Genomic DNA, 57,671 nt, shown 5'->3' with positions numbered 1-57,671 from the left:
TGGTCAGGGCTGGCCATTCAGCTCTACCTTATTTTCATCGCGCGCTGGGCCGATGATGCGAGCTTGATAGGTGGGCTGGTACGGTTTTTCAGCTTCTTTACGGTGTGGAGTAACACGCTGGTGGCGGTTGTGCTGACCAGCGCACTCACCGGCAGACGTTCCCCGGCGCATCGCTTTTTCCAGCATCCCGTGGTGTGCAGCGGTATTGCCGCAAGTATTGTGCTGGTCGGCCTGGCCTACAACGTGCTGCTGCGGCATCTCTGGCAACCGGAAGGCTGGCAATGGGTCGCCGACGAACTGCTTCACGATGTCATGCCGCTGGCGTTTCTGCTGTATTGGTGGCTGTACGTGCCGAAGGGAATGTTGCGGATCGAGCATGTGCTGCTGTGGATTCTCTACCCTGTCATCTATTTCTCTTACGTGCTGCTGCGCGGCAGTTCCATTGGCGATTACATGTACCCGTTTATCAACGTCGGCAACATTGGTTATGTGCAGGCGTTTACCAATGCGGGTGGGGTGCTGATCGGTTTTATCGTGATTGCGCTGGTGTTGCTTGGGGTGGACAGGTTACGCGCCAAGTGCTGAATCTGTAGGAGCGCCCCGGTGTCTTGCACCGCACGGTCTCGCGGCAAACATAGGATCTGTAGGAGCTGCCGGAGGCTGCGCTCGCGGTGTATCAGCAGAAATGCTTCGCAGCCTTCGGCAGCTCCTACAGAACATGCATTTTTGCATGTTGTTTGATGAGCGCTATGCGTCCATCAGCCCTCATCACTCCCATCCAGTCGCCAGTAACCCGCAGCCTTGACGAACTCCTCTTCCAGTCCGAATTCGCCAAGTAATACCCGGCGCAGCTTGCGCGACAGCAGCGATTCAGTCGCAACCCAGGCGTAGAGTTTGCCTTCAGGCATTTCCAGGCGGCGGGTGACGTCCACCAGATCCTGTTCGCCTCGCACGATCCAGATCACGTCAACCTGCGCTTTGCTATGAAAAACCTGCTGCTCAGTGGAGTCCGCAACTTCTACGACGACCAGCGCGCTGCGATTGGCTGGCAGCTCTTCTAGGCGTCGGGCGATGGCGGGCAAGGCGGTTTCGTCGCCGATCAGCAGATAGCTGTCGAATATATCCGGCACGATCATCGAACCGCGTGGCCCGGCGATGTTCAGAAACTGACCCGGTTCAGCCTGCGCTGCCCAGGTCGCTGCCGGGCCGTCGCCGTGCAACACGAAATCAATATCCAGCTCGCCGCTCAGCGCATCGTAACGACGTGGCGTGTAGTCGCGCATGACCGGTTTTGGTCCGTCGCTGGGTGAACCCGGTACAAAGTTATCCAGCGCGGCCTGTTCTTCGGGCGTGGTAGCGAAAATCAGTTTTACGTGGTCATCGGTGCCCAGACTGATGAAGCCGGTCAGGTCCGGACCTCGCAGGGTAATCCGGCGCATTTTGGGGGTGATATCGGTTACACGTAGCACTTCCAGCTTGCGGCGTTTGATCTCATGGCTGACACGGTGGATGGATTGCTGTGAATTCATACCGGCTTCTCCGAGTTGACGTGGGGGCCATCGACGATGGCTTTGGCGGTGTTATTGAGCAGATCTCGAACCCGGAGGATTTCTTCCGGGCTCCAGCGACCGTGGTGCAATTGCAAGGCGTGACGCAGGTTGTGCACGGCTTCATGGATTTCAGCGGGGCGGTCGTGGCCGCGCAGTGATCGCTTACTGACGTCGATCCGCATGCGCACGCCATCCAGCGCGATTTTCTGCTCAGCCAGTGAAGCGCGACCGGCGTCGGTTGCGGCGTAATGTTTCTTGCCACCCTGAGCATCGCCTTCAATCAATTCGCTTTCTTCAAGGAAGGTCAGGGTGGGATAGATCACCCCTGGGCTGGGGCTGTAGGCGCCATCGAACATGCCTTCGATCTGGCGGATCAGGTCGTAGCCATGGCAAGGCTGCTCGGCGATCAACGCCAGCAGCAGCAATTTCAGGTCGCCAGGTGCGAACACCCGGGGCCCGCGCCCGCCGCGTTCACGGCCTGGGCGTTTCTCAAAACCATCCCGTCCATCGCCATGCTGGCGATGAGACGGACGATGGTCGTTGTCGTGAGGGTCATCACGCATTTCTTCATCTCCTGTTACACGTTAGATATACCTTAAGATATATCTTTACGATTGCGCAAGGGATAAAGACGAACGGTTCTCGTTTGCTACTTGGCAGCCGTGCGTAGGCACAGTCGCGCTGCAAACACGGACCCTGTAGGAGCGAGCTTGCTCGCGATGGAGGCAGCCCCGGCGATGAATTTGTCGGCCAGGTAACCGAATCGCGAGCAAGCTCGCTCCTACAGGGGCTTTGTGAAGGCTGCGATGGAGGTTTTCATAATCAATGAGCTACATGAGCCCTGTTTTACAGAGCGTATGGCCACCCGGCTCCAGATACGGATTCAGAATCGGCGCCATGCCCTTGAGGACCTGCACCGGCAGTGCAGAGGTGAACCGGAAACCCTCTGCGGCCCGGCCGGGTACGAAGGCCGTCAGGGTGCCGAAGTGGTTATCGCCCAGATAGAACACAAAAGTCGCCGTACGGTTGATCGCCCGCGAGCTGAGGATGCGTCCGCCTGAGCCAATACTTTCGATGCGGTTGTCGCCGGTCCCGGTCTTGCCGCCCATTGCCAGGATGGAGCCATCCTGCAACTTGAAGCTGCCGTGTACTCGCTTGGCGGTGCCGCTGTCGACGACTTGTGACAGCGCTTCACGCATGGCCGCGGCGACCTCGGAGGGCAAGACGCGCTGGCCCAGTTCCGGATTGTTGGCCAAGCGTGTTTCGTAAGGTGTATCGGCAGCAAAATGCAGGCTGTCGATGCGCAGGGTTGGCAGGCGGATACCGTCGTTCTGAATGATGCCAATCAGCTCAGCCAGCGCTGCGGGGCGGTCGCCGGAGCTGCCAATGGCGGTGGCCAGTGAAGGCACCAGATGGTCGAACGGATAGCCCACGCGCTGCCAGCGTTGATGAATATCGAGAAAGGCCTCGACCTCCATCATGGTGCGAATCCGGCTGTCCCGAGCGCTCTTGTGACGACTCTTGAACAGCCAGCCATACACTTCCTGACGCTCATGGCGGCTGGCGGCAACGGCGTCCTTGAATTGCGCTTCCGGGTGCTGCAGCAAGTAACCCACCAACCACAGATCCAACGGGTGAGCCTTGGCGATGTAGCCCTGATCCGGCAGGTTGTATTTGCCCGGCCCGTAGCTTTCATAGAGATCGGCCAAGCGTTTCTCGCTGAGCTTCGGCCCGACTTTTTCCTCAGTCATGTGCGCGCGAATAAACGTGTTGAAATTGGCCTGACTGGCACCCGGCAGCAGATAACGGTGCACGGCCGCGAGCCTTATCGGCGTCGGGTTAATACCATCCAGGAAGGTGTCGAGCCGTTCCTGAGTGGTCTTGTCCTTGTAGCGTTTCCAGAAGCGCAGCAGGAACACCGAGCCTTCCCGGTCAGCGAAGCGGCTCAGGTATTCCTGACGGCGCGGATCGTCGTCATCCTTGAGCAATTCTGCGCTGTTGTTCGGTCCCTGGTAGGTGCTGTAGCGCACGACGTCGCGCATCAGGCGGATGAACGGCAGGTTGATCGACTCACGCAACGATTCGCGCAAGGTCGGCAGGCGGTTGTCGTCTTCCTTGCGAAAGTTATTGAAGTGATGCATGCCGCCGCCGGTGAAAAAGCTCTCCGCCGGGCTGGCCGAATAACGCCGGTCCAGAGCCGCCGAGAGCATCTTCGTCAGGTCACGATCCTTGTTCTGCATCAGGTAATCCAGTGCCCAGCGTGTCAGGCGATCCTGATCGGCTACGGGCTCTTTTCCGAGTGCACTGAGACTCTGTGCCGCGTAACGGTCATGCAGCTCGGCAATGATTTCCAGGTAGGTGGTCAGCACCCGTAACTTGGCTGTAGAGCCCAGCTCGAGCTTGCTGCCTTCATTGATGTCAAACGGCTGATCGGTGCTGTCGGTCTGCACCCGAACTCTGGAACCGTCCGGGCCGCGTTCAAACAGGGTGAAGCTGTAACGAACCTGAGTGGTACTGGCGGGCGTCAGCAAGCGTTCGCCCAGCAGCCCGACCTGCGCAGCAAAGGCCGGGTCCGCCAGATCACGCAGGTACTGACTGACACTGTTCTGCAGCTCGCTTTGCAAGGTGCTGGTGGCCGACAGATCCAGTCGATCGAGATCGTACAGCGGGCGATTGAGCAGTGCCGACAGCCGACTGCGGGCAACGCTGATCCCCTTGTTGGTCTCGATGGGCTGAATAGTCGGTTGCTCCACCCAGTTGCGATAGCTCAGATCCGCTTTAAGCGCTGCGTTGGCCAGAGCGCTATTGATCACCTGATTCTGGGCCAGCAGACGAATGTGGCTGTCCGTCAACTCAGCCAGCTCCGCACGACCTTTAGCCAGATAGTGCGAGGGCCGACGTTGAGCGATAACCAGCGATAGCACCTCACGTAAGGCCAAGCCTCGCTCAGCAAGATTTTGCGGGTCGCTGGCGTTGGAAGTCAGTACCCGATTGGTCTTGACGAAGTCCGCGCCATACCAGACCCGTAAACCCTCCGCCATGCCATGCACTTCGCCATGCCCCGGCACTGCCGACAGCGGCACGCTGTTGAGGTAATCACGCACCACTCGTTGCCGTGCCTCCAGGGTCTGCTGGCCCGGTTGGTAGGCACGCACGCTGGCGGAAATCATCTGCCGAAGCTTTTCCGAACCCGACAAGGTGAGGCCATCGGGGGAATGCCGGTACTTCTCCAATTGCGTCGCCAGCGTGCTACCTCCGGCAGATTGACCCGGCAAACCGATCAGCTTCGACACCTGGGAAATCGCCGCCTTGGCAAACCGAGGCCAGTCCACTGCCGGGTTGGCCATGGGCTGCTGTGGATCAAGCAAGTCCCGGTTTTCGATGAACAGCAGACTGTGCACCAAAAGGGGCGGGATCGCGGCGAAGGTCGGGTAGAACTGTTGTGGGTAACGGAACTGGTAGAGGTCGATTCCGCGGCAGTCAGTGATCGACAGGCCCGCCTGAATCTTCTCCTCATAAGGGACGAAGAAGCCACGCTTGCTGTAGTCGAGCAAATCCGGAGAAAACCTGACCTGTTCGGTAATCAGGTAGTCGCGCTTGAGCAGGCGCGGCAGGAACTCATTCAGCGATGAATAGCCCAGGCGTTTATCGAAGGGGCCGTCGCCAGGGTAAAGCATCGAATCACTGGGGCCAGGATGCATCGAGTAGCTCAGCTTTGCCGCAAACCGACTGAATTCCAGTGCCTGCAACCGCGAGCTGCGTGACTCGATCACCATCGCGACGGCCAGCGCCGCAATCCCCATGAGCACTAATACCCAGAATACGCGCCACACGTAACTTTTGCGGCGAGGGGCTTTCGGCATGGGGGCGCGGTCACTACGGTCCGCTGTAATCACCGTCTGTTTCGTATCTGCATGCCGTAAAACGCCCATTTCGATTGGCCCGGTTAAACCTGTTAATCGCACCTGACTCAAGCTTAGTCGCTGACCGGGATTGCGGGAAAAATTGTCCAGGGCTGAGGGCGCTTCCTGAGTAGCAACAGGCTGTGGATCAATCCCTGGCTTTGCTTGACTCAGGCCGCAGGTCCATCAGCGGCTCTTTCGGTTTATCGGCAAGGGGCTGGATTTGATAAACCCCTGTGGTGATGAATTTTTTTCGCATCATGACGTGACTGTTCCTGATCTTCCCTACAGGTTTAGCCCGTTAGTGAGGTGTTGTGTTGTAGGACTAATACCCTGGTTTTGCTGTTTAAGTAGGACCTTTCTGATTTTGATTGTTTAGTATTGACTCGCATATTAAACGCTGATTATGTCAATTTTGTCAGTGGCATTACGCCCTGCAATAATTATGTGTATTCATATTCAGGAAGTATCATGAAAAAGAACAGGAAGTTAGTTCGCAGTACACTCGCGTCCGCAATTTTATTGGCGATCTCTTGTCACGTATGGGCAAAGACTGGCTGTGAGGAGCCTATGGCTCCTCCAGCGATTACTGAAGAGCAGCATGAAGTTGTTGACGTCTCGGCGGTAGTCATCCCGGAAACACAAGTCTCGGTTGAACCGGTGGCCTGTGATGAACCGGCGGTGCCTACAGCCGTTGCAGAAGAACCGCATGAAGTTGTTGAGGTACCCACGGTTGCCATCCCGGAACCACAGGCTCCGGTTGAACCCGTTGACTGTGACGAACCGACGGCGCTTGCCGAAGAGCAGCACGAAGTCGTTGAAGTGCCGACGGTTGTCATTCCGGAACCACAAGCTCCGGCTGAACCCGTTGTGGTACCTGAGGTTGCGCAGGAAGTAGATGAGCCGATGTTCACAGAGTTATCTGACAAGCTTCATCAGATAACACAGACGCTGACCAATACAGCGTCTGTGCATCATTACAGCTTTGTCTCGGTTCGTGGGCAGGACGTGATGCTGGGAACACCGGAGCTGGAAACGTTCAACAAAGTGTGGAAACTTGAGTATCAAGTCGACGGCCGGAAATGGGAGTTGAAGAGGCACACGACTCCTAACGCACATCGCGGTTTGAAACCGGGGTCGGTGGTTAATGTCCGGATCAGTGCGGTGGAAGGGGCGAAAGTTGAAAATGCACCTTATAAGATTGTGCTGGGTTCTTATCCGCATATGAGCTATGACCTGCATCATGAGAAAGGGTTATTGCGTTTTCCTTATGATTTCGAATCGCCCTTTTTTATTGCGACTCAGGCTGTGGAGAAAGCTTTACTGGAGGTCAAATTTTGGGACTCCAAAAATGCGCCGCTGGAAGGAGGTGTATTGAATTTCGATTTTAAACATCATGGGCCGATATCTCTCGGGCCTATCACGCTAACCTCGGAAAGCAACGGTAAAGCAACAAGGCTACTTGAATTTGGGAAATGCGAAGGGGGGGATCCCGCTAAGAATTTCACTGAAAATCAAGCGACGGGTAGGGCGGTTTGGGCCACCCGTTACAAAACGGGTAGATACATTGGAATCAATGTATTACTTGAGAATTTGGCGGATAAACCTCACGAATTTCGCCTTGGTCACGTATGCAGGAGGTTTTTAGTTAATTGGCATATTAAACTCTAGCGCTTGGACGGCGCTCTGCCCTCTGGCAGAGCGCCTCTGTAATTATGCTAGAACGTCTATTTTTGGACTGTTACGCAAATCGCCGGCCTTCAGCATTTGACTCCTCCAGTCATCGTTTCGCTCATTTTTCAGGAAATTTATTTTTCCGTAGTCAATGTTCTCATGAAAGTTTAAGAGATCCAGCTTGTATTTTCCTTCGAATGTCTTGGTGTCATGGTCGACAATGCGCATGATGGTTTTTGCATTGATTTGTATATTTTCTTTGAAGCTTCCAAGGTTAGGGGTTTTGAATGTATTAAGTGCCTCTGTTAAACGGTCGGTTTCGGCATCAGTGAGGTTTCCCTTAGGATCCAGTACTTTGATTTCTCCGTTAGGGCCTAATGTATAACTCCAGTTTTTCTGCGCGACATCAGGGTCCATAATATGCAAATCCTCCATGAACTGGGTGTAGAGGTAATATTGCTTTCCGAGCTGGGCTGAACACCTGTTGTACTGCTGTTCTACGTACCCCTCCCTTGTCGTAGGGCGGTCGCCTAATTCAAAGCGCTCGGTTTCAGAAAAATCATCAACTTTGGAGTTCCACGGTTCAGCTTCTTTGCTATAAAACTTCTTCGAATACTCCTCCGCAGCCGTCAGCATTCGTTCTGGTTTGGCAGTAGCCGCAGCAGTCTGCTGCTCAGCCTTGGGTTGAGCAGGCATAGGGATTTTTAGTGGTGTTGAAGCGATTGCATTGATGTTCACGAGAATTCCCTCTCTTGGTTGGTTGTCTCCCTTTTCGTAACGGCCAGGTGTTGTAAAACTTGGCCTGATAACGTTGTGGGAAACTTCCGAGAGGGACTCTTATTGAGACGCTGTTCTCAAATAGCGACCGCATTAGCGGGTTTGGGTTTGCCCAGACGCTTATTAAAGTCGAGCCAGGCAGCCATCAACATCATCAGACCCAGACCGAGGATCGCGGTGCAGACTTGCATCGGCCAGGTGTCACCGGCCAACGCGTTGAGCATGTCAGCCATCGGTGCAAGCAATACGCCCAGGCAGAAGATTTCCAGCGAATAACGACCCATGCGGCAGGTTTGTCGTGCGGGCCAGCTTTGCACCCACGTGTTGCGAGCGGGCAGCAGTTTGGCTACGCAATAGGCCAACGCCAGAAAGTGCAGTAGACGCATCGGCCCCAGATCAGTCTTGTTGATCGGATACAGCCCGTCGGCCACGAACTGCGGCATGAGCACGGGATGCAATGCCGGAAATTTCCAGGAGAACGCCATGACCGCAGCGGCCACAAGGTATACGGCTGAAATCATGAACAGCGGTTGTTGTGTAAGCGGGCGTTGAGCGACTTTGATCGCAGGCTTGGCTTCGGACGTCAGTGCACAAGCGCCGCCAAGCACGAACAGCAATTGCCAGGCCACCGGGTTGAAGTACCAGACGCCGCCGCCTTCATAGGCGGAAATATTCCAGCCCTCCAGCGGCACCATCAAGTACAGCCCAATGGACAGCCCGACCGTCAGGGGCATATTGCGCAGCATCATCGGCAGGATCAACGGCAAGGCCAGCAACAGCAGGATGTACAGCGGCAACGGGTCGGTCAGGTTGGGCTTGAAACGCAGCAGCAGTTGATCCGCCAATGCCTGTTGAGGGTCGGCAACAAAATGTTGCAGGCCCATTTCCTGAATCATGTCGCGGGTTTCGACGTAATGATTAGCAACGAAAACAATGCCCATCAACAGCGTCAGCAAGAAGATGTGAACAACGTAGAGCACCCAGGTACGGCGCAGGATCCTCACGGTTGAAACGACAAAGCCGTCACGTCGAGCGATACGCCCATAGGCAAGGATGGCGGCGTAACCCGCCAGGAAGACGAAAATTTCCGCAGCGTCACTGAAGCCGAAATTGCGTACGGTCAATTGGGCGAGGGGGTTGTCTGGCACGTGATCCCAAAAAATGAAGATCAACGCCAGGCCCCGGAAGAAGTCGATGCGCAGGTCGCGTCCGTTATTCATAACGGTAAGCTCTTTAATGTCGTAAGGGATAAAGATCAGCCGCGAGGGCTCTAGGTTCCGCGCCGCCGGTCAATCAGGGTGTCCTGGCGGGTTCGGCGGCGCGGCAGGGTGGAGGATTTTTAGCGCAATTGCAAAGGTGGGCTAATTACAGGATGTCTCGATTGATTGGATGGCCGGTCAGCCAATCGCATTGGGCTCAAAGCTGTCTGCTCTAGCCATCTGCCACATGTTCGAATAAAAACTGCCGTCCACTTCGCCATTCAACAACTGCCCCGGTTCCAGAAATACATGGGACTGGGAAAACAGTTTGATTTCGGTAGCAGACATACGACGTACCAGGTGCTTGGCCTCCAGTTGCGAAGGATGATCCAGACCCGCAGCCGCGAGCATTTCCGCCAGCCCTTTGAGCGTGTTGCGATGGAAGTTGAACACTCGCTGGGCCTTGTCCGGCACCACCAGTGCGCGCTGGCGCAGGGCGTCTTGAGTCGCGACGCCGGTAGGGCATTTGTTGGTGTGGCAGCTCTGAGACTGGATACAGCCAATGGCGAACATGAAGCCGCGTGCCGAGTTGGCCCAGTCTGCGCCGATGGCCAGTACGCTGGCGATATCGAAAGCGCTGACGATTTTGCCACTGGCACCCAGTTTGATCTTGTCTCGCAGGTTGAGACCCACGAGGGTGTTGTGCACAAACAGCAAGCCTTCGCGCATGGGCACGCCCATGTGGTCAGTAAACTCTACGGGTGCTGCACCGGTGCCGCCTTCCGTCCCGTCGACCACGATGAAGTCCGGCAGGATGCCGGTTTCCAGCATGGCTTTGGCAATACCCATGAATTCCCATGGATGGCCCAGACAGAACTTGAAGCCTACCGGTTTGCCGCCCGACAGCTCACGCAGTTGAGCAATGAACTGCATCAGTTCGCACGGCGTGGAGAACGCGCTGTGGCGGGACGGCGACACGCAGTCTTCACCCATCAGAATGCCGCGGGTTTCGGCGATCTCCCTGGTGACCTTGTGCTTGGGCAGGATGCCGCCGTGGCCGGGTTTGGCGCCTTGGCTCATCTTGATCTCGATCATCCGCACCTGCGGGTCTTTGGCTTGTTCGGCGAATCGTTGTGGATCGAAGCGCCCATCGGCTGTCCTGCAACCAAAATAACCGCTGCCCAATTCCCAGGTCAGGTCGCCGCCGTGCTCGCGATGGTAGGGGCTGATGCTGCCTTCACCGGTGTCATGGGCAAAATTGCCGAGCTTCGCCCCCTGATTCAAAGCGCGGATAGCATTGGCGCTGAGCGAACCAAAGCTCATGGCTGAGATGTTAAAGATCGAAGCTGAATAAGGCTGGGTGCATTGAGGCCCGCCGACGATCACCCGAAAGGCGTTGGGGTCGCTGAGTGGCGCGGGGCGCATGGAATGGCTGATGAACTCGAAGCCTGTCTGGTACACATCAATCAGGGTGCCGAATGGCCTGTCTGCCGATTCGTTCTTGGCTCGTGAGTAGACCAGCGAACGTTGTGCCCGCGAGAAGGGCAAGGCATCGCTGTCGGATTCCAACAGGTACTGGCGGATCTCCGGGCGAATAGCCTCTACGGCGTAGCGAATATTACCGAGAACCGGGTAGTTGCGTCGTACCGAGTGGGGCGACTGCAACAGGTCGATTATCCCCACTACTGACAGTACACCGGTCAGTAGGGTGAAGGGCCACAGCCACTCGTGATGCCAGAACGGCAAACTGCACAAGGTAAAAAGCACGCAACCAACGAAGAAGGCGTAACGACTGAGAATCGACAGACTCATACGGTTTCCTGGGCTAATGACGGTGGTTTTCGATCTGATTTTTTGGGGTGTTTCCAGCACGGCACTGTTCCGAGGGAGATGCTCACGCAGTGCCTCAAAAAGGCTCGATGCTTTACCAACCCGAAAGCGGCTTCGGCAAAGCAGGTGCTTCGTTCTGAAAGGCTATCGGCCGGATTGAGAATAGCTCAATGACAGGGATCGAACGGCAGCGTAGCTGAATTCAGTCCTCTAGCACCCATGGCTTGATTTGGCGGATTCGTCCGGCCATTTCGTAGACATCTTCGCGTCCTTCGAGGCTTGTCCAGCGCAGGTGCTCGATCAACGTCCGCTCTTTAGGGTTGAGCGCAACAAAGCCCAGCTCATCGGCTTTATGCATGAACGCTTCGCGGGGTTCTGAGGGCGTACTTGCTGCGATCACTTCCTGCAGCGCGCTTTGCAGCATCGACACATAACCGACCAGCATGGATGGATTACACAGCACGTCAGTCTTGTTGACGTAGCCGTCGAGCAGGCGCAGTGAATCCCTTGCTTCGATCAGGCGGCTATAGGCATGGAGGGAGATTTGGTAGTGATCTGGTTGAGACATGGCTTGTTTCCATCCGGCCAATACGCCAGGAGCCAGTCCCGGGCCGCTGATCCTGCAACGGCGGGGCGAACCTTAGCGGCAAGCGTCGGCCTAATCAAGTTCACGAATGATGCAAGTCACGACAATCGATTTGGGTGTGAAACGAGTGATATGTTATGTTGTAACTATCTTCTCATCTCGCTCTGGAGGCATCATGAAACCTGATATCCATCCTCAATACCGTCAAGTGCTGTTCCACGACACTGCGGCTGATGTTTACTTCCTGATCGGTTCGACCGTCGACACCGACCGCACGCAAAAACACAGTGACGGCGAAACCTATCCTTACGTGGCGCTCGATGTGTCCAGCGCGTCTCACCCAATGTACACCGGGCAACAGCGCAAAACGACGACAGAAGGCCGGATCGCGGGCTTTAACAAGCGTTTTGCCACGTTTGGCTCCGGTGCAAAAAAAGACACTGCAGCGGCTGAATGATGCCGTGCCGGTCTCGCGGCCTGAACGATCAGAACCTGATCTTCCACGCCGCGAGATTTTTTTTGCCTTTTCTTTGACTTCGACGACCACCTGCACGCATCGCCACTGGACTAAAGGGCAAATTTGCTTTTGACTCTGCGGCCTGAAAATCAGGAGTTGTCGCTTTGAAAAAATCAGTCGCCATCCTCTTCGGCGGACAATCCAGCGAACACGAAGTCTCGTTGCAGTCAGCGAGGAACGTGATCAACGCGATCGATCGTAGCGCCCACGATCTGACGCTGATCGGCATCGACAAGTCGGGCCGCTGGCTGCACTTCGATGAGAGCGATTACCTGCTGAATGCCAGTGACCCGGCGAAGATCAGCCTCAGTGCCTCAGGTAAGCGGTTGTCTTTGCTGCCGGGCAGCACTGACGGGCAGTTCGTTGATGTCGAGTCGGGCATCGAGCTACCGCGAATAGACGTTGTGTTCCCGTTGATTCACGGAGCATTCGGTGAGGACGGTTCGTTGCAGGGGCTCCTGCGTCTGCTGGCCATTCCTTTTGTCGGTCCTGATGTGCTTGCTTCTGCTGCGTGCATGGATAAAGACGTGACCAAGCGCCTGCTGCGTGACGCCGGCATTGCTGTTGCGCCGTTCGTGGTGGTCAGTCACGGGGAGTCAGTGGCGTATGCCTCTGTAGTCGCCCAACTCGGCTTGCCAATATTTGTAAAGCCTGCGAGTCAGGGCTCTTCGGTTGGCGTCAGCAAGGTGACCGATGAGGCCAGCTACAGCGCGGCTTTGGCACTGGCTTTCGAATACGATCACAAGGTTTTGATCGAAAAGGGCATCGTTGGCCGCGAAGTGGAATGCGCAGTGCTCGGCAACCGTCAGCCGCAAGTCAGTGTCTGTGGTGAAGTGATTGCCAACGACGAGTTCTACGCCTACGACACCAAGTACCTGAACGGTGATCAGGCGCGTATCGCAATCCCTGCCGAGCTAACGGCCGGGTTGAGCGATGAGGTCCGCAACGTTGCATTACACGCGTATCAGGTGCTCGGTTGCGCGGGGCTGGCGCGGGTGGACTTCTTTGTCACCGAGGCTCGGGACATCATCATCAATGAAGTGAACACGATTCCCGGTTTCACCTCTATCAGCATGTACCCCAAGTTGTGGCAGGCCACTCACTTGTCTTATTCAGGCCTGATTGACCGTCTGATCGAGCTGGCTCTGGAGCGCGCCGAAGAAGCCAGGCACCTCAAGACCGAGATATTTGCATGAAGCTGATTCACATCGCTGCGGCGTTACTGATCGGGGATGACGGCCGCACATTGCTGGTGCGCAAGCGGGGCACCCAGGCATTCATGCAGCCAGGCGGCAAAATTGACGCGGGTGAGTCTGCTGCGCAGGCTTTGGCGCGTGAACTAGAGGAAGAACTGGGGCTGCGTATCGACCCTGCGAGCGCGGGTTATCTCGGCTCATTCGCGGCACCTGCTGCCAACGAGCCGGGCCACGAAGTGCGCTGCGAGCTGTTTGAAGTGCGCATCACAGCCGATGTAGTGCCCGCTGCCGAGATCGAGGAGGTCGTGTGGATCAGTGCCCAGAGTCATCCAGAGCTGAATCTGGCACCGCTGACCCGGGACACGATTCTGCCGATTTACCGAGGCATGCTCGCCCAAGCCTGATAGTGATCAGGCTTTCCCGGTAATCCCGTATTTGCGCAAGCGATGGGCAATGGCGGTGTGCGAGGTCTGTAGGCGCGCCGCCAGTTGCCGGGTTGATGGATAGTCGGCGTAGAGCTTTTCCAGCAAGGATTTTTCGAAGGTATCGACGGCCTGCTCCAGGCTGCTCACTTCGCCTTCATTGTCTCCGGCAACAGCAGTGCCAGCGATATCCAGATCACCGATGTCCACCAGGTTGCTGTCACTGATGGCCGCCGCGCGGAAAATCACGTTCTGTAACTGACGCACATTGCCCGGCCAGCGGTTGCCGAGCAGTGCCGGATAAGTGCTGTTGGCAAGGCGGCAAACCGGGCGCTGAATCTGCGCGCAGGCCTGTTCCATGAAATAGCGCGCCAGCAGCAGAATGTCCTGACCGCGATCGCGCAGTGGCGGGACCTCCAGATTGAGTACGTTCAAACGATAGAACAGGTCTTCCCGGAAGCTGCCTTCGCTGACCATTTTTTCAAGGTTGCGATGGGTGGCGCTGAGGATGCGCACATTGACCTTCACTTCCTTGTCGCCGCCGACACGCCTGAAACTTCCGTCATTGAGAAACCGCAGCAGCTTGGCTTGCAGGTAGGGTGACATCTCGCCAATCTCATCGAGAAACACTGTGCCATGGTTGGCCAGTTCCATCAGGCCCGGCTTGCCACCTCGTTGCGCGCCGGTGAACGCGCCAGGGGCGTAACCGAACAGCTCACTCTCGGCGAGGTTTTCCGGCAGCGCAGCACAGTTGAGCGCCAGAAAGGGCGCGCTGTGTCGCGTGCTGGTGGCGTGGCAGGCGCGGGCCACCAACTCTTTGCCGGTACCGGTTTCACCCTGAATCAAGAGTGGCGCATCCAGCGCAGCAACCCGTTGCGCCCGGGCTTTCAAGGTGCGAATAGCGGGTGATTCACCCAAGAGTGCGTCGAAGCCTTCTGCGTGATCGTGATGCAATGCCGACAGGCGTTCACCTATCCGGCTTGGCTGGTAGAGCGTGAGCAACGCACCGGCATCGGTAATCGGCGTGGCATCCAGCAGCAGCGCTTCGCCGTTGAGGGTGACTTCACGCAACGGCAGGCGGAAACCGTTTTCCAGCAGTGCGCTGTGCAAACCAGGATCGCTAAACAGCTCAGCCACTGGCTCACCGGCGGGTTCGCGACCGATCAATGCGATTAACGCGGGGTTGGCCAGCAAGACGTGCCCGGCGCTGTCCAGAGCCAGAACCGGATCCGTCATGGCCGCCAGCAATGCATCGAGTTGCAGATGACGGCGCTGACCAGGAAGGATGTCGACCACGGTAATGGCTTCGACTCCGCGAACCCGAAACAGCGCGTCCTTGAGTTCTTCAAGAACCTGATGGCTGAGAGTGGGGGCGTCGATGTAAACGTTGGGCGGGACCATCTCTACCGCATCAAGATTCAGATTACGCCCACCCAGAATGGCCAGGACTTCCTGAGTGATACCGACGCGGTCGATGAAACTGACGTGGATACGCATGAGACGCCAAAGGTTCTGGGTGAAGAGGTGGGCGATTATGCCAGCAAAAGCGGGGGTGGAACGCTCAATCGGAATGAGTCTGGCGAGGTGACTGTTGTTTGGGAGGCCATGGGTGCCTACCGTGGACCGCCTTTTCACAGCATTCCGTTGGAGCGAGGCTTGCCCGTGAATCAGCCGACGCGACAGGGCAGATGCACCGCATTATCGTTTTTCGCGGGCAGGCCTCGCTCCAACAGTCTCAACACCCTATCTCAGACCAGATGCTCCGGCTTTACCGGCTCGCCTGACTCAAGGCCAAGCTTGTCGCGTACATCCTTGAACATCCGATCATATTCTTCATGCATCGCCAGCGGCAGGACGGCAATGTGCGGCATGCCATGTTTGACGGCAACCTGGTTGGCGTTATGGGCAAAATTGCAGGCTAGATCTCGCGGCAGTTCGAACTCATCTTCAAACGTATTGCCAGCGACCTCGCCTTGCATGGAGAAGTGCATGCACTTGCCTTCCTCGGGGTTCTCGCTGACTTCATAGCGAATATGAATGTCGTAGCCGAAATCCGATGCTTGCAGCGGTGCGCGGGTGATATGCAAATGGCCTGGTTCAAACATGTCAGTGCCCCTTGATTGCTCGGTGAGTGTACCGGTAGACCCTTTTGAGTCTATTGACGTTCAGTGGCAGTCGAGCCTCAACCATAGACCATCGTGAGTGACAGGGGCATGACGTGGATCAGGAGGCGTCGCTGACTGGCTCTGGTCGGGACCAGATCCACAGGTTGCCCAGTAACATGCCACCAATGGCGGCATAGACCGGCCAGCCGTGCATCAGGTACAGCATCAGGCCTGCACAGACCAGCATGCTGATGGTGGCACTAACCTTGGCGTTGCGGGTCACCCGGCGACCGTTGCGCCAATTGCTCAGTATCGGCCCGAACAACTTATGATTTTCCAGCCACGCGCTCAGTCGCGGAGAGCTTTTGGTCGCCGCCCATGCCGCCAGCAATATGAACTCGGTGGTGGGCAGGCCCGGAATGAAAATAGCCGCGATGCCTATACCGAGGCTGATATAGGCAAGGAGGCCGAACAACAGGCGAGAGAGTCGGGAACCGGGTGGTTTGGAGGTCATGGTCACTACAGGCAGGTTCAGAAAGCCCGGCCAGCTTAACAGCACCGGGCGCTTTTTCATGCTTGAACCAGCTCTGCTTTTGGTGCGTGAGCATAGGCGTGCTGCAACAGCACATTGAAGCGCTCGAAGGCTGCGAGTGCGCCTTTATCTGCTTCTGCTTCCTCCTGTGCTGTGAAGCTCAGGCCGTCCAGGGTTCTGATAAAGCTTTTCCAGCCTTCGGCACGGCCACCGGCAGGCTCGCCCAGATGCCGGGCACCAAAGTTTTCGCTCAGGTCCAGCGCAACGGCACGCTTGATCAGAAAAGCCGCTCCCAGCTTCGAGCCTTCGGACACGAACAGCCAGCCCAACGCCTCAGCCTTGCCCGGTTGGCTGACGGCACCGTCGATTGTTTCAGGGATTGCGGTATTCAGATCTGCAAGGTCAGCCTTGGCCTGCTCCGCACGGCAACGAGCAGGCAGGTCAGGGACAATTTGCTTCAGCTCAGGATCGTTGTACAGACCCTGCAGTTCAGCCTGAAACAGGTACTGGGCGACGACAAAACGTTTGTAACTTTCCAGCGTTTCGAAAGGCGCATTGGCTTTTACAGCCTTGTCGAGCCGCTCATGCGGCGCATGGGTGATCTGATTAAGGCGCTGGGAACGCAGGGCAGGGCGGTTCTGCTCGGTGCTCATCGGGTCTTCCTTGGAAAATGGAGGGGATGTTGAATAGACGAATGACGAACGTTTGAAGCGTAAAAATCGTGGGACCGGCTTTAGCCGGGAAAGCGGTATACCCGACGAATCATTTTTCGTGACTGTAAGGGCCTCTTCCCGGCTGAAGCCGGTCCCACGACGTGAAGTCCGTGGGGGCATTGTTTAATCAGATATCCCAGACCACGTTGACGCTGAAGTTACGGCCGGGCTGAGTCAGACGATCAAGGTTGGCCGGTGCGGTGACGGCCGCTTCTCCAGCGCTGTCATAGCCGCGCACGTCGTCCCATAGCCAGTATTTTTTGTCGGTGAGGTTGTACAGGCCCGCATTCACGGTTACGTCACTGGTGACCTTGTAATACCCGCTGAGATCAAGCACACCGAAGCCCGGAGTCTTGAACTGGCTTGATGAACCGTCTGGTTCATTGAAATCAGCGTCACTCACACGGTTCTTGCGTTTGACCAGCGTCCAGCTGAGCAGCCCACCGTAGTTATCCTGTTCATAGCCCAGACCGAACACACCCGTCAGCGGGTTGATGCTGTTGAGCGGCTCGCCACTGTCGTTGTTACGGCCATACAGGTAGGTAATGGCGCTTTGAGTAAAGAGGCCTTCTGGTGCTCCAAACGTATCCAGATTCAGGCGACCTTTGAGTTCAACGCCCTTGATGGTCGCGTGAGCGATATTGTTCGCCCGGAAGGTTGCGCCGGTTGCATTGCCAGGCTGAATCTGGTCTTCATCGATGAAGTCGCGGTATTTGTTGTAGAACACCGCAACATCGAAGGAGCCAGCGTCAAAGCGGCCCCGCAATCCGGCTTCATAGCTCTTGCTCTTTTCTGGCTCCAGGTCAGGATTGGGCTCGACGGTGTAACCGCTTTGCAGGTTTTCGAAGCGTCCGTAAAGCGCCTTGGCGCTCGGGGTCCGGAATCCTTCCGCATACTGGCCATACCAGGTGTATTGATCATTGAAGGCGTACGTGACGCCCAGCTTGGGTGATACCCGGTGCCATTTTTGGCTCTCGTCACTGACGCTGTCCCGATCCTCACCCACCGTGTTGAGAAACTCTTGAGTGATGTGCGGATCCAGACGGGTGTAGTCGTAGCGTACGCCTGGCAGTAAGGTCCAGTCGTTCCAGCGGATTTCGTCCTGTGCAAACAGGCTGTAGGTACTGATAGTGGGGTCCGGGAAGTCACTGGATGGGGCCAGTGTGTTTTGAGGCAATACCTGGCCGACCGCCCGGCAGGTACCGAAACCCGCCGTCGATGCGCAGACTTCACCCCCGCTTCGCAGGCCGGTGACTTTCTGTTGCTTGAGTGTGGTGCCGTAGGTCAGCAGATGTTCGGTATCGCCAATGCTGAATGCTTTGTCCAGTTGAGCATCCAGAATCCACTGCCGATCCTTGTACGTGGTTTCCCGGGAGCGCCACACGTCGCGGGTGACAGGGAAGTAGCGTTCAAGGGTGGTCTGATCGGTCTTGGCGATCTGATAGTTCAGGCTCCATTTCACGTTGTCGACCAGCAGGCTATTGAACTCGAAGCTGTTTTCCAGACCAAATCGCTCGCGGGTGATGGTGTCGTTCCCGGTGCGTCCACGGTAAAAGTTCAAACCGGTACCTACACCGCCGGTGAACAGTCCGCCGACTGCGCTCATCTGGTTGGTATCGCGATCATCCTTGTACTTTTCGTAGGTCAGACCCAGGCGTGAACCTTCGCCATAATTCCAGCCCAGCTTGGCCAGGATATTGGTGGTGCGCGCATCCTCCGGGTTGGCTTCAGTGCGCTCCAGTCCTGTACCGCCAGTGCTGCCATAGGACTCTGTCTCGTGGCCGTTGCGCTGGCTAAGGTGCAGCAGGCCGTCGAAGTCGCCATGGCGACCAGCGAAAGTGCCAGAGGTCAGCCAGCTTTCATCCGCTGAGCTGTATCCGGTTTTCAGGCGGGCCCCCACCTCTTTGCCGTCCTTGATAATGTCGTCGGCATCGAGGGTGTAATAGCTGACAGCGCCACCGATGGCGCTGCTACCGTAAAGCGCCGACGCTGGACCGCGCAGAATTTCCACGCGTTTGACGATTTCCGGATCGACGTAATTACGATGGGTGTTGGCATACGGACCGGAAAAATAGTTGTCCGGCACTTCGACCCCATCGACCTGGGTCAGGATCCTGTTGCCGTCGATGCCGCGAATGTTATAGCCGGTTGTACCCGAGCGTTGACCTGCGCCCCCCACGGAAACCCCGGGTTCATAACGCACAAGATCACGAATGGTGTTCACGTTCTGCCGATCCAGCTCTGCACGCTCATGCACTGAAACCGAGCTGGGAACGGACGCAATATCCTGTGCCTGACGGGTCGCACTCACCGTGATCTGGTCCAGTGCGACAACCCCGGCGCTGCGCTTTTCCAGCACCACATTGTTGTTGCCCATGGCGCGGTAGCTCAGGCTCGAACCTGCCAGCAGTTTCTCCAGCGCATTGGCAGGTGTGAGCGAACCCTGAGCACCCGGAGAGGTGACATTGTTTGCCAGCTCTGAAGAAACGCCCACTTGCCAGCCCGTAATGCGGCTGAACTCGTTAAGTGCCGAAGCCAATGGCTGCTGCGCAATGTTGAAGGCGTAAACCCCGGCAGCTCGAGTCGGCGCCGTTGTAGCTTCGGATTCGCCGGTGGTGGCTGCGTGCAGTGCACTGGACCATCCAGCGGCGGATAGCAGCGCAAGGGTCAACAGCGAGAGGGCAGACTTTTGCAGCCCGGCGGTGCGGGATGCGTTGGGCGTGGCGGGATTACGCATTGTCGATGGGGCTCCGTTGTGCAGTCTTTTTTAGTTTTCTGCGACTGACGATAATACGAATCAGTTGCATTGGCTAAGACGAGACGCGCGACGGATAGCTATCGAGTAAAAATAAATTCTTTTTAGTTGAGGATGACCAGTGCGGGCAGCTCATGCAGCTGTGCAGAGGTGATATGTGCCAGTGAGCGAACCACTTCCATTGGGTTGTCGAGGCGGTAATTTCCGGTCACGGCAACGCTTTCCAGCTTGCTGTTGGTGTTGACGATCCAGCCAGGGTAATAGCGCCGCAGTTCGGCAAGCACCTCACCCAACGGACAATTATCAAACACTAGTCGACCCTGAACCCACGCCAGGTCTGTGTTTTGATCAAGCTTTTGCCGATGACTGAACCCCTCAGGACCCACGCGGATACTGTCACCACCAGCGAGTTTGACGGCTTCGTTGCCCTGCGTAGCGCGGACATCCAGCGCCCCGCGTTGTACCTGGATTTGCGCGATGCCATTCAGGTAGCGCACGGCGAACGCACTACCGCTTGCGCGCATGCTGACTGCCCCGGCAAGCACCTCCAGTGGCTGTTCAGGGCTCGCCGGCACTTCGAAGAACGCCTCACCCTGGAGCAACTTGGCAACCTGGTTTGTATCAGTCGCTTTGCTGGAAAAGGCAGAGTTTGTGTTGAGCAATACCTTCGAGCCGTCATCCAGTTGCAGGCGTTGGCGTTCACCGACGACGGTCAGGTGGTCAGCCTGAAGGCGCAGCCCCAGATTGCTGAAGCTGAACAATCCGATTAACAACATGGCGGCGGTGGCCAGTGGTATCCAGTGGGGACGTAGGCGGCGCCAGCCAGAGGGTTTGATCTCGGTCAGCGCTACCGCTGCCTGGGTCACCGGTTGTGAGTGCCAGATCGCCTGAACTTTGTTGAACGCCTCCCGATGAGCCGGGTCGGCCGCCAGCCAGCTCTGGAAACGGGCTTGCTGCTGTTCGTCGTTGGCGTCCAGTTCGATCAGCCAGCTCAAGGCTTGATCCATCACGCTGTCGCTCAGCATTTCTTCAGCGACAGTGCGCGCGCGATGGAGGTCAGGATCCTTCACGGGAAGCCCTCGATTGTTCTTGTAGATCGTCGGCCAGTGCCGTATTTGCCGCAGCCTGCTGCAAGACTCAAGGGTGGTCAAGTCTTGTGGCAACAGCGACGCAGATTGCCATGATCAGTTTCAGCTCTTTCTGCACGGTACTTGCCGATACGTCGAGTCGCTCTGCAATTTCTACATAGCTGAGACCCTGCAGGCGGCTGAGACTGAAAATCTGTTGTTGGCGTGCTGTCAGCGTAGCAAGGCTTTTACTCAGCCCTTCGACCAGTCGCCTCGCATGGGTTGCGTCTTCAAGCGACGTCACCGGAGCGCTGACGTTTTCCACCTCGGCTGTCGTCGCGTCCTCGGCCAGCGTACGTTCTCGCACACGCCGGGCGCGCAAATGATCCAGTGCCAGGTTGCGGGCGGTCTGAAAAATGAACGGCTCGAGATGCTCGATGGCCCGGTTGCTCAATGCACCCGTCACACGTAGGTAAGTTTCCTGAAGCAGGTCTTCTGCAATGCTGTGATTGCTGACAATCCGCTGCAACGTACGCAGCAGAACAGGTCTGTGAGAGACGAATACTTCGTTTAAACGCGATTGACTCACCTGAGGAGTACTCGACCAAAAAAGCAGCGGATGATAATGCTTCTCATCCTCTTGTTTGGTCAAGGGGTGTTTGCTGTTCAGATCTGCAGAAAATAACGCAGTGTGATGACCTGTGGGAGATCGCCCTTTGTCTCTGACGCAGCGCTATCGCGCAGCAAGCACCGGACCTGTAGGAGTGAGCTTGCTCGCGATTCGGTCTGTCAGTCGATGTACATATCGGCTGTGCTGACGCTATCGCGAGCAAGCTCACTCCTACAGAAATGCATCCCGACTCAGGAATGATGGTTCTTCAAACTCAGAGTTTCACTCCGCGTTATGCAGCGCCAGGCAGTTATCCAGCATGCGGTTGGAGAACGCCCATTCGTTGTCATACCAAGCAAGAACTTTGAGCAACTTGCCACTGACTTTGGTGTGATTGGCATCGAAAATTGACGACAACGGGTTGTGGTTGAAGTCGTGAGAAACCAGCGGCAGGGTGTTGTATCCCAGCACCTTCGAGTGCTGACTGGCTTCTTTCAACAACGCGTTGACGTCAGCCGCGGAAGCTTCACGGGTCAGCTGTACGGTCAGATCCACCAGAGACACGTTGATCACCGGAACGCGCACGGCCATCCCTGTCAGCTTGCCTGCCAGCTCTGGCAGGACCAGGCCGACTGCTTCGGCGGCACCGGTCTTGCTCGGGATCATCGACTGGGTTGCCGACCGCGCGCGGTACGGATCGGTGTGATAAACATCGATCAGATTCTGATCGTTGGTGTACGCGTGAATAGTGGTCATCAAACCACTTTCGATACCCAGTTCACGGTGCAGCACTTGCGCCACCGGCGCCAGACAGTTAGTCGTGCAGGATGCGCTGGAAATGATTTGATGCGACTGGCGCAGGGTGTCGTGGTTCACGCCATAGACGATGGTCGCGTCGGCACCTTGGGCCGGGGCCGAGATAATCACCTTGCGGGCACCGGCAGTCAGGTGCGCAGCAGCTTTGTCGCGGCTGGTGAACAAGCCGGTGCATTCGAATACCACGTCAATGTTCTGGGCTTTCCAGGGCAACTCGGCAGGGTTGCGAATGGCGCTGACCGCAATACGGTCACCATTGACCGTCAGGCTCTCGCTGTCACACTCGACAGTGCCGGAAAAAGGACCGTGAACCGTGTCGAAACGCAGCAGGTGAGCATTCATCTCACTGTCGCCCAAATCATTGATGGCGACGACCTGCAGGTCTTGGCGGTAGCCTTGGGTATACAGTGCTCGCAGGACGTTGCGGCCGATGCGGCCAAAACCATTGATTGCAATACGAAGAGTCATACAGCCGTCCTTTCTGAATTTGTTGTTGGAATTACAAGATTATTCGCATAGAAATAGAAAACAAGCCTTTTTAATGGCAATATTTTGTTTTATCTACAACGAGAAGCCTGTAAGGCCAAAACAGTTGATCGAGATCAAGCTTTTACAGCCAAGGCGATAGCCTCGATATCTGCAAGGTCTGAAACGGGTGACCACATACGTTAGCCTGGAGTTCAGCACATGCATCCCCGCATCCTTGAAGTAACCGAGCGGCTGATAGCCCGTAGTCGCGAAACCCGGCAGCGCTATCTGCAACTGATTCGAGGTGCCGCCAGCGACGGCCCGATGCGCGGCAAGCTGCAATGCGCCAATTTCGCTCATGGCGTAGCGGCTTGCGGTCCTGAAGATAAAAACAACCTGCGCATGATGAACGCGGCTAACGTTGCCATCGTGTCGTCCTACAATGACATGCTCTCGGCGCACCAGCCCTACGAGCATTTCCCGAACCAGATTAAACAGGCTTTACGTGACATTGGTTCGGTCGGTCAGTTTGCCGGTGGCGTACCCGCTATGTGCGACGGTGTCACTCAAGGTGAACCCGGCATGGAAATCGGCATTGCAAGCCGCGAAGTGATTGCCATGTCCACGGCGGTGGCGCTTTCCCACAACATGTTCGACGCTGCATTGATGCTGGGCGTCTGCGACAAGATCGTGCCGGGCCTGATGATGGGCGCGCTGCGTTTCGGTCATCTGCCGATGATTTTCATCCCGGGCGGCCCTATGGTCTCCGGCATCTCCAACAAGGAGAAAGCCGATGTCCGCCAGCGCTATGCTGAAGGCAAGGCCACTCGCGAGGAGCTGCTGGATTCGGAGATGAAGTCCTACCACGGCCCTGGCACCTGCACCTTCTACGGTACGGCCAACACAAACCAATTGCTGATGGAAGTCATGGGTCTGCACTTGCCCGGTTCTTCTTTCGTCAACCCTTACACGCCGCTGCGTGATGCGCTGACCCTCGAGGCTGCGCAGCAGGTCACGCGCATGACCATGCAGAGCGGCAATTTCATGCCCATCGGCGAAATCGTCGACGAGCGTTCGCTGGTCAACTCGATTGTCGCGCTGCACGCCACGGGCGGCTCGACCAACCACACGTTGCACATGCCGGCCATCGCTCAAGCTGCGGGTATTCAACTGACCTGGCAGGACATGGCCGACCTGTCCGAAGTCGTGCCGACCCTGACCCACGTCTATCCCAACGGCAAAGCCGATATCAACCACTTCCAGGCTGCTGGCGGCATGTCGTTCCTGATTCGTGAATTGCTGGAAGCCGGTCTGCTCCACGAAGACGTCAATACGGTGCTGGGCCGAGGCCTGAGTCGTTATACCAAGGAGCCATTCCTGGAAGACGGCAAGCTGGTATGGCGCGAAGGCCCGATCGAAAGCCTCGATGAAAATATCCTGCGGCCTGTCGCCAAAGCGTTCTCGCCTGAGGGTGGCCTGCGGGTGATGGAAGGCAACCTGGGTCGCGGAGTGATGAAGGTTTCGGCCGTCGCGCTGGAGCATCAGGTTGTTCAGGCACCTGCACGGGTTTTTCATGATCAACAGGATCTGGCTGACGCGTTCAAGGCCGGTGAACTGGAATGTGATTTCGTCGCCGTCATGCGCTTTCAAGGGCCGCGTTCCAACGGCATGCCTGAGTTACACAAAATGACACCATTTCTCGGGGTGCTTCAGGATCGGGGTTTCAAGGTCGCACTGGTGACCGATGGACGTATGTCAGGCGCGTCGGGAAAGATCCCGGCAGCCATCCACGTCTGCCCTGAAGCCTACAGTGGTGGCCCTTTGGCACTGGTTCAAGACGGCGACATCATTCGCGTTGATGGGGTAAAAGGGACCTTGCAAGTTCTGATCGAACCGGCAGAATTGGCCGCCAGAGAACCTGCGGTAGGTCATCTTGATAACGCGGTCGGCTGCGGTCGCGAGTTGTTCGGTTTCATGCGCATGGCCTTCAGCTCCGCCGAGCAGGGCGCCAGCGCCTTTACCTCGAATCTGGAGACGCTGAAGTGAAGTTGGCCCTGGTCGGTGATATTGGCGGTACCAATGCACGTTTTGCCATTTGGGAAGACGACAAGCTGCATTCGATCCGGGTATTCCCGACCATCGACTACGCCAGCCCGGAGAAGGCCGTTGAGGTCTATCTTCAGGATCTGGAGCTGCAACGGGGCGATGTCGGCTCCGTGTGTCTGGCGGTTGCGGGGCCTGTGGACGGTGATGAGTTCGAGTTCACCAACAGCCACTGGAAACTCAGCAAAACGTCGTTCTGCGCCAACCTCAAGGTTGATGACCTGCTGCTGATCAATGACTTCAGTGCCATGGCGCTGGGTATGACGCGTCTGGCAGATGATGAATACCTGACGATCTGTCACGGTATCAGCGAGCCAGACCGGCCGCGTGTGGTGGTGGGGCCTGGTACCGGGTTGGGGGTTGGCACTTTGCTCAGTGTCGGCGTCAATCACTGGATGGCCTTGCCGGGTGAGGGCGGCCATGTTGATCTGCCGATCGGCAACGCGCGCGAAGCGATGTTGTGGATGCGTCTGATGGCCGAGCACGAACATGTCAGCGCGGAAACCGTGCTCAGTGGTGCAGGTCTGCTGGGGTTGTATCAGGTCAGCTGTGCGCTGGATGACATCGAGCCGGTGCTCAAGTCTCCGGCCGCCATTACCTCTGCGGCTGTGGCGGGGGATCCGGTTGCGGCAGCGGTGCTGGAACAGTTCTGTGTGTTCCTCGGGCGTGTCGCGGGTAACAACGTGCTCACGGTCGGCGGTCGCGGCGGGGTGTACATCGTCGGTGGTGTGGTACCGCGGTTTATCGAGTTTTTCATGAGCAGCGGTTTCAAACGCGCCTTCGCCGAAAAAGGTGTGATGAGCGATTATTTCAACGGCATCCCGGTGTGGCTGGTGACTGCCGAGTATCCGGGCCTTATGGGCGCGGGCGTGGCATTGCAGCAGGCATTTGGCGAGGAGCGCGCGGTGGAGCTTTAGTTTTTCTGTAGGAGCTGCCGAAGGCTGCGATGACGGTGTGTCAGGTAAACCGCTTTCGCAGCCTTCGGCAGCTCCTACAGGGTTTGTGTTCAAGATTCACCCCTAACAATAACGATCCATAGCAACAAGGACGACCCCAGTGAGCTCAGTCAGTAAATCGATCCTGCTGGTCGATGATGACCAAGAGATTCGTGAGTTGCTGCAAACCTACTTGAGCCGTTCCGGTTTTCAGGTGCGCGCCGTCGGCGATGGCGCGGGTTTCCGTCAGGCTTTCACTGAAGAGCCAGGCGATCTGTTGATCCTCGATGTGATGTTGCCCGACGAAGACGGTTTCAGTCTCTGCCGTTGGGTGCGTCAGCACGTTCGCTACCCCCATGTCCCCATCATTATGCTCACCGCCAGTTCCGATGAGGCAGACCGTGTTATCGGCCTTGAATTGGGTGCTGATGACTATCTGGGTAAACCTTTCAGCCCACGGGAGCTGGTCGCGCGTATCAAAGCCCTGTTGCGGCGCGCCCAGTTCGGCCAGGAACGCGTCGGTGGTGATGTGCTGACCTTCGATGAATGGCGGCTGGACATGGTCAGTCACCGGCTCTTCCACAGTGACGGCGAAGAAGTGATTCTGTCCGGCGCTGACTTTGCGCTGCTCAAACTGTTCCTCGATAACCCACAGCAGATCCTTGATCGTGACACCATCGGCAATGCGACGCGGGGTCGCGAGTTGATGCCACTTGAGCGAATCGTCGATATGGCGGTCAGTCGCCTGCGTCAGCGTTTGCGTGACACCGGCAAGTCGCCGCGGCTTATCCGTACCGTGCGTGGCAGTGGTTATCTGCTGGCGGCGAACGTGATCTGCCAAGCCGGCAGTGGTTACTGAGTGTTGATCTACGACGCGCCAAAACGTTCGTTGCCGTTGCCGCGCTCCCTCCTCGGGCGCATGTTGCTGTTAACCCTGCTGGCTGTCCTGCTCGCTCAGGCGCTGTCCAGTGTCATCTGGTTGTCGCAGTTACGTGCGACGCAAATGGAAGGGTTGGTGACCAGTGCGCGCAGCCTGGCCCACTCCATGGCGGCCAGCGTCAGTTATTTCCGGTCTTTGCCTCTGGCGTATCGCCCGTTGGTGCTTGACCAGCTACGCAGCATGGGCGGCACACGTTTCGTCGTATCCCTCAATGACCGTCCGCTGGACATGCAGGTACTGGATGCCACGCCACGCAAACAGGCAGTGTTGACGGCTGTCGACGAGGTGCTGCGTCAGCACTTGGGTACCGACCCGGCCATCGCGGTCTGGTTCGTGCGCCCTGAGGATTTGCGCATCTTCAATAGCGGTCTGAAACTCGACGAATTACCTCGCTCCTGGGCGCATTACGCCCTGACTCTGGAACCGGTAAATCCGCCGGTACTGGTGACGCAAATCGAGCTGGCGGCGGGTGAGTGGTTATACATCGCGTCACTGTTGCCTGAGCCTTACACCACGCTGGAAGAGCAAGACTTACCGCTGCAGCAGGTCTGGTTTATTGCCCTCACCAGCGGTTTTCTGCTGCTGTTCATTGGCCTGTTGGTCCATTGGCAAAGTCGTCCTCTCAAGCGTCTGGCCCGAGCGGCGAGGGACATGTCATTGGGGGCGGACGTCGAGCCTGATGTCGAAGGCGGCGCCAGTGAAGTGGTGGAGGTCAGCCGGGCTTTTAGTGCCATGCGCACCCGCATCAGTCGCTATTTAACCGAGCGTGGTCAGTTGTTCAGCGCTATCTCCCACGACTTGCGCACCCCGATCACCCGTTTGCGCCTGCGGGTAGAGCTGCTTGAAGACGAAGTCCTGCAAGCCAAATTTACCCGCGATCTGGATGAGCTGGAGTTGTTGGTCAAAGGCGCGTTGCAGTGCGTGAAGGACACCGATATTCACGAAAACATCGAGGCCGTGGACCTCAATCAGGTGCTCGATTGCCTGGTGGAGCCTTACCTGCTGCCTCACGGTAATGGCAACGCTACGCAGGAGGGTAAAGCGCTGGCGCATTACCCCGGTAAACCACTGGCGCTCAAGCGCTGTATTGGCAACCTGATCGACAACGCCCTCAAATACGGCACCCGGGCCCACCTCAAAATCGAAGACAACGTTCAGGCGTTCGTTCTGCACGTGGACGATGAGGGGCCGGGTGTGCCAGAGCAACGTCTGGAGCGGGTCTTCGAACCGCACTTCCGGCTGGCGGGCAATCAGCAGCAAGGTTACGGCCTGGGCCTGGGCATCGCCCGCAACATTGCCCACAGTCACGGCGGTGAAGTCAGCCTGCAAAACCTGCGCGGCGGCGGGCTGCGGGTGACGTTGTATTTGCCCAGAACGGTAGAGTGATCCCATTGCCTCTGTAGGAGTGAGCTTGCTCGCGATAGCAATCTATCAGTCAAAAATACCTCGCCTGAGTAAATGCTATCGCGAGCAAGCTCACTCCAGGGGTCGTGTTCATCGCGAGACAGCGCGGCATCGAATATGTGGTAGCCCTTCCTGCAAAGCGCCTGATCTGTTTTTTCCAATGTAACCATCCTGTGACCATTGCGCGTCGCTTCGTTACTGTTCTTTCAAAACCCTTGGTTAGACTCCATGCAGCGCAAGCACAGACTTGCTCATGCATAACAACAAGAAAGGTTAAATCGATGAATTCAATTTCCCGCCTCGCAGCTGTCATCTCTGTCGCCTCGTTGTTCCCTCTGAGCGCTCTAGCCGCTGATTCGAAAGGCACCGTCGAAGTTGTCCACTGGTGGACCTCCGGTGGCGAAAAAGCGGCTGTGGATGTGCTCAGGGCTCAGGTCGAGAAAGACGGCTTCACCTGGAAGGACGGCGCAGTTGCCGGTGGTGGTGGTTCGACGGCCATGACAGTGCTCAAGAGCCGTGCCGTATCCGGTAACCCACCGGGCGTAGCGCAGATCAAAGGCCCGGATATTCAGGAATGGGCGTCCACTGGCTTGCTCGACACTGACGTTCTGAAAGACGTTTCCAAAGAAGAGAAGTGGGACAGCCTGCTGGACAAGAAAGTCTCCGACACCGTCAAGTACGACGGCGACTATGTGGCCGTGCCGGTCAACATTCACCGCGTCAACTGGCTGTGGATCAACCCGGAAGTCTTCAAGAAAGCCGGTATTGAGAAAAACCCTACAACCCTCGAAGAATTTTACGCCGCTGGCGACAAGCTGAAAAAAGCCGGCTTCATTCCTCTGGCCCACGGTGGACAACCATGGCAGGACAGCACCGTTTTCGAGGCCGTCGTGCTTTCAGTGATGGGTGCTGATGGTTACAAGAAAGCCTTGGTCGATCTGGACAACGCTACGCTGACCGGTCCTGAAATGGTCAAGTCGCTGACCGAGCTTAAAAAAGTCGCTACCTACATGGACCCAGATGGTAAGGGGCAGGACTGGAACCTTGAAGCTGCCAAAGTTATCAACGGCAAAGCCGGTATGCAGATCATGGGTGACTGGGCCAAGAGTGAATGGACCGCCGCCAAGAAAGTCGCGGGTAAAGACTACGAGTGTGTAGCGTTCCCGGGCACCGAAAAAGCCTTCACTTACAACATCGATTCGCTGGCCGTCTTCAAACAGAAAGACGCCGGTACGGCTGCTGGTCAGCAGGACATCGCCAAAGTTGTGTTGGGTGAAAACTTCCAGAAAGTCTTCAGCATCAACAAAGGCTCGATTCCCGTCCGCAACGACATGCTCGGTGATATGGGCAAGTACGGCTTCGACTCCTGCGCGCAAACCGCTGCCAAGGACTTCCTGACCGACGCCAAATCTGGCGGCCTGCAACCAAGCATGGCGCACAACATGGCGACCACGCTGGCGGTTCAGGGTGCGTTCTTTGACGTGGTCACTAACTACATCAACGATCCGAAGGCCGATCCTGCCGACGCTGCAAAGAAACTCGGCGCAGCGATCAAGTCTGCCAAATAACGCCTTACATACCTGGTAACCCCGGCCGCAGTCTGTGCTTATGAAACCTTGCACGGTTTCATCGCGCGGCTGCGGTTCGAATCAAACCGTTTCAAGTGGATGCTGCCAATGAGCTCTGTCGCTGCCCTCAGCAAAGCCTCGCCGTTCGATGCGCTGCAACGCTGGCTGCCCAAGTTGGTGCTTGCGCCAAGTATGTTCATCGTATTGGTGGGTTTTTACGGTTACATCCTCTGGACGTTCGTCCTGTCGTTCACCACTTCGACTTTTTTGCCCAGCTACAAGTGGGCCGGACTTGCGCAGTACGTGCGCCTGTACGAAAGCGATCGTTGGTGGGTGGCCAGCAAGAACCTCATGGTCTTCGGTGGCATGTTCATCGCGATCAGCCTGGCAATCGGCGTGCTGCTGGCAGTGTTCCTCGACCAGCGCATTCGTCGTGAAGGCTTTATCCGCACCATTTATCTGTACCCGATGGCGCTGTCGATGATCGTCACCGGTACCGCCTGGAAGTGGCTGCTCAACCCGGGCATGGGCCTGGACAAAATGCTCCGGGACTGGGGCTGGGAAGGCTTTCGCCTGGACTGGCTGGTAGACCCGGATCGCGTGGTGTACTGCCTGGTGATTGCTGCTGTGTGGCAGTCGTCCGGGTTCATCATGGCGATGTTTCTTGCCGGACTGCGTGGCGTTGATCAATCGATCATCCGTGCCGCGCAGATCGATGGCGCGAGCATGCCGAAGATTTACTGGAAAGTCGTGCTGCCGAGTCTGCGTCCGGTGTTCTTCAGTTCGGTGATGATCCTCGCGCACATCGCGATCAAGAGTTTCGACCTGGTGGCGGCGATGACAGCAGGTGGACCGGGTTACTCCTCGGATTTGCCCGCCATGTTCATGTACTCGTTCACCTTCAGCCGTGGCCAGATGGGCATGGGCTCGGCCAGTGCGATTCTGATGCTTGGCGCGATCCTGGCGATTCTGGTGCCGTATCTGTATTCCGAGCTGAGGACCAAGCGCAATGACTAGTCATGTCGGCAAACCAGCCTTCAGCTTCGGTCGTATCGCCATTTATGCGGTATTGATCCTCGCGTGTCTGCTGTACCTCGTACCGCTGGTGGTCATGTTGCTCACCAGCTTCAAAACACCTGAAGACATCGGTTCAGGCAACCTGCTCAGCTGGCCCACCGTGGTCACCGGGATTGGCTGGATAAAGGCCTGGGCGACGCTGGACGGCTACTTCTGGAACTCGATCAAAATCACCGTGCCTGCCGTTCTGATTTCCACGGCCATCGGTGCGCTCAACGGCTATGTGCTGTCGATGTGGCGTTTTCGCGGTTCGCAGTTGTTCTTCGGGCTGCTGCTGTTTGGCTGCTTCCTGCCGTTTCAAACGGTATTGCTGCCTGCGTCTTTCACACTCGGCAAGATGGGGCTGGCCAGCACCACCACCGGGCTTGTGTTCGTGCACGTGGTTTACGGTCTGGCCTTCACCACGCTGTTCTTCCGTAACTATTACGTGAGCATCCCGGATGCGCTGGTCAAGGCGGCGCGGCTCGATGGCGCAGGTTTCTTCACGATCTTCGGCAAGATCATTTTGCCGATGTCGACGCCAATCATCATGGTTTGCCTGATCTGGCAGTTCACCCAGATCTGGAACGACTTCCTGTTTGGTGTGGTGTTCTCCAGTGGCGATTCGCAGCCCATTACCGTGGCGCTGAATAACCTGGTCAACACCAGTACCGGGGTCAAGGAATACAACGTTGATATGGCGGCCGCGATGATCGCCGGGCTGCCGACATTGCTGGTGTACATCGTCGCTGGCAAGTATTTCGTGCGTGGGCTTACGGCCGGCGCAGTCAAGGGGTAAACATGGCAACGCTCGAGTTACGCAACGTAAACAAGACCTACGGCGCGGGCCTTCCGGACACGCTGAAAAACATCGAACTGCAGATCAAGGATGGTGAGTTCCTGATCCTGGTCGGGCCGTCCGGCTGTGGTAAGTCAACCCTGATGAACTGTATTGCCGGGCTTGAAAACATCAGCGCAGGCTCGATCCTGATCGACGACGCCGATGTCAGCGGCATGAGCCCCAAGGACCGTGACATCGCCATGGTGTTTCAGTCCTACGCGCTGTATCCAACCATGAGCGTGCGGGAGAACATCGAGTTCGGTCTGAAAATCCGCAAGATGAGTGCTGCGGCCATCGACGAAGAAGTTACCCGCGTCGCCAAGCTCTTGCAGATCGAGCACCTGCTTAATCGTAAGCCGGGGCAGTTGTCCGGCGGTCAGCAGCAACGTGTGGCGATGGGGCGTGCTCTGGCGCGACGGCCGAAGATTTATCTGTTCGACGAGCCATTGTCCAACCTCGATGCCAAGCTGCGCGTCGAGATGCGCACCGAAATGAAATTGATGCACCAGCGTCTGAAAACCACCACGGTTTACGTCACCCACGATCAGATCGAAGCAATGACCCTGGGCGACAAAGTGGCGGTGATGAAAGACGGCATCATTCAGCAGTTCGGTACGCCCAAACAGATCTACAACGATCCAGCCAACCTGTTCGTCGCCAGCTTCATTGGTTCGCCACCGATGAACTTCATTCCCCTGCGCCTGCAACGCAAGGAGGGTCGTCTGATCGCGTTGCTCGATAGCGGTCAGGCGCGTTGCGAGTTGCCATTGGGCATGACCGATGCAGGTCTGGAAGACCGAGAAGTAATCCTTGGTTTGCGCCCTGAACAGATTGTGCTCGCACCGTCCGAGGCCAATGGTTTGCCGACCATTCGCGCTGAAGTTCAGGTCACTGAACCCACCGGCCCGGACACGCTGGTATTCGTCACGCTCAACCAGAGCAAGGTCTGCTGCCGTCTCGCACCAGACGTGGCTCCGCAGGTGGGTGAGAGCCTGACGCTGCAATTCGACCCGGCCAAAGTCCTGCTCTTTGATGCCGCCACTGGCGAGCGTCTGGGCGTGCTTGCCAGCCAGCAGCCAGTCGAACGTGCGGCCAATGTCACCCAGATCAACCGTAACAACTGACCGAGCACTGCCAGCCGGGCGCTCACTGCCATTCAGAGCGCCCTGCCAGCGAATACGAAGTAGTCGATGTCAATGCCGTAAAAGCTAATAACAATAAAATGAGGATCCAAGGGATGAAGAAGCTACGCAATAAATCGCTTAATCAGTTCCAGCTTGTCGGTGGTTTGTCCGTATTGAGTGCGCTGGTTTTTTCCAGTGCGGCCTACGCCATCGAGCCCTATAACCCCAACGGGCATATGACCGGTGACTGGGGTGGCATGCGCAAAGAGCTGTATGACAAGGGCTATGATTTCTCGCTCGAATACGTCGGCGAGATGGGCTCCAACATTCACGGCGGCTACGACACCGACAAGACCGCGCGCTACAGCGATCAATTTGCGCTGGGCGTCAATATCGACCTGCAGAAAGCTTTCGGCTGGAACGATGCTGAGTTCAAGTTGGCAATCACAGAACGTAGCGGCAAAAACATCTCTAATGATCGTCTAGGCGATCCACGAGTCGGCACGCTCAGTTCCTCGCAGGAAGTCTGGGGGCGTGGTCAGACCTGGCGCCTGACACAGATGTGGGTCAAACAGAAATTCTTCGACGGCAAGCTCGATATCAAGGCCGGTCGGATGGGCGAAGGCGAAGACTTCGGCAGCTTCCCTTGCGACTTCCAGAACTTGACCTTCTGCGGCACCCAGGCCGCCAACTACGTGGATACCTGGTACAACTGGCCGGTCAGCCAGTGGGCGCTGCGTGTGAAATACAACATCACGCCTCAGGTGTACGCACAGATCGGTGTGTACGAGCAGAACCCGTCCAACCTGGAAACCGGTAACGGCTTCAAACTGAGCGGCAGCGGTTCCAAAGGGACGCTGGTGCCGGTTGAAGTGGTGTGGTCGCCAACCGTTAACTCGCTACCTGGCGAATACCGTCTGGGCTATTACTTCAGCAGCCCGAGCGCCGACGACCGCTATGAGGACGTTAATGGCCAGCCTCAGGGTCTGACCGGCGCGGCATTCAAGTCGCGTAACGAAAAGACCGGCTGGTGGGTTGTGGCACAACAACAGGTCAGTACCTTCAGCGGCGATCCGTCCCGTGGCCTGACCCTGTTTGCCAACGCCACCGTGCATGACAAGGACACCAACTTCGTCGACAACTTCTTGCAAGTCGGTATGGTCTTCAAAGGGCCTTTCGATGCGCGTCCGAAGGATGACATCGGCATCGGTGTTTCGCGTATCCACGTCAACGATAACGTGACTGATCGTGCCCGTCAGATCAACGCCGTCAATGGCATCAGCGACTATGACAACCCAGGCTATCTGCCTATCCAGAAGAGCGAGTACAACTCCGAGATTTACTACGGCGTACACGTTACCGACTGGCTGACTATCCGCCCCAACCTGCAATACATCAAAAGCCCGGGTGGTGTAGATCAAGTGGATAACGCTCTGGTCGCGGGTATCAAGTTGCAGACCAAGTTCTAAACGATCAAGGGTCGTGTGTGCTTTACGGGCAGCCTGGCTGCCCGTTTTTTTGAGCAAAAGAATGCTTTGTCTGTAGGAGCTGCCGAAGGCTGCGATCGCGATCTGTCAGATGTACCGCATCGCAGCCTTCGGCAGCTCCTACAGACCCAGTGACGCAGGACAACAATGACCACCAATCAAGCAGATGCATCCGAACACCCCCTACAGCGCTTCTTCACATCCCGACGCGCCCGGCCGACCTTTGAATGGGAGCGTCATCAGCGTCGCGATGTATTGCTGATTGATCATCCGTTGTGTCAGGCAGTGTTCAGCCGACAGGGCGCACAACTGCTGCATTTTCAGCCCACGGGTCAAAAGCCCTGGCTGTGGTGCGCATCGCGCTGGCCGCAGGTGGGTGCGATTCGTGGCGGTGTGCCGGTGTGTTGGCCCTGGCATGGGAGGCATCCCGTTGAGTCGGGCTGGCCTGCGCATGGTTGGGGTCGATTGGTGGACTGGAAACTGATCGACAGTCGCGAAAGCGAATCAGGCGTCAGTCTGCATTGGCGTTTGCAGCTGTGTGACTGGCAGGCGGATTTATACGCGGAGCTAGGCGAGGGGATGGCGTTACGCCTTGGCACCTCTCATGAAGACAGCGAACCCTGTCAGTTCGGTCACGCGTTGCACGCTTACTGGCGCATCAGTGACGTAGCTGATGTGGCTTTACACGGCCTGGAAGGCGCTCAAGGCTTCGATCAGTTGAATCGGCGTGCATGCCGACAGGAGGGCGAGTTACGCGTTGCTGGTGGCTGTCAGCGGGTATTTGAGCACAACGGTCCATTGCAGCTACAGGATCAATCCTGGCAGCGCCGTCTGAGTATCAACAGTGGCGATAACGCCAGCACTGTTGTCTGGCATCCAGGTAGCAGGCCGTTGCTGGGTGTGGCAGGCAAGGAAGCATCGGGATTCGTCTGCGTCGAAGCGGCGTCGGGTAGCGATGAAAGCCTGAGCCTTGCGCCGGGAGAGCAGGTCGAGCTGAGTTTGCAGGCGTGTCTGCTGCATTGATGGCAAACACAGGAGCCAACATGTAACTACTGGATTGAAATGCGTTTTCTGTAGGAGCTGCCGCAGGCTGCGAAGCATTTATCCCGACCCACCGCGATCGCAATCGCAGCCTTCGGCAGCTCCTACAGAACGCTTTAAGCGCTACCCCTGATCCTCAATCGGATACCGGCTGTCATTCAGGCTCTCCTTGATCTTGCGCAGGTGCGGCTGGAAGTCGACGCCGCGGCGCAACGTCATGCCCGTGGCGAGCACGTCGAGCACGGTCAGCTGGATGATCCTGGAGGTCATCGGCATATAGATGTCGGTGTCTTCGGGCAGTGGAATGTTCAGGCTCACCGTGCTGGCCTGGGCCAGGGGCGAACCGGCTGCTGTCAGCCCCAGCACCGAGGCACCGTTGGCCCGGGCAATGCGCGCCACCTCTACCAGCTCGCGGGTACGACCGGTGTAGGAGATGATCACGAACAGCTCGCCGGTGTGCGCCACCGAGGCAATCATGCGCTGCATGAGCACGTCGGCATGGGCAGTGACCGCCAGATTGAAACGGAAGAATTTGTGCTGCGCATCCAGCGCCACCGGTGCCGAAGCTCCCAAGCCGAAGAAGTGGATCTGGCGCGCCTGAATCAACATGTCCACCGACTTGCTGATCAGGGCCGGGTCCAGCTGCTGAACGGCGCTGTCCAGTGAAGCAATCGCGCTGCCGAAAATCTTCTTGGTGTACGCCTCTGGGTCATCATCGGCTTCAACCGCGCGACTCACGTATGCGGCACCGCTGGCCAGGCTCTGCGCCAATTGCAATTTAAGTTCCGGGTAACCGCTGACGGCGAAGGAACGGCAGAAGCGATTGACCGTTGGCTCGCTGACTTTGGCTGCCTGGGCTAATGCCGCAATACTGAAGCGAGTTGCTTGTTGTGGGTTGAGAAGAATCGCTTCAGCAACCTTGCGTTCAGCCTTGTTGAGTTCTTCGAGGCGGCTCTGGATCTGCTCCAGAAGATTTCTTGAGTGGTCCATTCAAAGTCCTAATCAGGCAGATTTGCTCAGGTTTTTTCGAGGGCAGGCAGATAGGCCCTTTAGCCTGTAGCAAAGGTGGCCTATCGTACTCAGGGCCTGTGTTGATCACCACTGGAATATGCTTTTAGATTGAATGTTGTGGTTATTACTACATATGGCCTTGAGTAACGCCTTTAAAAAAGGTATTTGTAGCTTAACTTGATAAAAGAACCAACATTATGCTCTCGATTACGGTTGAACCGTGCACTTTTGCCTTGTTTGGCGCCTTGGGCGACCTGGCAGTGCGCAAGCTGTTCCCGGCGCTTTATCAGCTCGACCGCGCGGGATTGCTGCATGCCGACACGCGAATTCTTGCGTTGGCACGTGAACCCGGCGACGAACAGCAGCATTTGGCACACATCGATGAAGCGCTACGCCGCTTCGTTCCTGAAGCACAGCTTGAAATGGAACACGTGGAGCGTTTTCAGGCGCGTCTGAGCTACCTGCACGTCGACTTTCTCAAGGCTGAGGACTATGTCGCACTGGCAGAGCGCGTGGGCGACGCAGAAACCCTGATTGCCTACTTCGCCACGCCTGCTTCGGTATACGGCGCGATCTGTGAAAATCTGGCCTCGGTGAACCTGACCGAACGTACTCGCGCAGTACTGGAAAAACCTATCGGTCATGACCTCGCCTCTTCGCGCCGGGTCAACGACGCCGTAGCGCAGTTCCTGCCGGAAAGTCGCGTTTATCGCATCGACCACTATTTGGGCAAAGACACCGTTCAGAACCTGATCGCACTGCGTTTTGCCAACAGCCTGTTTGAAACCCAGTGGAACCAGAACCACATTTCCCACGTTGAAATCACCGTGGCAGAGAAGGTGGGCATTGAAGGCCGTTGGGGTTACTTCGATCAGGCCGGGCAACTGCGCGACATGATTCAGAACCACCTGCTGCAATTGCTGTGTCTGATCGCCATGGACCCGCCGAGCGACCTGTCTGCTGACAGTATTCGTGACGAAAAAGTGAAGGTGCTCAAGGCCCTCGCACCGTTCACGCCGGAGCGTCTGGCCACCCAGGTGGTTCGTGGTCAGTACACCGCGGGTTACAGCGAAGGCAAAGCAGTGCCGGGTTATCTGGAGGAGGAGAATTCCAACACCCAGAGCGATACCGAAACCTTCGTCGCGCTGCGTGCAGATATCCGTAACTGGCGCTGGTCAGGTACCCCGTTTTATCTGCGTACCGGCAAGCGTATGCCGCAGAAACTGTCGCAGATCGTGATCCATTTCAAAGAGCCGCCGCACTACATCTTCGCCCCTGAGCAGCGCATGCAGATCAGCAACCGGCTGATCATTCGCCTGCAGCCGGACGAGGGCATTTCCTTGCAGGTAATGACCAAGGATCAGGGCCTGGACAAAGGCATGCAGCTGCGCAGCGGCCCGTTACAACTGAATTTTTCCGACACTTACCGCAGCGCGCGCGTCCCTGATGCCTATGAGCGTTTGTTGCTGGAAGTCATGCGCGGCAATCAGAACCTGTTTGTTCGCAAAGATGAAATTGAGTACGCCTGGCAGTGGTGCGATCAACTGATCGCCGGCTGGAAAAAGGCGGGCGATGCGCCCAAGCCTTATGCCGCCGGATCGTGGGGGCCGATGAGCTCCATTGCCCTGATTACTCGTGATGGGAGATCGTGGTATGGCGATATGTGAACTTGAGTTTCCGCAGGGCCTGGTGGCCCGGGAATTCGATAATCCGCAGCTGCTGGCCGAGGCGCTGGCAGCCAGCGTAGCCGAACAGCTAAAAGCAGCCATTAGCGCTAAGGGCGTAGCGACGCTGGTGGTTTCCGGTGGGCGCAGCCCGGTGGCGTTTTTCCAGAGCCTGGCTCAGCAGCCGCTGGACTGGTCGAAAGTGGTCGTTAGCCTGGCTGACGAACGCTGGGTGCCGGTCGAACACGCCGACAGCAATGCTGGCTTGCTGCAACGTTTCCTGTTGCAAGGCCCGGCGGCCAAGGCGCGTTTCTTCGGTCTATACACCGTCGCGCCAAGCCTTGAAGAAGCTGCGGAGGCGGCTGATCAGGCGCTGGCCGAGCTGCCGCCGATTGATGTGCTGATTCTGGGCATGGGTGATGACGGGCACACCGCATCGCTGTTCCCCAAAAGCCCGAACCTGAGCGAAGCGTTGCAACTGGGCAGTACTCGCCGTTGTTTGCCGATGCTGGCGCCTGCTGTTCCGCATCAGCGTCTGACCATGACCCGTCAACTGCTGGCTTCGGCACGCCTGCCGATCCTGTCGGTTTCCGGTCAGGCCAAACTCGACACCCTGCGGGCCGCATTGGCGGGCGATGACCTCGCTGAAATGCCAATTCGCGCCTTTCTTGACTCTTCACTTGAGATTTACTGGTGCCCATAACAAAAGGATCCGCCGCCATGAACACCGTCGATAACACTCAGCCGCTTAACAGCATGGCGAACAAGATCAAGCAGATTGACGAACTCTGCGCCAAGGCAAAAATTTTGCCGGTCATTACCATCCTTCGCGACGAGGACGTACTGCCTCTGGCTGACGCCCTGGCCGCAGGTGGCATGACTGCGCTGGAAGTCACTTTGCGCTCGGCATTTGGCCTGAGTGCAATCCGTATTCTTCGTGAGCAGCGCCCTGAGCTGTGCGTCGGTGCTGGCACTATTCTCGACCGGCATATGCTGGCCGATGCCGAGGCGGCGGGTTCGCAATTCATCGTCACGCCTGGCAGTACGCAGGACTTGCTGCAAGCCGCGCTCGACAGCCCGTTGCCGCTGTTGCCGGGTATCAGCAGTGCGTCGGAAATCATGATTGGCTATGCCATGGGCTATCGTCGCTTCAAGCTGTTCCCGGCTGAAATCAGCGGCGGCGTCGCTGCGATCAAGGCGCTCGGCGGTCCGTTCAATGAAGTGCGTTTTTGCCCAACCGGCGGCGTCAACGCCGACAACCTCAAAAGCTACATGGCCCAGCCCAATGTGATGTGCGTGGGCGGGACATGGATGATCGACAACGCCTGGGTCAAGAACGGCGACTGGGGCCGCATCCAGGAAGCCACCGCGCAGGCGATGGCGTTGTTTGACTGATTAATCCGCGGTTTGTGGGAGCAGAGCTTGCTCGCGATAAACGATAACGCGGTATGACTTCTGGCTGCGTCTTATGTATCGCGAGCAAGCTCTGCTCCCACAATTCGGAATCCGCTGCTCAGTCCAACTGCTGCAACGCCTCCACCAACAACCCCATATCCGCAGCCGAGGTAGTAAACCCCGGCGTAATCCGGATACATGGTCCACAGGCAGCGCCCTGGCGGGCGACAGTGAACAGGTTGTATTCCTCCAGCAACCGCTCAGCCATCCGTTGTTGATCTTGTTGTCGGGTAAAGCGCAACGCGGTGATCCCGCAATACAGGCGCGGGTCGTCCGGGGTCAGAATTTCAACATGCTCCAGGTCTCTTGCCGGCTTGACCCAAAGGTCACGCAGGTAGCTCAAACGTGCGCCTTTGGCTGCCGAACCGCCTATTGCCAGATGCTCTTCAAATACTTTGGGCAGTGTCATCCACGCCGGGATGTTCGGCGTGCCATAAGGCACCAGCGACAGGATGTCATCGGCAGCGTAGCGGGTGTCGCCCATGTCCGGGTCGATAGCCGTAATACGCTCACGGGCCACGTAGATAAAACCCAGACTCAACGGTGCGCCGATCCATTTCTGCAGGTTGTACCCGGCGAACGCCACGCCCAGTTCATCCAGTTTGAAGTCCAGTTGCCCAAGCGCATGTGCGCCGTCGAGGATGACATCAACGCCATGCTCTTTGGCCAGATCGGCGATGGCCTTGACCGGCATCACCAGGCCGGTGCGATGGGTGACATGAGTCAGCGCCATCAGCTTGAGCCGCGGATACTGCTCGAACGCGTGCCGATAGCTGTTGAGCAGGCTGTCGTAGGTGGCAGGGTGGACGTGGGAGATTTCGATGACTTCGACGCCACGGCTTTTCGCCAGCCAGCGCATGGCACTTTGCACACTGATGTAGTCAAGGTCGCAGATCAGCACCTGATCACCGGGCTGCAACTGGTTGTAGTTGCGGATCAGCGATTGCAGGGATTCGGAGGCGCAGCGGGTAATGGCAACTTCCTGCGCGCTGACCTGTAGCAGTTGCGCCAGTTGAGCGTGGATCATGCCACTGTCTTGGGTATCGAACTGGCGCCGCACGTACACCGAGTTGCTGCGGTTCACGTAGTCGATGTTGCGCCGGTAGTTCTCCTGCACCTCGCGGGTCATGCGGCCGAAGTAACCGTTCTCCAGATTAATCGGCCCTGGTTCCACGTCATATCGTCCAGCGATGCCCTGCCAGAACTGTTCATCCCTTGCCTGTTGCTCAAGCATTGCGTCCTCTCTTTCTGACTGAATGACTCATTCTGTAGAAACCACTTTGAACTGTAGGAGCTCACCGAGGTTACGAGGCCAGCGATAGCGTTTTGTCTGATACACCGTTATCGCTGGCCTCGTAACCTCGGTGAGCTCCTACAGGGGCAATCTGCACGGCCCCGGAAATCCGTTGCTATTGGCGGTCGTTGTACTTCTTCCTGGGCCGGGTGCGCAGTGGATCAAGCAGCTCCGACAGACCGTTATGATCGATTTCCTGCATCAGTGCCAGCAAACTACCCAGCTCACCTTTAGGGAAGCCTTCCCGCGCAAACCAGTTCAGATACTGGCCCGGTAGGTCAGCCAGCAGACGTCCCTGATATTTGCCAAACGGCATCTCGCGGGTCACCAGCAGTAAAAGTTTTTCCGGATCCATGACTTCTGTATCACCTGATTTCTAGACACCTTAACCATACGTGCATTCTGCATGCAGGCCAAAGGACAGTTCATGCAGAAATCACGATCCATCTGTCTGGTGTTTAAATTAAGTTATTGATTTTAAACGGGTAAATGTTTTCAAAAAAGCTGGCATGCGCCCTGCAATTACTTATGCATGCAAATCATTTTGTATAAACCTGCCCATAAGGAACTTGAAAATGACTGACATCAATAAAGAATCGATCTCCATTCTGAATGACCTGATCGAAACCAGCAAAGATGGTGAGAAAGGTTTTCAGACCAGTGCAGAAGACATTAAAAACCCGGCCATCAAAGCCTACTTTCTGAGCCGTTCGGCAGAAATCAAAACGTCGGTCGCCGAACTGCAGGCTCAAGTACGTGCACTGGGCGGTGATCCAGAGACGTCTTCCAGCGTAAGCGGTACCTTGCACCGTGCCTGGGTTGATCTGAAGTCGGCGCTGACCGGTAAAGATGACAAAGCGATTCTCGAAGAAGTGGAGCGTGGTGAAGACGTAGCGCTGAAAGCGTACAAAGAAGCACGCGAGAAAGCAGCCAAGCACGACCTGCCACAAGCCGTACAGTCGCTGATCGACAAGCAACTGCAGGGCGTTCAGGCCAACCACGACAAAGTTCGTGACCTGCGCAACGCTGCTCGTGCCGAGAAAGCAGCTCACTAAGACTTGAACGTCTTGAAAAAACGCCAGCCAGTCTGGCGTTTTTTTTGGCTGCTGTTCAGGGATCTACTGGTTTCGGACGTGGGACCGCGCAGGAGGGGACGGTCAACCCGGTTCAACCCGGTTCCGACCCTTGCTTTTGGCGGCGTACAACGCTTCGTCTGCCGTCTTGAACAGCAGGTCGATTGTTTCGCCCGTTTTAGCCTCAGCGCAGGCGATGCCAATGCTCACGGTAATCGGCTGGCTATCGCTGGCGTAGGGCGCAATCGCTTCCACTGCTTTACGGATGAGCTCGGCGATGACGCGCGCGCCCTCCAGACCCGTCTCACCCAGCACCACCACGAACTCCTCGCCGCCATATCGCGCAACGAAGTCGCCCGGTCTTCTGATGTTGTGGGCGATGGTGGATGCAACGTTGCGTAGCGCTTCGTCCCCGCCGTGATGACCGTGACGATCATTGAATGCTTTGAAGTGATCGACGTCTATGACCAGCAATGAGAGCGGTTCGCCTGAGCGCATGCTTCGTGTCCATTCGCTTTTCATCACTTCATCGAGCCGACGCCGATTGGCCAATCCCGTCAGGGCATCGGTTGACGCGCGAGCCCGAAGTTCGCTCTCGGCCTGATGCCGCAGTCCTAACTCGCGGCGCAACAACAGGCTTAGCCACAGAATGCCCAGACACAATACGGTGGTAGCGGCGCCGACCAGCAGCACATTGCGGTACCAGAGGGCATAGACCTCCTTCACGGACTGGCCTACCACCACAATCAACGGCAACTCTCCGACATGGGAGAAGGTGTACAGCCGCTCCTTGCCGTCCACCGACGAAATTCCGGAAAAGCTGCCGTTACCTTCTTCAAGAATGCGTTTGAAATTGGGGCTGGATGCAAAGCTTTCGCCGATGATGTCTCTGCCGGGTATGTCCGGGTGACGAGCGAGCAGCGTGCCGTCAGTGTTGAGCAACGTGACGTTGCTGTCCGGGCCGATGTCCAGCGTGCGAAATAGCTGTTTGAAATACACCAGACGCATCGCGGCGCTGGCGATACCCTGAAACGAACCGTCTTCGCCGGAGATGCGGCGGCTGAAGCTGATGCACCAGTCCTTGAAGCCCCATCGTGCCTTGAAGGGCGCGCCGACCATCATGTCCAGCGACGGGTTGCGCATGTGTTCCTGAAAGTGCGGACGTTCGGCGAGGTTATAGGGGCGTGGTTCGAGGGAGGTGGAGTCAGCAAGGATACGGCCGTCCTTGTCGAGTAATAGCAGGTCTCCTTTGTACCGCGCTGCCGTTGAGCGGTCGAACAAAACCAGATGCCGCAAGTTTGGCGCAATGCTGTGTAACTCGGGTAATTGCCACGCGTTGATCATGCCTTGCAGTGACGTGTCGTAAAGTTCGGCGTTACGCAATACATCGGCATCGATCAGACGCACGATATTGGAAGACGCCCGGGCGGCGGCTTCATTTGCATCCCGGCGTTCGCGGATCAATAACGAAACGACAATGATCGCGATGGCAGTGATCGCCAGCACACTGCCGAAAATCAAAATAATTTCTGGTCGCTGCCAATTTTTACGAGATGCCTGCATGGCGTGAGGAGCAATCATTGCTGGGGATGAACTCGGAAAATGATAAATGCTTCTTCAACGCTTTGTTTTTAAAGAGTTTGAAGAATTTGTATATTCAGGATCAATGTCGACCCGGTATTTATAACTCATGTGGGGCACGTCAAAACAGGGGTGTTTTGATTGCGCATGTGAATACGTTTTATTTCGTGAAAGACATTAAGGTTTGGCAGACAGCACATACTGCAGACATAAATCCCTGTGGGAGCGTTGCTTGGTCTGATCAAGTGTGTGAGCAAACATAGAATCATCCATAACAATCCTGCGTTCCAGCTCAGGTGCCTGTGCGTTGTTCGGCTCGGGGCAGGGCATCACAACGGCAAGTTGATCCCGAAGGTATTGATGCCCTCGCGGCTGTGTACAAACACGCTGCCGCCATGCATTAACGCAATGGCTTTAACGATGGCCAGCCCCAGCCCGTGGTTTGCACCACTGTTAGCGCGCGATGCGTCTACCCGATAAAAGCGTTCGAACAGTTTGGGCAGGTGTTCGCTGGCAATTTGCGCACCGGGGTTGGCAACGCCAACGCTCACATGGTTAGCCTCTTCGGTGATATCCACGCGGATCAACCGGCCCGCTTCAGTGTGTTGCACAGCGTTGTGCAGCAGGTTGATAAGCGCCCTGCGCAAGTGCGCTTTTTCCATCGGGACGCGGGCGTCGCCGTGGACTTCTACGCGCACCTGAGCATCTTCAAGAATGAAATCCAGATAATCCAGCGTGGTGGCCACTTCCTGAGCCAGCGAGGCACAGGTCAACTCTGTGGCTTTGCTGCCCTGATCGGCGCTGGCCAGGAACAGCATGTCGTTGATGATTGAACGCAGTCGTTCGAGCTCTTCCAGATTCGATTGCAGCACTTCGAAGTAGTGTTCCGCCGAGCGGCCCCGGGTCAGGGCGACCTGAGTCTGACCGATAAGATTGGTCAGGGGCGAGCGCAGTTCGTGGGCGACATCGGCGTTGAACGACTCCAACCGCGCATAGGCCTGTTCGACCCGCTCCAGTGTCGAATTGAACGAGGTGACGAACTGGTCGAGTTCCGGTGGCAATGGCGTCATCTGCAGTCGGCCGGAGAGTCTGGGTGGTGCGAGTTTTTGTGCCTCCAGCGACAGGTTGGTCAACGGCCGCAGACCAATACGCGCGACCCAGTAACCCAGCACCGAAGCCAGCAAGATGCCCAGCGCTGCGAAGCCGATCAGGGCAATCATCAAAGCATGTTGGGTCTGCAGGAAAGTTTCGGTATCGACAGCAATCAGAAATCGCAAAGGAGGGCGCTCTTCCTTGGCTTCAAACTGGCTGACCAAGACCTTGAACGGGAACTCATGCCCGGTAATTTTCAGGTTGCGCATGCCCAGCGGGCCGTTGGCGAAGCTGCGAATGTCGGCATCCGGATTGCCGAATTCGTAGGTTGGATTGTCACTGACAACCCAAAAGCGCAGACGCTTGTCTTCTTCACTGAGCAGCTTGAGTTTGCTTTTGATCCGCCCCCAGTGTTCGATGTCGCTGTGCCGGTTGACCGCAGATTCGAGCACGCTGTAACGCGCCTCGGCCTCGGCCTCCGGTAGCAATGCCATGCTTCTGTCGACCTGCAAGTACAAGGCCCAGCCGATCAGGGTGAAGACCAGCAATGCCACCAGTGCAAACAGGCCGCTCAGACGCAGGGCAATCGAGTCAGTCTTCACTGCGGCTCTCCGGCGCGGCTCTCCAACACGTAGCCCATGCCGCGAATGGTGTGCAGCAATTTCTGTTCGAATGGCCCGTCCAGTTTGGCGCGCAAGCGTTTTATCGCGACTTCGACGACATTGGCGTCGCTATCGAAATTGATATCCCAGACCATTTCGGCGATGGATGTCTTGGACAGGATTTCCCCTTGCCGACGCGCCAGCACACTGAGCAGCGAGAACTCTTTGGCGGTGAGGTCCAGGCGCAGTCCGGCGCGAGTAGCCTTGCGGCTGATCAGGTCGATCCACAGGTCGGCAATGCTGATCTGTACCGGTTCGTGGCCGCTGCTGCGTCGGGTCAGGGCCTGCAGGCGGGCGACCAGTTCAAGGAACGAGAACGGTTTGCCCAGGTAGTCATCGGCCCCTTCGCGAAGGCCGCGGATACGGTCGTCCACTTGTTCGCGGGCGGTCAGCATGATCACTGGCGTCTGCTTGCGTGCGCGCAACGTGCGCAATACGCCAAAGCCATCCAGACCGGGCAGCATCACGTCGAGAATGATCACTTCGTAATCGCTCTCCAGCGCCAGGTGCAGCCCCTCGATACCATCGCGGGCGAGGTCTACGGTAAAGCCTTGCTCGGTCAGACCGCGATGCAGGTAATCCGCGGTCTTCTCTTCGTCTTCGATGATCAGGACACGCATGGGGCAGTTCTCGATAGGTAAACCATAACTTTTTAAATGCGCTGGACCTTGTGGGCTCTTATCAAACAACGCGCATACCACTGAATTGAAGCGCATCTTCTGTAGGAGCTGCCGAAGGCTGCGATCGCTGTATGTCAGGATAAATGCTTCGCAGCCTTCGGCAGCTCCTACAGGTCCATTGCTTGCTGTCAGACATCGGCCCCTACAGGTTTCTTATTGGTCATCACTTTTGCATGACTAAAGCCGGCTCAGCCTCAGCCTTTCGTTTATGAAACACCCGCTCCAGCTGCAAATAAATCACCGGCGTCGTAAACAGCGTCAGCATCTGGCTGACCAGCAAGCCGCCGACCACGGCAATCCCCAGCGGCTGGCGCAGTTCGGCGCCGACGCCATAACCGAGCATCAAGGGCAGGGCGCCCAGCAGTGCGGCCAATGTCGTCATGATGATCGGGCGGAAACGCGTCAGGCAGGCTTCATGAATGGCGTCCAGCGGGCTCATGCCTCGGTCGCGTTGTGCCTCAAGGGCGAAGTCCACCAGCAGGATACCGTTCTTCTTGACGATGCCGATCAGCAGCACCACGCCGATCAAGGCCATGATCGAAAAATCCTGTCCCATCAACCACAACAACAGCAGCGCGCCGATACCCGCCGAGGGCAGGGTGGAAATAATAGTCAGCGGGTGGACGAAGCTCTCATAAAGCACCCCGAGAATGATGTACACCGCCACCAGCGCCGCGAGAATCAACCAGGGTTGATTGGCCAGCGAGCTCTGAAATGCCTGAGCCGCGCCTTGGAAGTTGCCAATGATTGACGCTGGCATGCCGATCTCGTTCTTGGCCTGATCAACCATGCGCACCGCATCCCCCAGGGCCACACCTGGCGACAGGTTGAAGGACAGGTTTGCCGCCGGGAACATGCCGTCATGGGCAATCGACAACGGACCCATGGTCGGGGCGCCGACTTTGGCCAGCGCCGACAGTGGCACCATCTCGTTTGTCAGGGGCGAGCGCAGATAAAAATACGCCAGGCTTTCGGCCTTGCCACGTTGTTTGGCGTCCAGTTCCAGAATCACTTTGTACTGGTTGATCTCGGTCTGGAATTCGCTGATCTGCCGTTGACCGAACGCGTCGTACAGGGCCTGGTCAACGTCATTGGTGGTCAGCCCGAAACGGGCAGCGGCGCTACGATCAATATTGATGTGAGTGACGCTGCCGCCCAGTTGCAGGTCGTTGGACAGGTCGCGGAATGCCGGATTGCTTCGCAGCTTTTCCGTCAGGCGCTGGGTCCAGGTGTTGAGCAGCGGACCGTCATTGCTCTTGAGCACATACTGATACTGGCTGCGGCTCGGGCCGGGGCTGAGGTTGATGTCTTGCCCGGCCCTCAAATACAGGACGATGCCGGGTATCTTCGCCAGCTTAGGACGTATCCGGTCGATGAATTCACTCACCGACACGTCACGCTCACCCCGAGGTTTGAGGGAGATCCAGAAGCGTCCGTTGGCGATGGTCTGGTTGCTGCCGCTGACGCCAACCGAGTGGGAGAACGCCTGAACGGCAGGATCGGCACCGACGATTTTTGCCAGTTGCAGGTGTTTTTCCACCATGTCGGGGTAGGAAATATCTGCCGCAGCTTCACTGGTGCCAAGGGCAAAAGCCGTGTCTTGCACCGGAAAGAAACCTTTCGGAATCAGCACGTAGCCAACCCCAGCCAGTACCAGCGTCAACCCGAAAATCCCGAGCATGATCCGTTGATGGGCCAGCGCCTTGTTCAGTCCGCGTTCGTAAAGCGCCAACAGACGTTCACTGAAACCCGGCTTCCCATGCGGATCATGTTTTGGCGCGCGCATGAACAGCGCTGCCAGTGTTGGAGCCAGGGTCAGTGAAACGACGACCGAGATCAGAATGGTCGCGGTCGCGGTCAGGGCGAACTCCTTGAACAGCCGCCCGACCACGCCGCCCATGAACAACAACGGGATAAAGGCCGCCACCAGCGAGAAGCTGATGGACACCACCGTGAAGCCGATTTCTCCCGAACCCTTGATCGCCGCTTCGCGCATGCCGTCACCTGCCTCAAGGTGTCGGTGGATGTTCTCCACCACAACAATGGCATCGTCCACCACGAACCCGACGGCCACCACAATCGCAACCAGCGTCAGGTTGTTCAGGCTGAAACCAAACACGTACATCATTGCGAAACTGGCAACCAGCGAGACCCCCAGCACCGCGCTGACGATCAGGGTTGCCGAGAGCTGACGCAGGAACAGCGCCATGACCGCGACCACCAGCAGAATGGCGATCACCAGCGTCATTTCCACTTCATGCAGCGAGGCGCGAATGGTTCGGGTACGGTCATTGAGCACCGAAACATCCACTGATGCCGGAAGCATTTCCAGCAGACGTGGGAGTTCGCGCTGAATGCGATCCACGGTTTCCACGATGTTTGCGCCGGGCTGGCGGAAGATCGTAACGTTGACGCCTTGCTGATCACCCGACCAGGCCTGCACGTAAGCGTTTTCTGAGCCGTTGATGACCCGCGCCACATCCTTCAGGTGCACCGGCGCGCCGTCCTTGTAGGAAACGATCAGTTGCGCGTAATCCTGAGGCCTGAACAGCTGGTCGTTGGAAGCGATCGTGGACACGCTGTCTTTGCCGTACAACGCACCTTTGGCGAGGTTAAGACTGGTTTGCTGTACCGCGACACGGATGTCCGCCAGCGTCAGACCCAGCGCGGCCAGTTTCTCCGGCGCAGCCTGCACGCGAATCGCCGGGCGTTGCTGGCCGGTAATGAACACCTGACCCACACCGTCAATCTGGCTGAGTTGTCGTGCCAGCAGCGACTCGGTGACGTCACTGAGTTCGGTGGGCGGCATCAGATTGGAGCTGACGCTGAGAATCAACACCGGGCTGTCGGCCGGGTTGACCTTGCGCCATGTTGGCAAATTGGGCATGTCAGCGGGAAGGCGGCCCGCTGCGGTATTGATCGCGGCCTGAACTTCCTGCGCGGCGGTATCGATACTTTTATTGAGGGTGAATTGCAGGGTCAGGTTAGTGGAGCCTAGCGCGCTGCTGGACGTCATCTGGGTCATGCCGGGGATCGCGCTGAATTGCACCTCCAACGGTGTCGCGACCGACGACGCCATGGTTTCCGGACTTGCACCCGGCAATTGGGCTGTCACCTGAATGGTCGGAAACTCCGCCTCCGGCAGCGGTGCAACCGGCAGGCGAGGGAAGGCAATCGCCCCTAACAGAACCATGGCAAACGTCAGCAGCAAGGTGGCGACCGGATGGTCTACGCACCACGCTGAAATAGATCCGCGGCCCTTCATCGTGTGCCGTCCAGGTTGGCCGTCTGGCTATTCTCGGTTGTGTCGCGCAGCACTTCGATGCGCGATCCGGCCTTCAGTCGTGACTGGCCGTCGCTGACCAGCACGTCGCCTGCCTTGGGGCCTGATATCAGCATCAGGGCACTGTCCTGATACAGCACCTGCACCGGAACGACCTCGACCTTGTCACCATTGACCCTGAAGGCGAAGTGCTGGTCGATGCCGCGCTGTACCACCTGTGGAGGTACTCGCAGGGCATCGCGCTCAACGGCTGTCTGGATTTTTACCGTGACCAACTGGCCCGGCCACAATAACTGTTTCGAATTACTGAACTCGGCCTTGGCGCGAATGGTTCCGGTGGTGGCCGAGACCTGGTTGTCGATCAATGTCAGCTTGCCGTCACCCAGCAGAGTGCCGTTGTCGCCATCACCGAGAAAGGCTTTGACCGCCGCTGGTGTGCTGGAGGCGATCAAACCTTGCAAGGTCGGCAGCATCTGTTGCGGCAGCGAGAATTCGACTGAGACCGGATCGATCTGTGTGACGGAAAACAGGCCCTGGGCATCGCTGACGCGCAGGAAGTTGCCTTCGTCGACATTACGAATCCCGACCCGGCCGGTCACCGGTGAGCGAATCTGTGTATACGACAACTGCACTTGCGCGGCGTTGATTGCTGCGTCGTTGCCCATCGCAGTGGCTTTGAGTTGATGAACCGTGGCTTGCTGCTGGTCGAAGGTTTGTTTGGAAATGCCGTTGTCTTCGCTGAGCAATCGATAGCGCTTCAGATCAACCTGAGCCATGTCCAGTTGCGCCTTGCTTTGCGCGAGCTGCGCTTTGGCTTGTTCCAGTGTTGCGCGGATTGCCCGGTCATCAATCGTCGCCAACAGATCTCCGGCTTTGACCGTTTGCCCTTCCTTGACCAGCACTTTGGTGAGGATGCCGTCCACCTGGGGCCTGATCACCACACTGTGCAGCGACAGCACCGAACCTATCCCCGTCACGAAGCGAGGTACATCCTCCTCGGTCACTTTGACAACTTTGACAGGTACCGCCACCGGCGCGCTTATTTTTGCAGTGGCCGGACGGGTCAGACTCCAGCTGGAAACACCGATCAAGCCTACGATGACAGCAACGGCAAGGACGGTTCTGGTCTGTTTACGCATTCGAGAGACGCCGGAAAGTCGGGATAGGGAAGTGTGTCGATGTTGGCTTGTCTCTTATAACCCGCCAACCCGGTCAGCAGAGTGACGGCCGCCTGTCAGAATTGTCAGCAAGAAAAGCGCGCGACCCGCGAACGTTATCAAGAAACCCCGGCCCGAGACGATATCCATAGAAAGGAATCTGCGGAAATTTACTGCTCGTTCCCTTTGACTCTTTGTACTGATCAGAACGTATAACCTGGAGCAAGCCTATGGAACGCAGCGTCTCAAGTTTTAATCGTTGCCTGGACGTCGCTCATGAGGTGCGAAAGGTTGCCGCCCTTGTGATAGTGGCTTCCCTCTGCATGAGCGTTTCGGTGGCGCAAGCGTCCGAAGGGCAACTGAGTTTTACCGGGCATATCAGCAACTCCAGTTGTGCGGTGCTGCAGTCGACGAATGCGCAAGAAGCGGCCAATACTCAACGGGTCAAGGTGTCTGAGCACCTGTCCTTCGTCGTCGACACTTTGCACAATGCCTGCACTGCGTCAGTCATTCCATTCTCTGCTCAGTATCAGGCGCTGCCGGTAGCACTCTCCAGTAATGACCGCGCCGGTGCGGGGATTCTGACGCTTACCTACCAATAGCATTATGGAAGTTAACCGCTGGCTGCTAAACCTTGCGCTTGAGCATACAAGTGCAAGGCTGGGTAGTTAAAAACTTCGGCGTCTGTCGTGTTTCGGTCGACTTTGTATGAGGTTTTACCTGACCTCTATTATCAGGTATTGTCGCCAGGCTATACATCACGTGGCCTGCGCGAGAGTTCGGGGTTAGTCCTACGGAAAGTTCCTGCAAGTTGTGTGGGTTAATCCATTTTGTCAAAGTAACAAAGACGACATCGATCACAAAGATCGAACCTTATAGTGCGTGGCGTCCGATTCAGGGCGTACACGAAATAACACAAGGAATGTCGTTAATATGAAAACTATCACTCTTGCGCTGGCCATTAGTGGCGCTATGGCTTTGAGCCTGACCAATACGGCCAATGCTGCGAACAATGGCGTGCTGAAATTTACCGGCACCCTGACCAATATTTCCTGCAGCGTTGCACCTGGTACAGGCACTGGCCCGGGCAATCAGCCTGGCGATATTGCTGTTGATCTGGGCAATGTTTCGTTCTCTGAAATTGGCACCTCTGGCGAAAACAGGCTCGAGACCGCGACGCCTATCCAGTTGCTGGTCAACTGCACTGCGGGCGCCGATCAATACAATCTGGTGAAGATGCGCTTTAAAGCCGGAATGGGCCATGGCACGGATGACAATGACAGCAAGCTACTTCGTGTCACCGGTTCGGCAGGCGGTGTTGCCATCGGCGTGCTTAACGCTTCGAATCAACTGATGGATCTGTCCGGCACTGGAACCATTGACAAACCACTGGTCAAGGACGGCGCTGATGGTGCCACCGCTGAGCTCAACCTGGCTGGCGTCTACATGCTCAACGGCACGGCACCCCGGCCAGGTACCGCCATGGGCGACCTGCCGTTCACGCTGGATTACGAGTAATACGCTGGCCGGAGCGAGCAGCACTCGTTCCGTCTGCGGTTACGCATCTCCATAGAATATTGAAAGGTATGGACGTCCGCAGGACCAGCTTTAACCGCTCGCGGTTCAAGCCTGGTCCTGCGGGCAGTGTCTTATCAAAGACGCTGTGATGTTTCATATCAAGTACAAGGCGAGCGTCAGCATGTTTTTGTTCTTACAGCGTCGTGTGGTCCTGCTGGTTTCAGCAGCTGGGTGGCTATTGCTGCTCAGCGCCAGTGCGCAGGCAAGCATCGTGATAAACACCACACGCATCATCTATCCCGCGTCAGACAAGGAAGTCAGCTTCGGCGTACATAACGTCGGAAATAAAGAGATCCTTGTGCAAAGTTGGCTGGAGCCAACGGCTGAATATGCGGATCCGAATAATCTGCCCTTTGTCATCACTCCGGCAATAGCCCGCTTACCGGGTGATGGCAGGCAACTGGTACGGATTATCCATGCCGGGATGGACATGCCACAGGATCGGGAGTCAGTACTCTGGCTTAACGTCCAGGAAATCCCCCAGGTTGCCGCGCAAAACACATTGCAGATCGCGATTCGGCAGCGCATGAAGCTGTTCTTCCGGCCCAAAGGGTTGGCGGGTGATGCCGCCGAAGCACCCGATAACCTGCGCTGGAAGCTGACTGCAAATAATACCGTGCACGTTGAAAATCCCGGGCCGTTTCATGTCTCGATGGTCATGATCGCCGTACAACGTGCCGGCAGTGAGTTGCTGAGCAAAGACAGCCAGATGATCGCTCCCGGACAGCAACTGCAACTGCCGTTGAGTTCGCCCGGTGATGGAGCGGTGCTGAGTTTTATCAGCATTAATGATTTCGGCGGTCAGATTGCTTATCGCGCTGCGCTGAAAACAGGCGAAATCACCCGGGCCGTCAAGGTGGAACCTCGATAGCCGCCACGTAGTTTTACATCACGCCTTACTTACCCAATTTGAGCCGCGTCATGCGCGACGGCTCAGTAGTTGTGTGTCTGCCTGAAAGGGATTCGGGTGTGACCCAGAACTTCTAGATCGAGTGGAAGCAGCTAATGGAATGGCTTTACAAGAACATTGGGGAATTAACCCCGGGATCCATCCTGCCGTTAACAAAGGGGTTCAAATCAACGTGTTTGAAAGGTGCTATGGCATTGGCTTTAATGCCCTTGCTGGCGGAGCAGACCAGGGCTGTCGAGGGTGCGCCGGTCGCCGTTGTGAAGTTCAATACCGCATTCATTCAGGGCAGTGACCAGCCGCCGGAGCTCACCGAATTCTTGCAGGCCAATACGGTGTTGCCCGGAACCTATCGGGTGGATATTTACGTCAATCGTGCATTGAGCGGTCGGCGCGACATCGCCTTCGTCAGCGACTCTTTATCCGGTCGTATCGGGCCTTGTCTGACGCTGGAGATGCTTCAGGCTTTCGGTCTTGATATCGAGCGCCTGCAGACTGGACAGCCGCAGCAAAGTCCGCAGGCGTGTTATGACTTGCCAGCACGTGTCGAGTTTGCACGTGTTGAGTACCAACCCGGCACGCTACGTCTGAACATCAGCGTGCCCCAAGCTGTCATGCAGCGCAGCGCCAGAGGTTATGTGCCACCGGAGTTATGGGATGGGGGAGAATCAGTAGGTTTTGCCAGCTACTCGTTCAACGCTGTGCGTCGCAGCAACCAGCGTGAGAAAACCGATCAGTACTATCTGGGGCTGCGCAATGGCCTGAATCTTGGCGCATGGCGTTTACGCAACGAATCTTCACTGGCCTATGGTGATAATCAGTCTTATCGCTTCAGCAGTAACCGTACTTATCTACAACGGGATCTGAGTACGCTGCGCAGTCAGTTGACCCTTGGCGAAACGTTCACCGATTCACAGATCTTCGACAGTGTGCGTTTTCTGGGGGTGGGCGTCAGCTCCGACGATGCGATGCTGCCCGACAGTGAGCGTAACTATGCGCCGGTGATTCGCGGCACTGCCGAAACCAACGCGTCGGTGGAAGTTCGGCAAAATGGTTTTTTGCTCTACAGCGGCAACGTGTCACCGGGTCCGTTCGAGATCAGTGATATCTACCCGAGCGGCTCCAATGGTGATCTGCAAGTCACCATTATTGAAGCCGATGGTCGTCGGCGCTCTTTCACCCAAGCCTATGCTTCTCTGCCAATCATGGTGCCCGAAGGTGTATTTCGCTACAGCCTTGCAGCAGGACAGGTCGACAGCGGCAGCGATGACGCCGCAACCCCGATATTTGCCAGCCTCGGTTTGATCTACGGCGTGTCCGAACGGGTCACGGGCTTTGGTGGTTTGCAGTTGGCTGATGATTACCAGGCGACCAATGTTGGCGCCGGTCTCAATACCGGATACGGCGCACTGTCAGCCGACCTGACCCACTCCATCAGCGAGACCGATCAGCAGAGTCAGGCGGGACAGAGTGTGCGCCTGCGATACGCCAATACCTTGAATGCCACCGACACCACGTTTGCAGTGGCCGGTTATCGATATTCCACCGACCTTTACCTGTCCTTGAACGAGCACGTCGAATCAGCTCGCGCGCGTTTTCGCCGGGCAATGATCGGCCGTCCGAAAGACCGCATGGAGCTGAATGTGACTCAAACCTTGCCTGCGCAGTTTGGCAGCCTGAGTCTCACGGCCTCGGAACAGCGGTATTGGCGCATGGAAGGCAAAACCCGGCAGTTCTACCTGGCGTATAACGCTGCCTGGCGGTCGCTCAGTTACAGCCTGTCGCTGGAAAATAATCGTGATTTCGGTCGCGACGGGCAGGGTGAGAGCGACAATAGAATCGCCGTCAGCCTGACCTTGCCACTGGGTGAAAGCACCAGTGCTTCGCGGCTGTCTTTCAATGGTGTACGAGACAGCGCAGGCGAGTACAACGCTCAAGCGGGCCTCAGTGGCCAGGTCCTTGATCAGCGCCACGCGTTCTATTCGGTACAGGCCGGGCATGACAGCAGTTCAGGCAGTTTTGGCTCCGGAAAACTCAACACTACTCAGCCCTACGGCCGCTTCGAGGCAGGTTATAGCCAAGGGCGTGACTACAACGCCTTGAGCCTGGGTGCTTCCGGTTCTGTGCTGGTTCATGGTGGGGGCATAAACCTGGGGCAGTCACTGGGGGAAACCTTTGCTCTGGTGGAGGTGCCGAAGGTCGGCGGAGCCAGACTGACCAGCTTCAGCAATGTCGAGACCGCTGCCAATGGCTACGCGGTATTGCCGTATGCGCAGCCTTATCGAAGCAACTGGATAAGCCTGGATACCCGGCAACTCGGCGCGGACGTTGAGCTGGATAACGCGGTCAACCAGATTGTCCCGCGTCGCGGCGCTATGCCTGTGGTGCGCTTCAAGGCCTCAACCGGGCGCCGTGTACAGTTCGAGTTGGTTCAAGGCAATGGTAGCAAAGTGCCTTTTGGGGCGAGTGTCGAAACGCCTGAAGGCAAAGCTTTGGCGCTGGTTGATCCCACCGGTCGGGCGCTTGTCCTGAGCGAACAGGACAGCAGTGAGTTACGTGTCAGGTGGGCCGATCAAAGCTGTCGTGCACCGTTCTCGTTGCCAGCTCGTGATCCGCTGCGTGCCTACGAGCGTATCCGGGTGATTTGCCAATGAAGACGCTTGTTTATGTGGGGCTTGCTGCGTTGCTGGCGAGTTTTAGTGTGCATGCTGCGGTGTCCCTGAGCGGGACGCGGCTGATCTTCGATGGCCGCTTCCCCGAAGCAAGCCTTGAAGTCGTCAATCGCAGTGAGCATGAAGTGTTGATCCAGTCCTGGCTAAGCGATCCGGCCAACATTGACGGCAGTCTTGACGGTGCCGCCGTCGAGCTGCCATTCGTGCTCAGCCCTCAATTGGCGCATCTGGAAGCGCGCGGCAGGCAAACAATCAGGGTTCTGTATCAAGGTCAGGGCATGCCGCTGACCGAAGAGTCCTTGCTGCACCTGTATGTACTGGAAATTCCAAGGCGCACTCAAGTCACCAACGCGTTGAGCATTGCCATTCGCCAGCGCATCAACCTGTTTTATCGTCCCGTCGGGCTTACTGATGATCCTGCTGCAACCGCCTACCGGCTGCGCTGGACACTGGCCTCAACCTCGCTGCGCGTGAGTAACCCGACTTCTTACCATGCCGCGTTACAGGATGTACGGCTGGGCGGGGTGGCTGCCAGCGACTACCTCCTCTTGGCGCCAGGCACGAGCCAAGACATCCCGATACCTGCCGCTCTCGGTAGGCGAAACCTTTCTTTCAAGGCGTTGAACGATTACGGCGGGGCTGACCTTTACTGCGCGGCAGGCACGGACGATGGCTTTGATAACACGGAACACCGGCAAAAGGACTGCTGAATGATGAATACCTATCTCCAGACTGCACGTGATTTTCTGCACGGGAATGCCTTCCCTGTAGACGTGCGTTCCTGTCCAGCAAAATATAAATCACCGAATAGATACGATTTTCATGTGGGAGCGGTGCTTGCCCGCGATAAAAACACCGCGTTTTATCCTTCAGACTGCGTCGCCTTTATCGCGGGCAAGCACCGCTCCCACATGAAGCCGAGTTTGCTGCGCGACAGCGAGGTGCATTGGCGACCGGGCGGCGCCTGCAGAGCCTTGCTTCTGCTGGCTCTGTTGCTAACCCCGGCCACCGGTTTCGCGGTGGTCTGCAAAACTCAAGGCTCGGGGGAAACGGTGGTTCGGGCTGATCTGGACAGCAGCGTGGCGATCCCTGCAAGCGTGCCCGACGGGGAGGTTGTCTGGCGATCCGAGCGTATGGACCTTCAGGTCGAATGCGCCAAGGACGGCGCGCTGGCAGCTCAGGAAGAAGTCGTCCTTTACCTCAATCCTGACAACCTGAAAGTCGGCCAGGGCATTCGGGCTGGCATCACGTTGGCGGGAGTCGACCATGCGCAGAGCAGCGGACGAATCGGTACGGGTCATTACCTGCCCGTTTGTCACGAAGGCGAGGGCAATATCGGCGCTTGCCCCAAGGTTCGATTCAACCTGGCGTTTTCCGTGTTCATTCAGAAGTTCGGGCCAATCCCTCACTCCGGCGTTGCCAGCGATTTGCTTGATTACCGGGTGTTCCAGCTCGACAGCGCCAAGGGGCTCAATCCGCTGCCGGATCAAAGCCTCAATTACCGGATCAATAACCTCAGCGGGCTACGATTTGTGGCTTGCGATGCGCAGTTGCAAGTCGTGCCTGAAACCGTGGAATTCGGCAACGTCGGTATTCAGCAGGTCGCGGTGGGCAAGGTCATCGAGCGCCGGCCGTTCTCGCTTGTCACCCGACGCAGTTGTGATTCACCGTTCAGCCTGGGCGCGCGCTTCAAGCCGGTCAGTGGCAAATTGTCAGGCAACTACCTGATCCCTGTTGCCAACGACAGCGTGGGTATTCGCATCCTCAGCGCTCGTGATGAATCCGTGTTGAGTTACAACGAGCCTTTTCATCTGGCTGATCTGCTCAATGACACCCAGACGAGCAGTGTGGACTTCAATGCCGAGCTGGTCTGGCAAAAAAACAATCCTAAAGCCGGACCTTTCGAGGCTGAAGTCATGGTGGACCTGTTCTACAAATAGCTTCAGCCGATAGGAGGTTCCGGCTGTGCAGGCGGCGGGTAAATGATTCAGGTATGCTGCGCGACCTTTCGACGACTGATTGCCAATTTCTGGAGCTTTTCATGACTTCTATCGACCCAACACCGGCTCCTGAAACTGTCATTGCCGAAGATTCGGCTACGGACAAAAAGGCGCCGGTCCCTGCGTTCAGCTTTCCTTTCAAGCCTGCAGACTTCGCGCAGTCGAAAACGGACCAGCCCTGGTACCAGAAGTCGAACAAGCACGGCCACAACAAAACCCCTGGTGCCGCGCCCCACGGCACGCGCAAGTCGATGGGCAAGCGCTAAACCGTAGGCGGGATGTTGTGAGGGCGATGCGGGATTCTGTGTTTCCCTGCTAGCTCAATTCCCTGTAGGAGCTGCCGA

The 57,671-nt window shown here is 57.0% G+C and carries 49 protein-coding genes (1 of these 49 cut by a window edge); 26 read left to right on the top strand and 23 right to left on the bottom strand.

Translation table 11 applies throughout. The features are described from left to right. Positions 1 to 585: the 3' portion of a Pr6Pr family membrane protein gene (locus AUC61_RS11845; RefSeq protein WP_243246246.1), read on the top strand. The gene continues 69 nt to the left of window position 1, outside the view; 585 of the gene's 654 nt are visible here — the last part of the coding sequence; its start codon lies beyond the left edge, outside the window; its stop codon occupies positions 583 to 585. A gap of 173 nt (positions 586 to 758) precedes the next feature. On the opposite strand, the gene AUC61_RS11840 is transcribed toward AUC61_RS11845, so the two are convergent. The 3 genes from AUC61_RS11840 to AUC61_RS11830 form a co-directional block, all read right to left on the bottom strand. Next, positions 759 to 1,529 carry a siderophore-interacting protein gene (locus AUC61_RS11840; RefSeq protein ID WP_243246245.1) on the bottom strand — a complete coding sequence of 257 codons (771 nt, stop codon included), beginning with the start codon at positions 1,527 to 1,529 and terminating at the stop codon, positions 759 to 761. Next, positions 1,526 to 2,113 (bottom strand): PadR family transcriptional regulator, encoded by a 588-nt coding sequence (locus AUC61_RS11835; RefSeq protein ID WP_243246244.1) that lies wholly within the window; start codon positions 2,111 to 2,113, stop codon positions 1,526 to 1,528. Before AUC61_RS11835 ends, AUC61_RS11840 begins: the two co-directional genes overlap by 4 nt. Before the next feature lie 267 nt (positions 2,114 to 2,380). Next, positions 2,381 to 5,482 (bottom strand): biosynthetic peptidoglycan transglycosylase, encoded by a 3,102-nt coding sequence (locus AUC61_RS11830; protein ID WP_243246243.1) that lies wholly within the window; start codon positions 5,480 to 5,482, stop codon positions 2,381 to 2,383. A gap of 441 nt (positions 5,483 to 5,923) precedes the next feature. On the opposite strand from AUC61_RS11830, the gene AUC61_RS11825 reads away from it, so the two are divergent. Next, positions 5,924 to 7,123, top strand: a complete 1,200-nt coding sequence (locus tag AUC61_RS11825) for a hypothetical protein (RefSeq protein WP_243246242.1) — start codon at positions 5,924 to 5,926, stop codon at positions 7,121 to 7,123. 42 nt (positions 7,124 to 7,165) lie between these two features. Here the strand turns inward: AUC61_RS11825 and AUC61_RS11820 are convergent, their stop codons facing one another. The 4 genes from AUC61_RS11820 to AUC61_RS11805 form a co-directional block, all read right to left on the bottom strand. Beyond that, positions 7,166 to 7,864, bottom strand: a complete 699-nt coding sequence (locus AUC61_RS11820) for a hypothetical protein (protein ID WP_243246241.1) — start codon at positions 7,862 to 7,864, stop codon at positions 7,166 to 7,168. A gap of 116 nt (positions 7,865 to 7,980) precedes the next feature. Continuing rightward, positions 7,981 to 9,123 carry an OpgC domain-containing protein gene (locus AUC61_RS11815; protein WP_243246240.1) on the bottom strand — a complete coding sequence of 381 codons (1,143 nt, stop codon included), beginning with the start codon at positions 9,121 to 9,123 and terminating at the stop codon, positions 7,981 to 7,983. 177 nt (positions 9,124 to 9,300) lie between these two features. Next, positions 9,301 to 10,914 (bottom strand): FMN-binding glutamate synthase family protein, encoded by a 1,614-nt coding sequence (locus tag AUC61_RS11810; protein WP_243246239.1) that lies wholly within the window; start codon positions 10,912 to 10,914, stop codon positions 9,301 to 9,303. A 220-nt stretch (positions 10,915 to 11,134) separates the two neighbouring features. Continuing rightward, a complete protein-coding gene (locus tag AUC61_RS11805; RefSeq protein WP_243246238.1) occupies positions 11,135 to 11,500 on the bottom strand; it encodes a hypothetical protein in 366 nt (121 codons plus the stop codon). A gap of 193 nt (positions 11,501 to 11,693) precedes the next feature. On the opposite strand from AUC61_RS11805, the gene AUC61_RS11800 reads away from it, so the two are divergent. The 3 genes from AUC61_RS11800 to AUC61_RS11790 all read left to right on the top strand — a co-directional run bounded on the left by AUC61_RS11800 (position 11,694) and on the right by AUC61_RS11790 (position 13,635). After that, complete coding sequence (locus AUC61_RS11800) at positions 11,694 to 11,975, top strand: type B 50S ribosomal protein L31 (protein WP_122665407.1); 282 nt, start codon at positions 11,694 to 11,696, stop codon at positions 11,973 to 11,975. Positions 11,976 to 12,139: 164 nt separating this feature from the next. Continuing rightward, positions 12,140 to 13,231: a D-alanine--D-alanine ligase gene (gene ddlA, locus AUC61_RS11795; protein WP_243246237.1), complete on the top strand. Its 1,092-nt coding sequence runs from the start codon at positions 12,140 to 12,142 to the stop codon at positions 13,229 to 13,231. Beyond that, positions 13,228 to 13,635, top strand: a complete 408-nt coding sequence (locus AUC61_RS11790; RefSeq protein WP_243246236.1) for an NUDIX hydrolase — start codon at positions 13,228 to 13,230, stop codon at positions 13,633 to 13,635. Before ddlA ends, AUC61_RS11790 begins: the two co-directional genes overlap by 4 nt. Positions 13,636 to 13,641: 6 nt before the next feature. Here the strand turns inward: AUC61_RS11790 and AUC61_RS11785 are convergent, their stop codons facing one another. The 8 genes from AUC61_RS11785 to gap all read right to left on the bottom strand — a co-directional run bounded on the left by AUC61_RS11785 (position 13,642) and on the right by gap (position 22,719). Further along, positions 13,642 to 15,150 (bottom strand): sigma-54-dependent transcriptional regulator, encoded by a 1,509-nt coding sequence (locus tag AUC61_RS11785; RefSeq protein WP_243246234.1) that lies wholly within the window; start codon positions 15,148 to 15,150, stop codon positions 13,642 to 13,644. 251 nt (positions 15,151 to 15,401) lie between these two features. Beyond that, positions 15,402 to 15,758, bottom strand: coding sequence for a DUF5064 family protein (locus AUC61_RS11780; protein WP_243246231.1), 357 nt, complete (start codon positions 15,756 to 15,758; stop codon positions 15,402 to 15,404). Between the two features lie 118 nt (positions 15,759 to 15,876). Continuing rightward, positions 15,877 to 16,332, bottom strand: a complete 456-nt coding sequence (locus tag AUC61_RS11775; protein ID WP_243246229.1) for a YbaN family protein — start codon at positions 16,330 to 16,332, stop codon at positions 15,877 to 15,879. Continuing rightward, the gene (locus AUC61_RS11770) at positions 16,329 to 16,943 is read right to left on the bottom strand and encodes a biliverdin-producing heme oxygenase (protein ID WP_243246228.1); all 615 of its coding nucleotides are present in this window, start codon (positions 16,941 to 16,943) and stop codon (positions 16,329 to 16,331) included. The genes AUC61_RS11775 and AUC61_RS11770 overlap by 4 nt, the downstream gene beginning before the upstream one ends. Before the next feature lie 187 nt (positions 16,944 to 17,130). Then, a complete protein-coding gene (locus AUC61_RS11765) occupies positions 17,131 to 19,740 on the bottom strand; it encodes a TonB-dependent receptor (protein ID WP_243246227.1) in 2,610 nt (869 codons plus the stop codon). Between the two features lie 122 nt (positions 19,741 to 19,862). Beyond that, positions 19,863 to 20,828, bottom strand: coding sequence for a FecR family protein (locus tag AUC61_RS11760; protein ID WP_422765240.1), 966 nt, complete (start codon positions 20,826 to 20,828; stop codon positions 19,863 to 19,865). 67 nt (positions 20,829 to 20,895) lie between these two features. Continuing rightward, positions 20,896 to 21,414, bottom strand: a complete 519-nt coding sequence (locus AUC61_RS11755; protein WP_243246225.1) for an RNA polymerase sigma factor — start codon at positions 21,412 to 21,414, stop codon at positions 20,896 to 20,898. A gap of 303 nt (positions 21,415 to 21,717) precedes the next feature. After that, complete coding sequence (gene gap, locus AUC61_RS11750; protein WP_243246224.1) at positions 21,718 to 22,719, bottom strand: type I glyceraldehyde-3-phosphate dehydrogenase; 1,002 nt, start codon at positions 22,717 to 22,719, stop codon at positions 21,718 to 21,720. A 219-nt stretch (positions 22,720 to 22,938) separates the two neighbouring features. On the opposite strand from gap, the gene edd reads away from it, so the two are divergent. The 10 genes from edd to AUC61_RS11700 all read left to right on the top strand — a co-directional run bounded on the left by edd (position 22,939) and on the right by AUC61_RS11700 (position 35,200). Further along, on the top strand, positions 22,939 to 24,765 hold the full coding sequence (gene edd / locus AUC61_RS11745; protein WP_243246222.1) for a phosphogluconate dehydratase: 1,827 nt from the start codon (positions 22,939 to 22,941) through the stop codon (positions 24,763 to 24,765). Continuing rightward, on the top strand, positions 24,762 to 25,739 hold the full coding sequence (locus AUC61_RS11740) for a glucokinase (protein ID WP_243246221.1): 978 nt from the start codon (positions 24,762 to 24,764) through the stop codon (positions 25,737 to 25,739). Before edd ends, AUC61_RS11740 begins: the two co-directional genes overlap by 4 nt. A 139-nt stretch (positions 25,740 to 25,878) precedes the next feature. Beyond that, on the top strand, positions 25,879 to 26,616 hold the full coding sequence (locus tag AUC61_RS11735) for a response regulator (protein WP_243246219.1): 738 nt from the start codon (positions 25,879 to 25,881) through the stop codon (positions 26,614 to 26,616). A gap of 60 nt (positions 26,617 to 26,676) precedes the next feature. Continuing rightward, positions 26,677 to 28,083: an ATP-binding protein gene (locus AUC61_RS11730; RefSeq protein ID WP_279291011.1), complete on the top strand. Its 1,407-nt coding sequence runs from the start codon at positions 26,677 to 26,679 to the stop codon at positions 28,081 to 28,083. Positions 28,084 to 28,382: 299 nt separating this feature from the next. Next, a complete protein-coding gene (locus AUC61_RS11725; RefSeq protein WP_243246217.1) occupies positions 28,383 to 29,669 on the top strand; it encodes an ABC transporter substrate-binding protein in 1,287 nt (428 codons plus the stop codon). Between the two features lie 108 nt (positions 29,670 to 29,777). Next, the gene (locus AUC61_RS11720) at positions 29,778 to 30,686 is read left to right on the top strand and encodes a carbohydrate ABC transporter permease (protein WP_243246215.1); all 909 of its coding nucleotides are present in this window, start codon (positions 29,778 to 29,780) and stop codon (positions 30,684 to 30,686) included. Beyond that, the gene (locus tag AUC61_RS11715) at positions 30,679 to 31,524 is read left to right on the top strand and encodes a carbohydrate ABC transporter permease (protein ID WP_243246214.1); all 846 of its coding nucleotides are present in this window, start codon (positions 30,679 to 30,681) and stop codon (positions 31,522 to 31,524) included. Before AUC61_RS11720 ends, AUC61_RS11715 begins: the two co-directional genes overlap by 8 nt. 2 nt (positions 31,525 to 31,526) lie before the next feature. Further along, entirely contained in the window at positions 31,527 to 32,690 is a 1,164-nt protein-coding gene (locus AUC61_RS11710; protein ID WP_243246210.1) for an ABC transporter ATP-binding protein, read from the top strand. Positions 32,691 to 32,803: 113 nt separating this feature from the next. Continuing rightward, entirely contained in the window at positions 32,804 to 34,159 is a 1,356-nt protein-coding gene (locus tag AUC61_RS11705; protein ID WP_243246208.1) for a carbohydrate porin, read from the top strand. Between the two features lie 165 nt (positions 34,160 to 34,324). Then, positions 34,325 to 35,200: a D-hexose-6-phosphate mutarotase gene (locus tag AUC61_RS11700; RefSeq protein ID WP_243246206.1), complete on the top strand. Its 876-nt coding sequence runs from the start codon at positions 34,325 to 34,327 to the stop codon at positions 35,198 to 35,200. A 141-nt stretch (positions 35,201 to 35,341) separates the two neighbouring features. Here the strand turns inward: AUC61_RS11700 and AUC61_RS11695 are convergent, their stop codons facing one another. Then, positions 35,342 to 36,208: a MurR/RpiR family transcriptional regulator gene (locus AUC61_RS11695; protein ID WP_087264633.1), complete on the bottom strand. Its 867-nt coding sequence runs from the start codon at positions 36,206 to 36,208 to the stop codon at positions 35,342 to 35,344. A 218-nt stretch (positions 36,209 to 36,426) separates the two neighbouring features. Between AUC61_RS11695 and zwf the strand changes: the two genes are divergently transcribed. From zwf to AUC61_RS11680, 3 genes are read left to right on the top strand one after another with little or no spacing between them, the layout of a single operon-like run. Continuing rightward, positions 36,427 to 37,896, top strand: a complete 1,470-nt coding sequence (zwf, locus tag AUC61_RS11690; protein ID WP_243246205.1) for a glucose-6-phosphate dehydrogenase — start codon at positions 36,427 to 36,429, stop codon at positions 37,894 to 37,896. Next, the gene (gene pgl, locus AUC61_RS11685; RefSeq protein WP_243246201.1) at positions 37,883 to 38,596 is read left to right on the top strand and encodes a 6-phosphogluconolactonase; all 714 of its coding nucleotides are present in this window, start codon (positions 37,883 to 37,885) and stop codon (positions 38,594 to 38,596) included. Before zwf ends, pgl begins: the two co-directional genes overlap by 14 nt. Positions 38,597 to 38,613: 17 nt before the next feature. After that, positions 38,614 to 39,288: a bifunctional 4-hydroxy-2-oxoglutarate aldolase/2-dehydro-3-deoxy-phosphogluconate aldolase gene (locus AUC61_RS11680; protein WP_122665387.1), complete on the top strand. Its 675-nt coding sequence runs from the start codon at positions 38,614 to 38,616 to the stop codon at positions 39,286 to 39,288. Positions 39,289 to 39,406: 118 nt separating this feature from the next. Here AUC61_RS11680 and AUC61_RS11675 read toward each other — a convergent pair whose 3' ends face one another. Both AUC61_RS11675 and AUC61_RS11670 read right to left on the bottom strand, forming a co-directional pair. After that, positions 39,407 to 40,582: an aminotransferase class V-fold PLP-dependent enzyme gene (locus tag AUC61_RS11675; RefSeq protein ID WP_243246200.1), complete on the bottom strand. Its 1,176-nt coding sequence runs from the start codon at positions 40,580 to 40,582 to the stop codon at positions 39,407 to 39,409. Between the two features lie 175 nt (positions 40,583 to 40,757). Continuing rightward, the gene (locus tag AUC61_RS11670) at positions 40,758 to 40,997 is read right to left on the bottom strand and encodes a DUF3820 family protein (RefSeq protein WP_122665573.1); all 240 of its coding nucleotides are present in this window, start codon (positions 40,995 to 40,997) and stop codon (positions 40,758 to 40,760) included. Between the two features lie 220 nt (positions 40,998 to 41,217). Here AUC61_RS11670 and AUC61_RS11665 point away from each other — a divergent pair, with 220 nt between their 5' ends. After that, positions 41,218 to 41,697 (top strand): PA2169 family four-helix-bundle protein, encoded by a 480-nt coding sequence (locus AUC61_RS11665; RefSeq protein WP_243246199.1) that lies wholly within the window; start codon positions 41,218 to 41,220, stop codon positions 41,695 to 41,697. A gap of 102 nt (positions 41,698 to 41,799) precedes the next feature. Here AUC61_RS11665 and AUC61_RS11660 read toward each other — a convergent pair whose 3' ends face one another. The 5 genes from AUC61_RS11660 to AUC61_RS11640 form a co-directional block, all read right to left on the bottom strand. Continuing rightward, complete coding sequence (locus AUC61_RS11660; protein WP_243246198.1) at positions 41,800 to 43,296, bottom strand: GGDEF domain-containing protein; 1,497 nt, start codon at positions 43,294 to 43,296, stop codon at positions 41,800 to 41,802. A gap of 329 nt (positions 43,297 to 43,625) precedes the next feature. Continuing rightward, complete coding sequence (locus AUC61_RS11655; protein WP_243246197.1) at positions 43,626 to 44,990, bottom strand: heavy metal sensor histidine kinase; 1,365 nt, start codon at positions 44,988 to 44,990, stop codon at positions 43,626 to 43,628. Further along, complete coding sequence (locus AUC61_RS11650; RefSeq protein ID WP_243246196.1) at positions 44,987 to 45,670, bottom strand: heavy metal response regulator transcription factor; 684 nt, start codon at positions 45,668 to 45,670, stop codon at positions 44,987 to 44,989. Before AUC61_RS11650 ends, AUC61_RS11655 begins: the two co-directional genes overlap by 4 nt. A gap of 223 nt (positions 45,671 to 45,893) precedes the next feature. Further along, positions 45,894 to 48,995, bottom strand: a complete 3,102-nt coding sequence (locus AUC61_RS11645; protein ID WP_243246191.1) for a multidrug efflux RND transporter permease subunit — start codon at positions 48,993 to 48,995, stop codon at positions 45,894 to 45,896. Next, entirely contained in the window at positions 48,992 to 50,152 is a 1,161-nt protein-coding gene (locus AUC61_RS11640; protein WP_243246190.1) for an efflux RND transporter periplasmic adaptor subunit, read from the bottom strand. Before AUC61_RS11640 ends, AUC61_RS11645 begins: the two co-directional genes overlap by 4 nt. Before the next feature lie 248 nt (positions 50,153 to 50,400). Here AUC61_RS11640 and AUC61_RS11635 point away from each other — a divergent pair, with 248 nt between their 5' ends. The 7 genes from AUC61_RS11635 to AUC61_RS11605 all read left to right on the top strand — a co-directional run bounded on the left by AUC61_RS11635 (position 50,401) and on the right by AUC61_RS11605 (position 57,593). Continuing rightward, on the top strand, positions 50,401 to 50,772 hold the full coding sequence (locus AUC61_RS11635; RefSeq protein ID WP_243246189.1) for a hypothetical protein: 372 nt from the start codon (positions 50,401 to 50,403) through the stop codon (positions 50,770 to 50,772). 331 nt (positions 50,773 to 51,103) lie between these two features. Then, positions 51,104 to 51,688 (top strand): fimbrial protein, encoded by a 585-nt coding sequence (locus AUC61_RS11630; RefSeq protein WP_243246188.1) that lies wholly within the window; start codon positions 51,104 to 51,106, stop codon positions 51,686 to 51,688. Between the two features lie 181 nt (positions 51,689 to 51,869). Then, entirely contained in the window at positions 51,870 to 52,619 is a 750-nt protein-coding gene (locus tag AUC61_RS11625) for a fimbrial biogenesis chaperone (RefSeq protein ID WP_243246187.1), read from the top strand. Between the two features lie 242 nt (positions 52,620 to 52,861). Beyond that, on the top strand, positions 52,862 to 55,309 hold the full coding sequence (locus tag AUC61_RS11620) for a fimbria/pilus outer membrane usher protein (protein ID WP_243246533.1): 2,448 nt from the start codon (positions 52,862 to 52,864) through the stop codon (positions 55,307 to 55,309). Continuing rightward, complete coding sequence (locus AUC61_RS11615) at positions 55,306 to 56,037, top strand: fimbrial biogenesis chaperone (RefSeq protein ID WP_243246186.1); 732 nt, start codon at positions 55,306 to 55,308, stop codon at positions 56,035 to 56,037. Before AUC61_RS11620 ends, AUC61_RS11615 begins: the two co-directional genes overlap by 4 nt. Before the next feature lie 201 nt (positions 56,038 to 56,238). Continuing rightward, the gene (locus AUC61_RS11610) at positions 56,239 to 57,267 is read left to right on the top strand and encodes a fimbrial protein (RefSeq protein ID WP_243246185.1); all 1,029 of its coding nucleotides are present in this window, start codon (positions 56,239 to 56,241) and stop codon (positions 57,265 to 57,267) included. A 101-nt stretch (positions 57,268 to 57,368) separates the two neighbouring features. Next, positions 57,369 to 57,593, top strand: coding sequence for a hypothetical protein (locus AUC61_RS11605; protein ID WP_243246532.1), 225 nt, complete (start codon positions 57,369 to 57,371; stop codon positions 57,591 to 57,593). The last annotated feature ends 78 nt before the right edge of the window (positions 57,594 to 57,671 follow it).

It is taken from the genome of Pseudomonas maioricensis, from assembly GCF_022790535.1.
Taxonomy (GTDB): Bacteria; Pseudomonadota; Gammaproteobacteria; order Pseudomonadales; family Pseudomonadaceae; genus Aquipseudomonas; species Aquipseudomonas maioricensis.
Note: the sequence above shows the minus strand (reverse complement) of the source record. Positions and strands in the feature narration are given on the sequence as shown.

What these genes read in the sequence shown, in the direction of transcription:
- pgl (WP_243246201.1), top strand. Translation starts at nt 37,883, where the DNA reads ATGGCGATATGTGAACTTGAGTTTCCGCAGGGCCTGGTGGCCCGGGAA.
- AUC61_RS11620 (WP_243246533.1), top strand. Translation starts at nt 52,862, where the DNA reads ATGCCCTTGCTGGCGGAGCAGACCAGGGCTGTCGAGGGTGCGCCGGTC.
- AUC61_RS11710 (WP_243246210.1), top strand. Translation starts at nt 31,527, where the DNA reads ATGGCAACGCTCGAGTTACGCAACGTAAACAAGACCTACGGCGCGGGC.
- AUC61_RS11675 (WP_243246200.1), bottom strand. Translation starts at nt 40,582, where the DNA reads ATGCTTGAGCAACAGGCAAGGGATGAACAGTTCTGGCAGGGCATCGCT.
- AUC61_RS11695 (WP_087264633.1), bottom strand. Translation starts at nt 36,208, where the DNA reads ATGGACCACTCAAGAAATCTTCTGGAGCAGATCCAGAGCCGCCTCGAA.
- AUC61_RS11660 (WP_243246198.1), bottom strand. Translation starts at nt 43,296, where the DNA reads ATGATTGCTCCTCACGCCATGCAGGCATCTCGTAAAAATTGGCAGCGA.
- AUC61_RS11805 (WP_243246238.1), bottom strand. Translation starts at nt 11,500, where the DNA reads ATGTCTCAACCAGATCACTACCAAATCTCCCTCCATGCCTATAGCCGC.
- AUC61_RS11700 (WP_243246206.1), top strand. Translation starts at nt 34,325, where the DNA reads ATGACCACCAATCAAGCAGATGCATCCGAACACCCCCTACAGCGCTTC.
- AUC61_RS11800 (WP_122665407.1), top strand. Translation starts at nt 11,694, where the DNA reads ATGAAACCTGATATCCATCCTCAATACCGTCAAGTGCTGTTCCACGAC.
- AUC61_RS11680 (WP_122665387.1), top strand. Translation starts at nt 38,614, where the DNA reads ATGAACACCGTCGATAACACTCAGCCGCTTAACAGCATGGCGAACAAG.
- AUC61_RS11640 (WP_243246190.1), bottom strand. Translation starts at nt 50,152, where the DNA reads ATGCGTAAACAGACCAGAACCGTCCTTGCCGTTGCTGTCATCGTAGGC.
- AUC61_RS11665 (WP_243246199.1), top strand. Translation starts at nt 41,218, where the DNA reads ATGACTGACATCAATAAAGAATCGATCTCCATTCTGAATGACCTGATC.
- AUC61_RS11835 (WP_243246244.1), bottom strand. Translation starts at nt 2,113, where the DNA reads ATGCGTGATGACCCTCACGACAACGACCATCGTCCGTCTCATCGCCAG.
- gap (WP_243246224.1), bottom strand. Translation starts at nt 22,719, where the DNA reads ATGACTCTTCGTATTGCAATCAATGGTTTTGGCCGCATCGGCCGCAAC.
- AUC61_RS11730 (WP_279291011.1), top strand. Translation starts at nt 26,677, where the DNA reads ATGTTGCTGTTAACCCTGCTGGCTGTCCTGCTCGCTCAGGCGCTGTCC.
- AUC61_RS11790 (WP_243246236.1), top strand. Translation starts at nt 13,228, where the DNA reads ATGAAGCTGATTCACATCGCTGCGGCGTTACTGATCGGGGATGACGGC.
- AUC61_RS11810 (WP_243246239.1), bottom strand. Translation starts at nt 10,914, where the DNA reads ATGAGTCTGTCGATTCTCAGTCGTTACGCCTTCTTCGTTGGTTGCGTG.
- AUC61_RS11605 (WP_243246532.1), top strand. Translation starts at nt 57,369, where the DNA reads ATGACTTCTATCGACCCAACACCGGCTCCTGAAACTGTCATTGCCGAA.
- AUC61_RS11650 (WP_243246196.1), bottom strand. Translation starts at nt 45,670, where the DNA reads ATGCGTGTCCTGATCATCGAAGACGAAGAGAAGACCGCGGATTACCTG.
- AUC61_RS11765 (WP_243246227.1), bottom strand. Translation starts at nt 19,740, where the DNA reads ATGCGTAATCCCGCCACGCCCAACGCATCCCGCACCGCCGGGCTGCAA.
- AUC61_RS11635 (WP_243246189.1), top strand. Translation starts at nt 50,401, where the DNA reads ATGGAACGCAGCGTCTCAAGTTTTAATCGTTGCCTGGACGTCGCTCAT.
- AUC61_RS11770 (WP_243246228.1), bottom strand. Translation starts at nt 16,943, where the DNA reads ATGAGCACCGAGCAGAACCGCCCTGCCCTGCGTTCCCAGCGCCTTAAT.
- AUC61_RS11830 (WP_243246243.1), bottom strand. Translation starts at nt 5,482, where the DNA reads ATGGGCGTTTTACGGCATGCAGATACGAAACAGACGGTGATTACAGCG.
- AUC61_RS11720 (WP_243246215.1), top strand. Translation starts at nt 29,778, where the DNA reads ATGAGCTCTGTCGCTGCCCTCAGCAAAGCCTCGCCGTTCGATGCGCTG.
- AUC61_RS11670 (WP_122665573.1), bottom strand. Translation starts at nt 40,997, where the DNA reads ATGGATCCGGAAAAACTTTTACTGCTGGTGACCCGCGAGATGCCGTTT.
- zwf (WP_243246205.1), top strand. Translation starts at nt 36,427, where the DNA reads ATGCTCTCGATTACGGTTGAACCGTGCACTTTTGCCTTGTTTGGCGCC.
- AUC61_RS11825 (WP_243246242.1), top strand. Translation starts at nt 5,924, where the DNA reads ATGAAAAAGAACAGGAAGTTAGTTCGCAGTACACTCGCGTCCGCAATT.
- AUC61_RS11815 (WP_243246240.1), bottom strand. Translation starts at nt 9,123, where the DNA reads ATGAATAACGGACGCGACCTGCGCATCGACTTCTTCCGGGGCCTGGCG.
- AUC61_RS11610 (WP_243246185.1), top strand. Translation starts at nt 56,239, where the DNA reads ATGAAGCCGAGTTTGCTGCGCGACAGCGAGGTGCATTGGCGACCGGGC.
- AUC61_RS11645 (WP_243246191.1), bottom strand. Translation starts at nt 48,995, where the DNA reads ATGAAGGGCCGCGGATCTATTTCAGCGTGGTGCGTAGACCATCCGGTC.
- AUC61_RS11780 (WP_243246231.1), bottom strand. Translation starts at nt 15,758, where the DNA reads ATGTTTGAACCAGGCCATTTGCATATCACCCGCGCACCGCTGCAAGCA.
- AUC61_RS11615 (WP_243246186.1), top strand. Translation starts at nt 55,306, where the DNA reads ATGAAGACGCTTGTTTATGTGGGGCTTGCTGCGTTGCTGGCGAGTTTT.
- AUC61_RS11775 (WP_243246229.1), bottom strand. Translation starts at nt 16,332, where the DNA reads ATGAAAAAGCGCCCGGTGCTGTTAAGCTGGCCGGGCTTTCTGAACCTG.
- AUC61_RS11625 (WP_243246187.1), top strand. Translation starts at nt 51,870, where the DNA reads ATGTTTTTGTTCTTACAGCGTCGTGTGGTCCTGCTGGTTTCAGCAGCT.
- AUC61_RS11715 (WP_243246214.1), top strand. Translation starts at nt 30,679, where the DNA reads ATGACTAGTCATGTCGGCAAACCAGCCTTCAGCTTCGGTCGTATCGCC.
- AUC61_RS11705 (WP_243246208.1), top strand. Translation starts at nt 32,804, where the DNA reads ATGAAGAAGCTACGCAATAAATCGCTTAATCAGTTCCAGCTTGTCGGT.
- AUC61_RS11840 (WP_243246245.1), bottom strand. Translation starts at nt 1,529, where the DNA reads ATGAATTCACAGCAATCCATCCACCGTGTCAGCCATGAGATCAAACGC.
- edd (WP_243246222.1), top strand. Translation starts at nt 22,939, where the DNA reads ATGCATCCCCGCATCCTTGAAGTAACCGAGCGGCTGATAGCCCGTAGT.
- AUC61_RS11630 (WP_243246188.1), top strand. Translation starts at nt 51,104, where the DNA reads ATGAAAACTATCACTCTTGCGCTGGCCATTAGTGGCGCTATGGCTTTG.
- AUC61_RS11725 (WP_243246217.1), top strand. Translation starts at nt 28,383, where the DNA reads ATGAATTCAATTTCCCGCCTCGCAGCTGTCATCTCTGTCGCCTCGTTG.
- AUC61_RS11785 (WP_243246234.1), bottom strand. Translation starts at nt 15,150, where the DNA reads ATGCGTATCCACGTCAGTTTCATCGACCGCGTCGGTATCACTCAGGAA.